Here is a 55,016-nt window from a genome sequence, read left to right as displayed (position 1 = left end):
CAACGCCGCCAGCTTGGCCTGGGTCGCCTTCTGCGCCACGGCGTTGACGTCGGTGTGGATCTCGGCGGTCAGGCCGCTGATGCGGTCCTCGATGTCCTCGATCTCGCGCTCCAGCTTGCGCCGGGCGACCGGGTCCAGCTCGGGCTTGATCTGCGCCTTGAGCTGCTCGACCTTCTCGGCGTACGCCTCGATCTGGCGCATCGTCTTGGCGGCGGTGGCCTGGTCGAGGGTCGGCGCGATCTTGACGCCGTCGAGCCGCGCCTGCACGCGCTGGCGGATCTCGTCCGCCTTGGCGTAGTTGGCAACCAGTTGCAGGCGGTGCTGAAACTGGAGCTTCTGCTCCAGTTCGGCCTTGGCCTTCTCCAGCGAGGCGCGGTCGGGTTTGACCTTGATCTCGACCTCGCGGAGCTTCTCCAGCTCGGCGTCGATCTTCGCTATGGCCGAGCTCAGGCTCGCACTGCTGGCCTTGTTGACCTTCAGGTCGATGGTCGCCGCGGCGTTGATCTGGTCCTGGAGCTCCTTGCGAGCCTTCTCTAGCGACGCCTTGTCCATCTTGACCTTGAGATCGACTTCGGCGAGCTTCTCCAGCTCGGCGTCGATCTTGGCCACGGCGCGCTGGAGGGACGCCGCGCTGCCGGGCCGGACCTTCAGGTCCAGGGTGGCGATCTGCGCGAGCTGCTTCTCCAGAGCGCCGAGCTTGGCGGTCAGGTCGGCCCGATTGAGGCCGACCTTGATCTCCTTCTCGTCGAGCTTGTCCAGCTCGGCGCGCAGGCGCGCGATGCCCCGCTGCACCGAGCCCTGGTCGTCCATCTTCACGCGCAGGGTGATGCCGTCGAGCTGCTTGGCCGCGGTCTCCCGCACCTTGCGCGCCTGGGCGGCGACGCCCGTCATGTCGAGGTTCGGCTTGACGACGACCTTGACGTCCCTTAGTGCCTTCTCGACGATCGTGAGCTTGCGCTCGGCGTCGGCCCGGAACTCCTCGGTGTCCGGCAGCACCTTGACCGCCACGCGGCCGATGATCTGTGTGCCAGACATTGGCTACCTCCTGGAGATGCGGGCGTGCAGATCCGCCACGGAGACCCGCTTCTTTGCGGGCGTGTCCTTGGGCTTGTCCGTGGGGCGCGGCCACTCCGGGAAGATCGGGGGCTTCTTGCCCCAGTTGCCGGTGGCGCGGGTGTTCTGGTTGAGGGCGTCGAACGTGTCGGCAGCCATGTGCCGGTCGATGCCCCAGCCGAAGTGGTGCATCCCGCCGTTGGCGAGTGCACGGGTCATGGAGGTGTCGGGCAGCCTCTGCACCAGAGCGATGACGAAGGACGGGGCCGGTCCGCGGCACTCGATGACGTCCACCAGGTCGATGCCGTAGTGGAAGCGCAGGTCCGCATACAGGCCCCGCCCGTAGTCGTCGATCAGGCGGCAGAGGACGAGGCTTCCCCCACGCTCTGGCCCTCCGTGTAGCGCTCGAAGACTTCGGCGAGCACGCCCAAGTCGTCGCCGATGGCCTTGATCAGCGCGTTGGCCTGCGTGGCGGTCTGGGCGATGGTGCGGATGGCGTTCTGGAAGACCACGACCTGGTCCACTTCTTCGCCCTCGACCTCCATCTCCTTCTGAATGCCGATGAGCTTGTCCCGCTGGGCCTTGGGCATCCGGAGCGGGTTGAGCAGGCGGACGACGGTGTCACCGACCTCGATGTCGGTGCTGCCGTACTTGCGGTCGGCGGCGGCGCGGATGTCGTCGAGGGAGAAGCTGGACACGGTTTGCGGACCTCCAGGGTTGTTGTGGCACAGGGGGAAGCGGACCGGGGAAGGACCACCGCGAGCGGTGGTCCGGCGCGCACGCGGGTCCGCAAGGCACGTGCGCGCCGGGCGTCAGGGGGAGACGCGGATCAGGCCGCCGCGCCGGACTCCCAGGAGTTGCCGTCCCAGTGGGCCTGGGTGGAGTCGCCGAGCACGACGTACTGGCCGGTGGCCCACGCCGTGGCCGGGGAGGCGGTGATCGAGGCCGCACGCAGCGCCGTGAGGCTGGCCGGGAGCGCCGCGCCGATCGGGGTGAAGGCGCCGGGGCTGCCCGCCGTCGCACCCGTGGCAACCACGGAGGCCGGGGTGCTGGTCAGCGGGGTCACCGCGTAGGTCCAGTTGTTGGTGCCGTGAACCAGCGGGGTGATGCCGATCGGCATACCCGCCAGGGACTCGGTGTCCGAAAGGGACAGGTCGTCCGCCCGGTAAATCTCGGCCTTCGGGGCGTAGAAGGCGAAGGTGTTGTCGCCGTCCACGAACACGATGAGGATCGCCGAGACGGTCGGCTTCGGGTCGGTCGGAACGCCCAGGGTTCCGTTGGCCAGCAGGGGCGCGTTCGCGCCGTAGAACAGCCGCAGGCCCTTGATGTCGAACTGCTGGAGCACGAACGTCATCCGCTCGGTCCGTGCGCTGTAGCGCGTGCGCAGCGTCTTGTTCTGGAGCGTTGCCAGCACCGTGGCCTCGCCGCCCTCGGAGGTGATGCTGAGCAGCTCCTCCAGCGAGGTGTGGCCGACGTTCTCCCACGGGGCCGCGGGCGAAGTCAGGTCGGACGGCATCTCCGTGCCGGTCGGGGCCAGCAGGTAGTTGCCGGTGTCGATGACGAGAGTGGCGCCGTCGTCGAGTGCCAAAGTCGTTCCCTCCCAAGGGAATCGGGGGTCAGCAAAGACCCCGCTCCTCGACGAGGGCGGGGTGAGGGGGAGAGGGTCAGCGCCTACGCGGCTTGCGGATCTCCAGGTCGTAGGTGCTCTCGTAACGCCACATGCCGGTGGGCAGGTCGGCGTACTGGACCGGGCCCGAACTGGTCGCCCAGTCGGGCTTGCGACTCGGCTCGGCGCGCATCCTGATCGAGATGACCGACCCCAGGCCGGGGTAGGAGGCGTGGGCCAGCCAGGCGTTGCGCATCACCACGCGCACGGCCTCGCTGACGAGGGCGCCCTTCTCGTCGCCGTCCGGGTCCTGGGTGAAGACGTTGATGCTGAACCGCGCGGCGTCGGTGAACCGCGGGTCACCGCGCCAGGCGCCCAACGCGGGCAGGCGGCGTACGAGGATGAACAGGCCGGGGGCGTCGTCGGCGATGAGCGACACCACGGGGACGTCCGGCAGGCCGTCGCGCAGGATGCGCAGGCAGATGTCCTCGATCGGCGTCAGCTCGACCAGGGCCAGCACGCTGGCGGGGAGGTCGATCACCGCCTGCCCCTGCGGGGCTTGCGCTGCATGCCCATCGCGTCGCGGAGAACCCCGAGGCCCTCCATGCCCGCGCGGCCGTCCGGGTTGTCCTCGGTCGGCGGGACGGGCGCGCGGCCGAACTCGATGGACAGGGCGGCCATGAGGCCGCGCTCGTCGTCGAGGACTACGTAGCGGTCGATGTCGCCGACGTCGATGCTGATCTGCGCGTCGCCGTCGTGACGGTGCTCGGCGAGCCTGGCCTCGGCGTTCTCCGCGCGGTCAAGGGCGATGCGGTCCAGGTCGTCCTGCACGGTTCGGTGCAGGGCGATGAGCTTCTCGATCTTGTGGCGCCCAACGCGCCGGTACACCTCAGCCACTACGGCCTCTCTCGGATGTCGAGTGACCAGTGCCGGGTGCGGCGCGTGCCGTGGTGGTACTGCGGCGGCGAGACGATGTCCCACTGCTTGCCGCGCCACTCCACGCGAGACCAGAGGTTCACGCCCTCCAAGTCCGCGGACACGATCATGCGGGTCACGTTGATCTGCTGCTGGCCGGGCACCTCGGCCTTCGAGCTGCGCTGCGGGATGAACGCCGCGCGCACCTCGTGCGGGCCGGAGGGCTCAGCGCGGGTCACGTGGTTGCCGCGCCGGTCGGTGGTCTGAACGGTCTTCCAGATGCGGGCGGGCTGCCCGCGCTTGCGCTGGTGGCTCACCAGGGGCTCTCCGGGTCGGAGAACATCGGGAGCCGCTTGCCGCCACCGGTCACGGGGACGTACGAGGCGTCCGGCTTGGGTCGCGCGGCCCAGCTCGTGGTCGGCACGGACAGCAGCGCGGTCTTGCCGGACATCGCGGTCAGCGCCCGCAGCTCGTCGCGGTTGAAGTGCGCCGAACCCGCCCTGTCACCGAGCTCGGCCCAGGTGAGCGTCTCGTCGCCCGCGCGAGAGGTGACGTACCCCTCGGGGTTGCGCATGTAGCGCACCGCCGCGCCCAGCACCAGTGTGCGGACGAGCTGCGGGGCCGCCAGCGGGTCGGGCCACGGGCGGCCGTAGTGGCGGGCCCAGCCCGACAGGTCGTCCAGGGCGGCAGCGCCGAGGCGCTCCTCGTCGTCGTCGAGCGTCCAGTCCAGACGGGCCTTGAGCTGGTCCAGCGTGGCGAAGGGCTCCATGTTCGTGTCTCCTTGCGCACGCGAGCAGGCGGCACGCCCGAAGTGGACGTGCCGCCGTGCTCAGGGGATCAGGCGTTGGCCGGGTCCGTCTCGACCTTGCGGCCGGTCGGGGTCCAGACGCTGGCGTCGCTGATGCCGGTGATCTGTGCCAGCTCCGAGGAAGCGGCCGGGTAGTTCGACGCGCCGTCGAGCTGGAGCTTGATGCCGCGGACGAAGTGCTCCGAGGCCGAGATGACCTCGGTCTTGTTCACCTCGTCCCAGCCGACCAGGACGTCCTTGACGTTCCGCGTGCCCGCGTAGCAGTTCACGACCGAGCGGTCCTGCATGTACTCGGAGTCGTAGTCCCTCACCCAGCGAAGGCCCAAGCCTTCGAAGGACGTGGTCGCGCCGTACGGGACGGACTGCGGCACAGACGGGGCTGCGGTCGCCAGGATGAACGCCGAGCTGGCGAAGGCGTAGGCGTCGCCGGGGGCGATCGTCTGGTCCACGACGAAGCTGAAGCCCATCTTCTGACCCAGCGAGGCCAAGCGCAGCGCGCTCTCCGCGGTGTCGTCGCCGACGTACTGCGCGAGGTTGAGCTTCTCGTCGTTGAGCAGGGCGGCCTCGAAGTCGGAACCGACCACGATGTAGCGGGCGCCGTCCGGCACGCGGAAGGCGTTGAGCACGCGCCGCGCCTCGACCAGCGCGCCGCGCAGGTTCCGCTCGGTGTTGCCGATCACGACGTTGTAGGCCGCGCCGGTCAGGGTCGTGACGCAGCGCCGAGCCAGGCCGCGGGCGACCGCCTTGACCTGGGGGCGAAGCAACTTCGCCCACTGGTCGATGTCGAAGTCGTTCTGCTCGTCGGTCAGCTTGACGGCGCTGTAGAAGTTGCCACCGAAGGTGACGGGGATCTTCCGCTCCGCGTACTCGTCGAACTGGATGCCCGTCGAGCGGTCGTTCCGCCAGGCGTACTCGTGGAACGGCAGCACACCTTCGACCTTGACGGTGATGGTGTCGTCCTTGGACCCCTTGAACTGGTCAACCCCCTCCTTCTGGAAGAGGTTCGGCAGGACGAGCTCCTGCTCCAGCATCCCGATCGCGGTCGCGACCAGCTTCTCCGGCTTGACTACCTGGTGCTGAGGGGTGGGCACTGTGTGGCTCCTCCGGGGCATGACAAAGCCCCCGGCCGGATCGGCTCGGGGGCTGGTGGGCGGGGGTGTGCTCGGCTAGCGGTCGGCTAGCGCCGGGTGCGACGGGCGAGCTTGCGGGGGTCCATCTCGCCGTCGTCGCCGTCGTCGGGGGTCAGACCCCCGCCCAGCACGACGGATTCCGTTGTGGGCGCGTACTTCTGGAGCGTCTTGGCGACCGCCTCCAGCTCGTCGGCCGTCTTGCCCGTGAGCAGCGTGGCCAGCTCGTCGGGCAGCTCGTACTTGCGGGCGACCTGCTCGCGCACGAGCTGGTGCTCCAGTTCCGCGACCTTCTCGGTCAGCGTCGCCGTGGCGGCCTGGAACTCCTCGGGCGTCTTGGCGTTCTCCAGCGCCGTCTGCGCGTCACGGAGCTGGGTGCGGTAGCTCGCGGCTTGCGCGTTGGCCTTCTCCAGCTTCTTGCGCGCCCAGGCCGGGAGCTCGTCCTCGCGGGCGTCGTCGCCCTCTACCTCGGGGGCCGTCGAACCGTCGCCGGATACCTCGCCGCCCTCGGGGGTCGTTGCGCTCCCCGTGGCCTGCTGGTCATCGGTCTTCGACTCCTCGGCGGACTTGTCGGGCTGGACGGACTCGGGCACGGGACGCCTCCTGGACGTTCTCGGGGTGGATCACGCCGCGTCACCTGGACGCGCACGGGCCAGGCGCGCGGCTTCGCGCTGTTCCCGGCGGATGCGGCGACGCCACTCCGTGAGCGCCGCCTTGCCCTTGAACCCCTTGTCGGCGATGTGGGTCTTCCACTCGGCCCTGTAGCGGCGGTTCAGGGAGGTCAGCGACGACTGGTCGAACTGCTCGCGGGTGTAGATCACCTCGCAGTAGCAGTGACAGCCGTCGTGGTACTTGTCGCCGTCCGCGTAGATCGCGGACTGCTCGGAGCGGTAGACCGCCCCACGCGAGATCAACATGGCGCACCAGCCGCACGGCGTCCCGGTGCGGGACAGACGGACGTACCCCAGGACGCGCCGGTCGCGCTCGGCCGTCGCCCACGTGGTGCTCCTGGCACCGTTCATGGCGACGCGCTCGGCGGCGGCGGCCTGGTGTGCTCCGGCCTTGCGATGGGCCTCGGCGCGCATCGCGTCCACTTCGGACGCGGGCAGCTCCTCGTCGATCTCGTTCAGCTTGCTGTCGAGGTTGTCCAGTCCCAGGACTTCAAGCACGAGGCGGGCCTCGGCCTCTGCCTCGCGCTCCAGGCGCTCCAGCTCGCGGTCGAGGCCGTCGATCGTCTCGACGGGGACTCGGTCTTCCTCGGGGGTGTCGGTGGGCCGGCTCTCGGGCTCGGGCCCGCTCTCTGCGGGCCTCTCCGGGATGGGCCGGCTCGTCGTACCGGCAGGCTCCTCGGCGTCCTCCTGGGGCGCTTCAGGGCTTGTCAGCGCGGTGAACTCGGCGCGCAGCATGGAGAGGGTGACGTAGGGCGGGGCGGGTCGCCGAGGGTCGGCGATCGTCGTGCCGGTGCGCAGCGCGCGGGCGAGGCGGTAGTAGGCCATCGCCAGGTCCCGCGACTGACGCCTGCGGATCATCACCAACCGGACGGCCCGCGCCAGCCAGGCCGCGCTGAGCGCGGTGGTCCTGGCTGGCGGGACGTTCGACCACAGATCCAAGGCGTCCTGGATTGTGGCGACGCCGATCTGGGTCAGCGCCAGGTGGAAGGCGACCGACGCGGCGTCCGACTCGGAGGCCGGGACGGGCGCCGTCACGCAGCCACCTGCGAGGCGTCGGAGAACTCGACCTTGGGTGCCGGGGTGGTGGCGCGGCGGATGGACTGCGCGAGCTGGAGCTCGGCGTCCTCCTGCTCGCGCAGGTCTTCCCAGTCGTCGATCTCGTTCTGCGTGACGCCCGGAACGCGCCGCCACAGGCCGCGCCTCGGCACGCCGAGCTGGTCAGCCAGCTTGCCCAGGGCGTCCGCGGACTGCGCCAGGGAGCGCTGCTCCATGTCGCGCCAGATGACCTCGCCATGCCAGTCGTCGGCCGACGCGGAGTCGCCCGCGAGCTCGGCGGCGAGACGGAAGACCCGCTCCCACGCCTCGGAGAAGACGCGGCGGAACTCCTCGATCTTGCGCGACAGCGCGGTCTCCGCGGCCAGCAGGGCTTCCGCTGACAGGTTGGCGATCTGACCCAGCAGGTGGTGCGGAGGAGTCTGAGACACGGCCGCCAGGTGGCGGATGCTCATGTCGATGGACTCGATGTAGCCGCCGAGCGGCGTCTCGTCCAAGGAGCCGAACTTCACGTCGGCGTCCTCGGCGAACAGGAACCGCTTGGCGTTGAGGTTGATGGGCAGGGGCACGGGGTTGCCCTGCTCGTCGAGCTCGGGCTCGCCGGTCTCCGGGTCGCGCTTAACCGGCGGTGCCATGCCCGAGGCGTAGCGGACCTTGAAGCTCCCGCCGGTCTGGGCAATGAGCAGGTCGAAGACTGTCTGGTTGATACGGTCCTGGAGCTCGATCATCGGCTCGATCACGCCGATCGTCCGGCCCTCCAAGTCCACCAGGGCGGCGAACCTCGTGACCGGACACTCGCTGGAGCCGTGACGACGGCCGTTCTGCACCTTCACGCTGTCCAGGTCGGACAACGACTTGAAGGTGACCTTGTACTCGTTGCGGGAGTCCCACATGCGGGCGATGCCGCGCTCGTCCCCGCGCGGATGCTGGACGATCGTCAGCGCGGCGAAGGGGACCTCGTCGTTGGCGGGGTCCTCGAACAGGGCTGCGGTCTTCATCGCGGACAGGCCCTTGGAGCGGACGCGCCCCTTGACCTTCTCGGTCAGGGTGAAGCTGTGGCCGTAGCCCAGCGCGCCGCGATAGATTGCGGACTGCCGGGCGCCCAGGCGTGAGCGCTCCCAGTGATCCCACTCGGGCAGGGTCGCGCCGTCGCCACCCTTGGGTAGCTCGCCGGGCCGACCGCGCCGGAACCCGTCCACACACAGCGCCTGGGCGGGGGTGCCGACGAGTAGCGGCATCCAGTTGGACACCGCCCGCCTCGCCAGCATCTTGTACTCCGCGTCGGCGGTCTCCGGCATGTACGGGTCGTCGTGCCGCCCGTGCAGGTAGTCGTCGATCCGCTCCAGCCGGGCCTTGTCCTTGTAGAGGATGCCCAGGAGCTGCTTCGCGAGGGACGCGGGACTTGTGTCTGCCAAGGGGTTTCACCGCCTTACATGAAGTAACCGCGCCCAGTGCGCTTCTTGGTCTTCTTGCCCCGCGTGCGCAGGTCGTAGAGCGCCTCGTGCGCGAGCATCAAGGCCGCGTAGAGGTCAACCTTCCGGGGGGAATCGGCCGACTCCTTGCCGAAGCTCAGGCCGTAGTTGTTGGTGCGGCGACGCGCGTTGAGCGCGTGCCGCTTCAGGGCCAGGTCGCCGTTGTGACCCAGCTTCGCGTCGAAGATCGACCGCATGAGCCGCTCGTGCGCCAGCGTCGAACGCTGGAGCGAACCACGCATGTCCCACGCGACGGCGTTGCTACCCGGTGCCTTGACCGAGAGCCCTTCGCCGTACGCCTCGGCCCAGTCGGCGATGTAGCTCTCCCACAGGGCGACGTCGGCGTAGAACGCCTTGACCTCGTATAGCCGGAACGTCTCGTGCACCGTGCTGTCCACGGCCGCGCGGTTGACTTCCCAGTTCTCGCCCTGTGGGCCGTCCGGGCGTTCCCAGACGTCGATGACGAACGCCGTGAAGTCGGAGATGCGGATCGCCACGAGGGCGGTCGCGTCGTCAGACTTGCCGCCGTCGAACCCGAGGACGATCTCGTCGCCGGGGCGCAGCACCGCGCCCTCGCACAGGCAGGCCGCCCACTCGGCGGGCCCGTACAGGGCATCCTCTTCGGCGACGATCTGGTTGAGCCACATCCGGCGGGACCGGCTGGCCGAGATCGTCGTGTCGAGGACGGACTCGATGATCGCCTCGACGCGCAGCCAGATCGCGTCACCCCGGATCTTGGGGATGACGATGCGCAGCGCCTCGGGCGTCAGTGGGGTCCTCGGGTGCGCCTCGATCGAGTCGTAGAGGAACGAGATCGCAGCCGCGCGGCCTTCGAGCATCTTCTCGAAGGCATCGCGCATCCGCTCGGCTACGGAGTCCTCGCCGGGCAGGTAGGCGTTGGTGATCGCGAGGTAGCGACTGTCCTTTTTGGTCGCGTTGCCGTCGATCGTTTCGTACATCTTGTGGCCGTTGTTGCCGCTCACCCAGTGATGGGTTTCGTTGAGCAGCACGAACGTCGTCCGCTTGCCTTCGATGGCGCGGTACGACGACGTGACGGCTTCGAGGCGGCACTTGCCGCCGTTGGCGCGGATGAGCTCCGCGCCGTCACGGATGCGGTAGGTCTTCTTGAACCGCTCGCTCATCAGCGAGGGGATCAGCGCCATCGTGTTGGTGGTCTGCGACTGGTTGACCGCGGTCACCTGCACCCACGCCTGCGGGTGCGGGATGCCGACCGGCTCCATCGTCTTGGTGTCCCAGTGCGAGAACCGCGACGGGCCGACCAGCTCGACGAGGCACATCACCGCGAGCAGGGGGTCCTTGCCCCAGCCCTTCATGCGCTGGAGGACGCCCTTGCGGTAAATAAAACGGCCGGTCTCATCGACCGCGTACCACCACAGGATGAAGCGGAGCTGCTCCGGCGTGAACTTCCACGGCCCGCCGTCCTCGGCGAGCAGGTACTCCGCGCACCACCCGGCGATCTGCCAGCCGAGGGTGTAGCGCGGCAGCTCCCAGGCGCCGAGCGGATTGCGCCGCCAGGTGGGGCCTAGGAACGACGGCTCAAGCCCGTCGATCTCCTCGGCGGTCAGCACGTTCGCCACTGGTCACACCTCCTCAGGCGGGGAACCGCGAGGCAGTGGGTCAGGCTCAGGCGAGGCCGAGATCCGCGCGGTAGCTGGCAATCGCCGTGACGGAGGCGGGAGTGCTCTCCTCCTCCGGCTCGTGCAGCTCGATGCGCACGCGGCGGCGGTCCCCCTCGGTGACGAGGAGCCGCTCGAACGCCGAGTAGATGGTCTGGAGCATCTGCCCCGACCGCTTCCCACCCGGCGCCCGCTTGTAGTACGAGAGGTCTTCGCACAGCGACCAGGCGAAGGCCCAGTCGCTGTCCTGGTAGAAGTCGGCCTGGCCCGAGCTCCTCAACGCCCTGTAGAGGCGGATCGCAATCGGGTGCCAGTCCTTGTCCGGATGCGGGACGGTGACCGAGCGCAGGACGCCGCGGGTAACCGGCGTGGCGTCGCCGCCCTTCCGCTCACGCGGCCGGGCGAGGTTGTCCTCGCGGTCAGGCACGGGACCTGGCATCTCGATCACCTCCTCGCGAAGTAGGGGACGCCCGCCCCGTGGAGAGGAGACGGGGCGGGCGTGGTCGCGTCGATCAGAGGCTGAACAGGTGCTGCCAGTCGTCGCTGTAGCACTTGCCCCAGATCGTCGTCTGGTTCGGGCGGTACTTCCGTTGGAAGGCCGCCATCGCGTCGGTCGTGGGCGGGTCCCAACGACCGTCAGCCCAGCCCGCGTGGCCTGGCGCGAGGCCGAGCTGCTGGAGCTTGACCTGAATCGCCCGGATGTGCGGGCGCTCCCAGTCGTACTGGGCGCCCGGAGCGCCACCGTGCTGGGCGTTCGGGCCGCGCCAGTCGCCGAACCAATGCCCAGCCGGGAGCGGCCAGCCGGGAACGGCGGGCTTGGGCGGCGCCGGGGCGGGCGCGGGCGCCGGAGCAGGTGCCGGAGCGCTGGTGCCCGTCAGCATCGGGATGTTCCACGGACGCGGGTCCAGCAGTCGCCGGTCGTTCATCACGCTGAAGTGCGCGTGCGACCAGTGGCCCGAGCTGGCCGTCCACTGGTACGGACGGAATTGGGGCCGGGTGTCCATGATCAGCGCCCGGTGGATCGCGTACTTCAGGCGGTTCTCGCCCTGGTCGCGGCACGCCACCCGGAGCTGGTCCGTGAACTTGTTGAGGTCGAGGCCGATTTCGGGGTGGTTCGTGATGTCCAGCGCGGTCACGTACGCCTGGCCGTCGATCACGACCCACGGGTTGTGATCGGACGCCGAACCCTGCGCGCGGTGAGCCGCGTCGCCGATCCAGCCGTCGCTGGCCTTGTTCCGGCCGGGGAACTTCTGGTCGAACTGGGACCGGAGGGTCACCAGTGCGGGCGCCAGGAGGTAGGACAAACGCTCATCTCCATTCGCAGGGCGCACAAAAACCCCCGCCAGCCGATTCGCTGACGGGGGTTATCGCGCGCAGGCGCGGCGGGACTCGAACCCGCGACACACGGTTTTGGAGACCGTTGCTCTTGCCGCTGAGCTACACGCCTTTGAAGCAAGACGAGGGGCCGGCGCCCTCGTCCGCAGGAATTCACAGAAGGCCGGGGTGATCCTCTGTGCGCCGGAATTTCGCGTTCTGCCGCCTCCAGTTGGCGGCTTTCGCCGCCGCCCCTTCTTTGGAGGACTTCTGTCGGTGATGCCACCCGCAGAGCGAGGTGAGGTTGGCGTCTCGGTGGTCGTCACCGGGCAGAACGTGGTCCACGTCGCTCGCCGGTTCCGCGCACCGCTCCCCGAGGTCGTCGAGGTGGGTGCAGCGGTAACCGTCGCGCCGCAGAATGCGGGCGCGGATGCGAACCCAGTCGGCCGGGAGGCGCGAACGCCGGTCAGAACCGGACCACTGGGGCATGGCGAATACCGCCTCACGACGTGGAAGAAGGAGCCTCGACGACGTTCGCGGGGAGAGGAGGACCCGCTGCCGACCCGAGGCGACTTGGAAGGCACAAGCGCAGAAGGCTTGTATTTGCCTAAGTGACTTCGTCTGTAGGCCCCGAAGGGGCCTAAGCCTTCAGCACTTCGTCTTGGCGTTTCAGGCTTTCACTTATATATACGGTTGTTGATCATGGTCTTAGAACCGGGCTTTGCTGTGACCTGGGCCACATGCCTTCAGGCTTGAGCGGCGGCGAAGGTCTGAGTGGAGGCTGGGGCCCTGGCGGGCCCGCGGCGGCGAAGGGCTGAGCCTCCTTGGGAAGGCTTGGCGATGGGGCCCCGGAGGGGCCCACGTGAGGAGGAGCCTCGAAGGCTTGGGCCCTGGCGGGCCCACCCAGCTTATCTCAGGTTGCACACCTTGGGTGCGGTCGCGGGCATGGGCAGCGAACGGGCGACCGGCACTGCCGCGGCGGCCGAAACCGCCCGTTTCCGCGAGCACCAGTTCGGCGCCGCACGAGCCTCCGCAGGCGTATCCGAGCAGGCAGAGGCCCGTGTGGAGGCTCCCTTCTGCCGCCGTGGGCCGCAGGCCCCCATCGAGCGAAACGGCGAGATTCTGCTCGCCGCCGCGCGAGGCGTAAGCCTCCGCTGATCCGCGCTGAGCTGCGGCGACACGGTGAGTGGCCTCCGCTCTCAAGCTTGCGAGCGACCCTGGAACTGTGGCGGGATCTCAGCCGCTAAGACATGGCGGTACCGCTCCTGGCTCGCAAGGGGTCATACCCCCAGGGGGTAGAAAGGCGCTCGGCATGGTGTACGGTCGCGCGCCCGTTCGCGCGGTTCCCTTTCATCGCGGAGCGAAGCCACCAGCGAGGCAGGCAGCGACCAGCGAGCACCGACCAGCGCGCGGAAGGCAGGGCAGGCACAGGCCACAGCGTGAGCCAGGTCACAGCAAGTGGGAGGGCAGCGCCGGGCGCGTGTGACAGGCCCTGCCTATGTGGATCTTGAACCCATAGAAACGCCGTTATACGGCTGCCTCTACCAGCGGAAACGTCTCAGAGGCCCTGTCGTGAATGGGGGTGGGTAGAGGTACCGGACCGTCGAAAAATCGCCTCTACGGCCACGCTAGGGCCCTCTGTGGCCGTGCCTGTTTGGGTAACTTGAGATGTCTCTCTATGGGGGTAAAACCGTGTCCGACCAGCGCAAATGGTCCGGATTTGACTCAGGTGTGCAACCTGAGTAATGTTTGCCGTGTCAGAACGAAGGCCCCCCACCAGGGGGAACGAAGTTCCGGCGCATGGTCCTTAAGAACTGAATTCTCAACTTGCACACCTGGCAGTCACTTGCTAAGGTTGCACCAACGCCGAAAGCGACCGCCACAACGGGAGCGAACGGGACGCGAGTTAGACCAGCGCAACGGGCAACCGTTGTGAAGTCGGTTGGATCACTCCGCAACGGGCGGGGGTTAGGTTGACCGGCTGACCTGGGAAGACATGCGGAACGGTCCGAACGGTGAGGCACCAGCACTGAGGCAACGAAAGCCAGACAAGCGCTACCAAGTGTGTAAGTTGAGAATTCGAGTCGGGCCTGCTAAGGTTTGACACAGCACGAAAGAGAGGGACCGGATACTGGTCGCCAGAAATGGCCGCTAAGTCCGGAGCGTCCCTCGGCTAGCCGCTAAAGGCTTGTTCTTTCTGAACTAAATAGCGAGTAACCGGACATGCGGCATCGCATACGGGCAGCCCGATAGCCACCCTTGCGGGTGGCACGTGGAAGGGCCAGCCGATACCCCTGGGAAGCGCGTGGAAGACCATCACGTGCGGAGCCCAGGCAGGAACGATGCTGCCGAATTCTTAGTCCCAGGTGTGTAACCTGAGATTAGCCTGTCGTTACCGTCGAAATCGGACGGCGTGCCTCGGAAGCGGCGGCGGGCGCAAGGTCGGAGACCCATCGGAGCGGTGGGTCTTTTTTCCGGACCGAGTGTGTAACCTGAGAGATGAGGTATCCATGAGCACCACCACCGCGACCCCTTCCGCCGCTGCGGAGGCGACGCACATCCGCTTGGCGGACCGACTGCGTGAGCTGCTCTACGAGTTCAACATGTCGGGCGGGGCACTGCCTGGGTTCTACGAGAACGACAACACCCATGTCGTGGAGTCCGAGGGCTTCTACGCGGCGAAGCCGTGGGCCCTGGTCCAGCAGGCGCTGCGCCTGTCCCTGACGGGACTGGTCGGCTCCTCGGAGCGCGCCGAGGAGCTCTACGACTCGCTGATCGACAACGGCGAGGATGTGGCCTTCAACCTCCGCGTCATGCGGGACAAGTGGGCCAACGATGCGCTGGAGCAGCACCTCCAGATGGCCGACTCCCTGATCGGCACCCTGCTCACGCTCGACAAGTCCGACGTCGAGCTGGTCGGGGACTACTACCTCACGGACGACCGGGGAGAGCTGTCTCCCCACGCCCACGTCCGGGCCGCGCTACTGAAGTCCGCCCTCGCTCTGACCGAAGGGCGACTGGACCGTGCGGAAGCGCTGATCGAAGACGCCATGACGCACGAGTGCGACATCTCCGAGCTGATCTACGACGCCCGCCTGAAGTGGGCCCGCGAGGACCGCGAGAACTGACCGGGCGAAACAGGGGGAGACCCCTGTCCGCGGGGCTGGCATCCCCGCGCTGACGATGCCCTGCCCTTCGCCCCAAGGGGAATCATGAGCGCTGAGATTCGGATTTACCACGCCTACTCCCCGGACCAGTACGCCCAGGTCGTGGAGCTGTGGGAGCGCCTGCTGAGCTGCCACCGGGTTGGCCTGTCCGAGGACAGATACGGCCGTGGGCTCGACAAGATCGAGCCGGAGTGGCTCTACCAGCTCGTCATGAGCGACGGCGCGGAGACGTACGACTACCCGGCCGTGACCGTGACCGTCGCCGAATACTCGGACTACAACGGCGACGAGTACGACGCCGCGAACGTGGCGGTCCTGGAGGACCAGTACGGCCTAAACACCAGAGGTGGGTCGCACGGGTGGCAGGCCGCCTGGGTCCAGCTCGGAGAGCTCCCGGTCATCACCGACGACACGATCGACGTCGGCATCGAGCGGCTGAAGACCCTGGTCGAGGTGGTCGAGGCACTGACCCAGGGCGACGTGGTGTGCCTTGACGACGACGTCCTGGAGGACCACCGCCAAGCGGTGATCGAGGACACCTGGGTCAACTACTACGCCCGTGAGCTGTCCTCCGCGCTGGAAGACCTCACCGACTACAACTCGGACGACCTCGGGTTCAGCGACGAGGAGATCAAGTCCCTCTACTTCGAGTTCGAGGGCAACGACTGGGAGTTCCAGGGCGCGACGGAGATCACGAACAACGGCCACGACGAGGCCGTGGAGCACGTGATCGAGACCATCCGCGACGCCTGGCGGGCTCCGTACGTGGACCCGGACCAGTTCGCGCTCCCGCTTGCCTCCTGATCATTCGGCGAAACCGTCCATTCGCGACGGTCCACGGGATTGGCATTCCCGTGCTGATGAAGCCTGCCATGACGAAGGGATCTTCATGAGCGAGAAGCCCAAGGGCCTCAGGCTGGACTTCTACCGGCTCGCACGGGGTGGGGACTACACCCTGGGCGGAATCTCCGCACGGCACGACGAGTGCGTGCTGATCGGCACCGTGAGCTACCTGAACATCTACGCCCCTGGCGTGAAGCCCACGGTGAGTCCACTGGACAAGGGGAGCCAGGTTTCCGCGCCGTCCGAGGACCGTCCGGCCGTCTACCTGGTGATCGGGCGACACGGCCCGAACGACCGCTACATCATCCCAGCCGACCAGGAGACCTGGCAGCCGGATGGGCGCTGGTGGATGCACGGGGGGAACTTCGCGGACTCGTCGGACTCTCGGTTCGACGCGCTGCTCCCCGGTGGGTTCGCGGTCCGCGTCCACGACCGGCACGAGGGGTGAGCGGCGTGGACGAGGGCACGGAGCTGGGGCGCTGTGACTGGGTCGAGCTGCCGGACGGGCGCATCGTCTCGATCCACGAGCGCGACACCAGCCACGACACGTACGTGGTGATCACGGCACTGGAAGACGGGTTGCCCCCGGACGTCTTCGAGTTCCCGGACATGGAGTCGGCGCAGAACTTCATGGTCAGAACCGAGCTGGAAGCCGCGTAACTGGCGAAACCCCTGCGGGGGTCCACGGACCTGGCGTGTCCGTGCTGATGATGCCTGCCATCTAGGAGTGATCTTGATGATGACCGAAACGCGGGTTGACGTGTTCGCAATCGCGAAGGACGTAGCCGTGGAGCTGGGCGACGGGTGGAGCGCGTCCGAGGGGCACTGGTCCCACGCGCAGGACGCCTACCTGGACGGCCCGGACGGCGTGCGCCTGCACATGGCGCAGAACCACTACACCAGCAAGACCCACATGTCGATCTCCGGCGCGCTGGGGGAGCTGCACCACTTCAAGCCCTACGACGCGAGCACGGGCGACATCAACGTCTCGATCAAGAAGACGCCCAAGCAGGTCGCGGGCGACATCACGCGCCGACTCCTGCCCGTCGCGGCTCCGGTGTTCGCGGAGGCGCAGAAGCGCAAGCGGGCGCACGAGGAGAACGAGGCCCGCATTGCGGCGCTGGCGGAGGAGATCCGCGCCGCGATGGGCCAGGACGCCAAGGTGAGCGAGCGGGACCACGAGGTGACCCTCGGTGGCTGGAACGGTCACACGCGGGTTTCGGTAGACCCCCGGTACGGCTCGGTCAAGTTCAAGATCGAGACCACGCCCGAGTTGGCGGTCCTCCTGGCAAAGGCGATCGGTCAGCTCTGACCGTCGAGTCGCCCCCACACAGCCGGTTGGCGAAACGGGAGGCGACTCCCGTCCACGGGATTGGCATTCCCGTGCTGATGAGCCTGCCAATTCGAGAAATGACGGGTGGCTTTCACATGCCCAAAATGATCGACACCCCAGCCATCGTCCAGCTCTTGGGCTACGACACGGTCAAGGTGCTGGACACCGCCTTCAACCAACTGGAGTGGGCGGAAGACGAGATCCGGCGCGCGATTCGTCGAAGTCCGTCCAAGGCGAACGAGCTCTACCACAGCTTCCCCTTGCTGAAGACGGACAACCCACGCATGGCTGTGGAGCTGGTCTACAGGGGACATTGCCGGGAGCTGCTCAAGCGCGTGGTCAGTGGTGCCGACACGCGGCCCGGCACGGCAGCAGAGGTGTGCTGCCTGTGCTCCTACATGAGCACGATCGCCCCCCTGCAAATGCCCGCGATGGGCCTCTACTTCCGCATGTGGGCCCAGGCATTCCCCGGTGTCCCGGTGGTGAGCGCGGAGAACCGCCAGCACTACGAGGCGCTGGGGAAGGGGGAAATCGACGACCTGGAGGCGATCTCCCGAAAGAAGCTGCTGGTTCCAGGCCGAACCCTGGGGGAGATCAAGTGCAAGGGACTGCACCACGGCGTGCGGGTCCGGTGCAAGTACGTCGCCAAGTAACCGCCACGGCGAAACGGGAGAGGTCTCCCGTCCACGGGATTGGCATTCCCGTGCTGATGAGCCCGCCATTCACCGAGGAGTTCCCGTGACAGTTCGGCGTGCCCTGTCGGTGTTCGTGATCGTCTGGATGATCTCCGTCGCTGCGGCGGTCGGAATGGTCTTCCTTGTCGCAGCCGTCTCGCCCGACACGGTCAGCGGCGTCATGTGCGCTGGCGAGTACCGGTCCGCCACGCCGGACGGCACCACGTACCGGGTGTGCGTCGAGAACCCCTGATGTCCGGCGAAACCGTCCGGTGTGGACGGTCCCGAGGGCTGGCATCCCTCGGCTGATGATGCCTGCCAAGAGCAAGGGACAGCCATGAGCGAAGTGAAGTTCGCCAACGTCAGCAACCCGGCCGCCTTCGGCGTGGAGTGGAGCGCGGGTGAGAACGGGTGTCGGTTCCAGCTCGTGAACGTGCGCGGCACGACGGGCCTGATGTTCGGCATGAAGGCACCGGGCCGTGACCGGTGGTCGTCGATGGCCGTCGTGGACCCGAGCCGCTTTCTGGAGGCCACGCCGAGAACCTACGGCGACTTCCTGAAGGTCGCGCACGCCTACGTGGCGTAGCTGGCGAAACCCCGAGAGGGGTCCGGTGGGCTGGCATCCCACCGCTGACGAGCCTGCCATGAGCAAGGGGGACCCATGACGAGCACCCTGGTTCCGACCTACCGGATGCGGATCGAACCGGACGAGGACGCCGAGAACCCGCGCAAGATGTTCGAGCAGACCGCGAACGTGATCACGGTCGATCTGCGCGAGTACATCCCGATCGACGACGACTTCGGCCCGCTGGCCGACCAGTGGCGAGAGCTGGACAACCGCCACGACACGAGCACGGCGATGCGGATCTTCGAGCGCTACGCACGGGTGATCCACGGCGCGGCCGTGCTGCTCGAATACCCGTCCCCGGACGGCTCCCGCGCCATCTGGTACGCGATGCCCGACGCCCTGAACCTGGCCTACGCGCCGGAAGGGCGCGAGGCATACGGGCTGAAGATGCTGGAGGCCGAGCGCGCCGAGTACCGCACGTGGGCGCGCGGCGAAGCAGTCGGCTACGTGATCGAGCGCCAGGCCGTGTGGCTCAGTGCGGACACCGATGACGTGCGCGACTCCTGGGAGGAAGTGGAGTCCTGCTGGGGCTTCTACGACGAGAAGTACGCCCAGGAGGAAGGGCAGCGGGCCCTTGACGCCCTGAAGGGCGAGGACGGCCAGGAGTCCGAGGAGTCCGAGGACGACGCCCCGAGCCCGCGCGTGGCGCAGGTTCCCGACGAGGTGTGGACGGCGGTCGTCGCCGGTCCCGCGCACCTGAAGAACGTCGTCGCGGCGACGCGCGCCAAGGACCCCGACTGGGACGTCTCCACGTTGGTCGGCGAGGTCGTCATGACCGTGGTCGAGGAGCTGCGCGCGGTCGATGCCGCGAGCCTGACCGCGACGTTGCGCAAGACGCTGCTGCGAGAGCCGACCTCCCTGTGGGGCCTGGGCTGGAACGCGGCACTGATCTCCCTGCTCCGGGCGCTCGACACCCACGAGCGGAAGCCCGAGCCCAGATAAGGCGAAACCCGGCTGGCACCGGGTCCGTAGGGCTGGCATCCCTGCGCTGATGAGCCTGCCAACGAGAGGGGAACGAACGATGACCACGACGGTCGAGCTGCCCACCTTCACCGTGATCGGCCTGTGGATCGACGACAAGCCGCTGGTCGCGGGAGTGGTCGAAGGCGAACACATGATGGCGGACTCCGAATGGGGGTCAGACGGATTCTCGCGCTGGGCTACCAGCGTGCAGGCCGAGGACGCGGAGTGTGCCGAGTCCTACGCGGTCGCCGAGATGCGCGGCCAGGAGGACGACGAAGACGAGTACGACCACAGCCGCACCAGGGAGGACGCCAGAAACGAGGCGTTCGACGGCGGCGAGCCCTCGCAGCACGAGGGCGTGCAGGCATGACCGCCCCGGCCGTGGAGACGGACGAGCTCGACGACCACGAGGACGAGGGCCCCGATTACACCGAGGGCTACGAGCCGTGCCGGGCCGACGACTGCGACGGGGACGCGAACGACGGTCAGGGCTGGGACGGCTACTGCGCCCTGCACTCGGACGCGGCCGACGACGGCGAGAACTACTGGTGCTGACCGGCGAAACCACCTGCGCGGTGGTTCTGGGGGCTGGCATCCCCCGGCTGACGAGCCTGCCGAACGAGGGGAGAACGAGATGCCGTACCGCGTGACGGACAAGAACGGCAAGCAGGTCAACGAGGGGGACGAGATCGTCAACTTCCGTGGCGAGGTAGCGACCTTCGTCAGCGTTACCAGGGGAACCGAGCACAACGGCTTCGCCAAGGTGTTCGTGCGGGGCGACGGTGGCTTCGCGCGGGAGTCCGGCGCCCAGGTCTACGACCTGAAGGTCCAGACGATCAGTGGGTGGGTCGCCGCCCAGGACCGGAGCGTCATCACCGACGAGAACGTGGACGAGCTCATGGAGCAAGCCGACACGGGGATCGGCTACTGGGCCACGCCGAACGGCGCGGAGCTGCTCGGGCCGGACGACCAAACCCCGGAGTGGGCCAGCTTCACGATCGTGGAGAGGGACACAGGAGTCGTGTTCCACCTGAGCCGCGACGACATCCGATTCGCCTTCCTGGCGCTGGCCGAGCACGGCCAGACGCTCACCTACCGGCGCACCGGGGAGCGCTTCCACTGGGCGTGGGAGACCAGAGGCGAGCACGGCATCGAGACGGCCGCTCTCGACCCCGTGTCGGGCGACGTGGTCACACAGATCGCGTGCTTCGGGGAGATCAGGCACTGATGCCCCCCATCCGCCAGGACCAGTGGTTCTTCAGATGAACCGGCGAAACCGTGCCCCGCTGTCCGCGGGGGCGGTCCCGAGGGCTGGCATCCCTCGGCTGATGAGCCTGCCGAGAGCAAGGGACAGACAGATGGAGATCGAGAAGCGGGGGAACCTCCCCGCGACCACGACGCCGACGCTCGCCATCGACCTCGGACACGTGGTTTGCGACGCGGTCGAGCTGCTGGAGCGAGAGGTGGCCGCTGGCAGGGCCGAGCCCTGGGCGAACTACTGCGGCGCGGAGGACGACCCGAAGTTGACCAGAGACGGGTACCTCGCCCTGCTCCGGGAGGCGCGGCGCCTGTTCACCGACTTCATGGACGAGCACTGACGGCGAAACCACCCCGTGCGGTGGTCCCGAGGGCTGGCATCCCTCGGCTGACGAGCCTGCCCAACGGAAGGAGAGCGGCCGTGCGCAAGTGGCTGCTGTGGAGAATCCCGGCGCTCGCCTTCGCGGCGAGCCTAGCTGTGGCGAGCCTGGTGGCGATCCCGGAGCGCACGCTCCAGGAGGACGACCCCGGCTGGAAGTGCCACCTGATGGGCAACCGGGACTGCGGCTTCGTGGACTCCGACAACCCCCACGTGGTGATCCTCGTGCACTTCGACGAGAACGGCGAGCCGACCGGCGTGCGTAAGCGCGTGCTGCCTGGCCGGGTGAGCCCGTGAGCGCCACGACCGAGGTTGCCAAGGCGGCGCCCGTACCCGAGCGGGTCGGGTCCTACCGAGTGGTCGCGCACTTCGACTTCCTGGGCGGCTCCGGCGAGCGCGTGCTCCTGCTGGCCAGGTCCGGGGATTTGGGGCTGGAGTACGCGACCGGCGTGGTGTCGGTGTTCGAACACGCCCCACGGGAGTGGTCCTGGGGCCGCTACTTCGACAGCGTCTCGACGCGAGACAACCTGCACCGCGCATGGGCGAGCTTCCAGGAGCGGGTGACCACGCGCATCAACGCCGCCGACTGAGGCGTACGACGAAACCCCCTCGCGGGGTCCGGCGGGCTGGCATCCCGCCGCCGATGAGTCTGCTGTGGACGGAAAGGAGGGCCGGCCCTGTGCTGCCTGTGCGCCAGTACCAGTGGCACCCGTTAAGACCGGCGAAACCGCCTCCCCGGAGGCGGTCCACGGGATTGGCATTCCCGTGCTGAGGATGCCTGCCGAGCGAGAGGTCACCCATGAGCATTTTGGTCAGGGAGTACGCCGTCACGCTGAGGCGTGGCAAGGAGTCCGCGACGGTCCACACGCTGGCGTTCAGCTCCACCGACGCCAAGGTGCTGGTCTGCCACGCGGAAGGGCAGTGGTCGGACGCCGCGTTCGTGGAGTCGGTAAAGGTCCGGCCGATCTGCGATTACTGCGACGCACGAGGGACGTGCCTGGAGGGCAGCTCGGACAACGTCGCGCTGTGCGACCGGCACGCCAGGGAGCACTACGGCACCGAGTGGCGCCGCGTCACGCGACCGCTCGGCATTCGCCACTTCCTCGACCTGAGCGAGGTGGAGCGGTAACCGGCGAAACCCCCTGGCGGGGTCCACGGACCTGGCATGTCCGTGCTGAGGAGCCTGCCAAGAGGGAGTGACCCATGAAGTTCTACGAGTTCCGGCAGACCAACACGGGCGGTCGGTTCGTGTTCGACCGGGCCCGCGGGATCACGAAGCACGTGGTGATCGAGGCAACCTCCGCCGAGGAGGCCAACCGCCGGGCCAGCGAGATCGGCTTGAACTTCGACGACGCGGACACCTGCTGCGGTGAGCGGTGGCAGTTGGCGGAGGACTTCGACGGCTGCGGCGGCTACGACGTGCCGACCGTCGAGGACGGGAGCACTCCGGCCGAGGAGCTCGTCCCGGAGGTGGGCTACCTGGAGTTGGAGGGGCCGCACGTCTACGTGCACCACGCGAACGGGGTTATTGCGGGCTACGCGGACCCCGGCCCCACCGCCTGACCAAGGCGAAACCCCCTCTCGGGGGTTCACGGACCTGGCGTGTCCGTGCTGATGATGCCTGCCAAGAGGAGGAGTGAGCGAGATGGACTTCTACACGGTGATCGGAGTGACCAGCGAGGACGGCGAAGACCTCACGGTCGCGGCCGTGACGCGCGGCCAGGTCAACATCGTTGACCAGCACGACAGGGGCTGGTTCTTCGGTGTCGAGGCCGACGACGCGGACGAGGCGCGAGTGCAGGCCCTGGCCGAGTTCAAGGGCCTCGACGGGTCCTGAGCAAGGCGAAACGCCGTGAGGCGTCCGCAGAGCTGGCATCCCTGCGCTGATGAGCCTGCCAAAACGAGGGGAGCAAGATGACCGCGACCGCTGGGGTAAGGGGCAACTTCGGCGGCCTGTGCTACACGCCGGGCTGCCCAGAGACCAACGCGATGGGGTCTTCGATCTACCACGCGGGCAACGACCGCAACCGGTGCAACGGGTGCATCGACGCGATCAGCGTCCTGATCCCGGCCATTCCGCAGGTGGTGTGGGACCTGCGCCTGGTGAACGACGGGGCGATGAGTGCCTATGTGCGCCATGTGGTTGCGCTGTCCCACGGGGAGCTGCACGAGCGAGCGGCGCCCTTGCTGGCACGCAAGGAACGTGCGTACCAGGACTTCGCACGCCTGGCACGCGAGGCGGGCGACGCGGCGCTGGTGCGCGGCCTCGTTGCGCGCATCGTCGAGGTGCCACACCTGGTGATCGACGCGACGATCACCAACTTCTGGGCCCGCTACTACAACGAGTCCAAGCCGCAGAGCTGAGGCGAAACCGTCCCGCGCGGACGGTCCGGTGGGCTGGCATCCCACCGCTGATGAGCCTGCCATGAGGAGGAGCGCCTAGTGCAGCAGACGATCCAGCAGAGGTTCGAGCAGTTCCACCTGGACAACCCAGAGGTGCTCGAAACCCTGGAACGGTTGGCCGTCGAGTGGTTCGAGGCAGGCAAGCGCAAGCTTGGAGTGAAGATGCTCTGGGAGCGTATGAGGTGGGAGCGGAGCAAGGCCGTTGCCCCTGGCACGTTCGCTCTGAACGACATCTACACCTCCCGTTACGCCCGCGAGCTGGTGTCGCGGCACCCCGAGTGGGCGCCGTACATCGAGCTGCGCGAGCTGCGGGCCGCCTGATGACCAAGAGCCCCTCCCTCCCCTTCGGGGCTGGTGACGACGTCGAGGTCTTCGCGGGCAACTTCGGTCACGTGCGTGGCACGGTCCCCGCCTCGGGTCCGGTGATGTGGCGCGACGACGACGACCGCTGGCGCGTGAACATCTTGCTGGAGAGCGGCCGAGAGGCGTCCCCGCGGATCGAGCGCGTGCGCCTGCGACTGCCGGAGGCCGCCGCGCCGCTCAAGCGCGGCGAGGAGGTCCGCGTCGTGTCGGAGACCGGCGGGGCGAAGGGCAAGAAGCTGGCCTCGCTGGGCAGCCTCGATCCCAAGGCCCTGCTCGTGCTGGCCGAGGCGTCCGGCTTCGGTGCCGCGAAGTACGACCAGCACAACTACTTGCGCGGCTACGCCTGGAGCCTGAGCTTTGACGCCTGCCAGCGGCACCTGTTGGCGTTCTGGGCGGGCGAGGAGCTCGACCCGGAAAGCGGCCTGCCGCACCTGGCGCACGCCGCCTGGCACTGCCTGGCGATGCTGTCGTTCCAGCTCCGGGACATCGGCACCGATGACCGGTTCGACTCGCCCAAGCGATCGGCCTGATTTTTCACGTATCCCAGCTTGCACACCCAGTACGCAGTGTGTAACCTGAGAGACAACGGAGCGAAGGAGTCCACAGTGTACGTTGAGAACAACCTGAGTGGTCAGACGGGGGGCGCGGTCGTGATGGTCGGGACCCTCGGCTCGGTGACGATCGACGGCGATCCGACCACCGGGCCCAGGCAGGACGTCCTCCCGGTCTTCGAGGCCGGGGACGAGGTCGTGCTGCGCGACCACCCACACGCCCAGGTCTTCACGATCATCGAGCTGGCGGACGACCCTGTGTCGGACGGGGGCAAGCACTACTTCGCCCGGACCGAGACCGGCGGCACGGTCTTCTTGGACCCGGTCAAGATCCAGGCCGCGCCCGCCGAGTACGCCCCCTCGATCGCCGTGGGCGACCGCGTCCGCGTGATGTCCGACGCGACCCCCGGCACTGCGCCGCGGGGCACCACGGGCACGGTGCGGGAGATCGAGTTCGGCTTCGTGTACGTGAAGCTCGACGGCTCGTCCATCGTCTTCCCCTTCCGGGCGAAGGAGTTGGTGGTGCTGACCGACGCGCCCACCTACCGGAAGGTGCTCGACTTTGCCGACCTGACGGCCCTGCGTCCCGGCGCGGTGATCGTGAACGAGGTCAGCGGGCAGGTCTTCGTTAAGGACGGGACGGGGCGCTGGTTGCAGCCCGGCTGGTCCGGCACCTACACCATCGAAGCGGCTGAAGAGATCGCCGAGGGGCTCCTTGTCGTCTACGTCCCGCCCGTTTCGCAGGGCTGAGTGTGTAACCTGAGAGGTTGCCGGTTCATCTCGTGAAGATCACCCCCCGCAAGAACGAGGTCGCGGCCGTCGTTCAGCTCCTGGAGAGCGACGGCTACGACTCGGCCGAGGCGCTCGCCAAGGACGTGATCAAGCGCGTCGCCGAGCTGTTCGCCGACCGCGAGTTCTACGCCTTCGTGCACCGCTTCGGCCCCGGCCAGCTCCAGATCGCCTGGGGCCCGTTCACCTCGGACGCCGAAGTCGTCAAGTTCGCCAACAAGGCGAAGCTCGGCGGCGAGGCCATGTCGCTGAAGTTGTGCAGCACGGGCGCGTTCCTGGCCCGGCTGGGCAAGAACCAGATCGCGCCGAGCGAACGCTGCGCGACCTGCAACCACCCCCACGGAGCGCACGAGCACCCCACCTTCGGCGGTCGATGTGCGGTCCGCGGCTGCGCCTGCAAGCAAGACGTGAAGTAGCCCCCTCCCGACGTAGTCCCCCGCTCAGGCCGTTCCCGAGACGGCCTGAGTGCACGACCCAATGGATGTGACCTTGTGAGCAACACCAAGACGGTTCCGTACGAGTGGTGCGACACCTGCCAGAAGCGCGGGTTCCTGGACGACCACGACGCCGAGAAGGCTCTCGGCCGCGCCCGCGCCCGTCGTGAACGCTGGGCCGACCAGAACACCCCCGGCTCGCGGCGCGGCATGAAGCGGGAGAACCGCGTCTACGAGTGCCCCGCGGGCCTGCTCCACCTGACCGAGCTGTCGCGCCGGGCGCACAACGCCCGCGCTGCGCGCTGGTCGGGGGTGGCCGCGTGAGCTGCATGACCTGTACGCGACACCGCGCCTCGCTCAGCATGGAGCGCGCCAACCTCGGCCGCGTCGCGCGCCGAGCCGCGCGCAACGAGACGGCCCGCAACCTCGGGTTCGTGGCCACCGCCAAGGACAAGGTCGAGAGCTCCAGGCGCGTGCTGGCCGACCACGAGGCCGAGTGCCGGGTGGCCGCGTGAGCGCCGAGCTCCAGCGGGCGCTGCGCGCGGTCGAGCACGCCGTCTACGAGGAGAACGCCCGCGGTGGTGAAGCCCGCGCCCTGGTGATGGAGATCGGCCGTCTGGTCGGCGTGGACCTCGCCAAGGACATGATCGACCACACTTGGTCCCCGCTGAACATGCGCCGGGTCGTCAACGCGGTGGACGCGATGCGGCGCCAGAACGCCATGCTCCGCGGCCTCCCGCCGGACGGCTTCGCGCCCAGCCCACTCGGTGAGCGCATCGACTTCCGCGAGCGCGGCTGGTGAGCATTCCGCCCCACCGCCGCGTGCCCTTCTTCATCAAGGTCGGCGACCTGCCCGGCCAGACGGTCGGCTACTTCGACCGCCGCAACCTGGCGGCCGACTCTGACGCCGCGCTCGTCTCCATGCTCCGCGACGTTGCCGACGAGATCGAGCTCCAGGCCGCCGAGGAGCGCGCCCGGTGACCGAGTCCCTGCACTTCCGCCCAGGCCAGACCGTCTGGCCTTCCACCACCACCGAAGGACGGCCCCTCTCCGTGACCAACGCCAGTGCCCCTGTCACCCGCAAGGCACCCGAGCTCGCCCACGAGGCCGACATCCTGATCGTCGGCTTCCGCGAGGAGCGTCTCGACTTCCAGCAGTTCCGGCACCAGCAGGTCTACGCCGCCGCATCACCGCTGACGCGGCAGTTGATCGGGCGCCGCTTCCGCCGGGCGTACTACACGGACGGTGCGATGCGCATCCAGGGCTTCGACCGGCTCCTGGAGGTGCTGCACGACGGGATCGCCAAGGGCGCAGGCGAGATGGTCGTGCACGTGACCGCCTACGAGCGCCTGGCCGAGCACGACGGCGACGCCGAGCTGCTGCGCAGCCTGCGCCAGGCGCGGGCATTCGAGGCGTGATCGACGCCAGGCTCGCAGAGCTGATCGAGGCCGACTCGCGAGAGGAGAAGCTCCCGCGCTGGGCTCGCGATCGGATGGAGCGCCTCCGGCGCGCGGTCCGCAACGCCGCGTTCGACGTCCTTGCGGCCGACCAGCGCGCGGACGAGGCCCGACTCACCACCCGGCCCGAGGAGTCGGACGCGGTGCTGAACCCCTACGCCGACGTGCCGATCGGCCTCGGTAAGGGGCAACGGGTCAGGTTCCGGCCGAACGCGCCGGACGGCGGCCACATCGACGTCTGGGTGGAGTTCGACGAGGTGCGAGTGATGGCGCCCTGGCACCTCGCGATCCTCCCGCAGTCGTCGAACGTGGCGAAGATCGTCTCCAGTCTGTGAGGCGCTGAACGAAGGCGGGGCGCTCCAGTTTTGGGCGCCCCGCACCCCTTCTCGAATTCGAATCGGAGAACCACCCCTTGACCCCTAGCCGCCTCACTGTCGCTGACGTGTGTGCCGACCTCGGAATCAGCCGGTCCACCTTCTACGACTGGCGCGCGAAGGGGCGCGGCCCGAAGTGCATCCGCCTACCTAACGGCGAGCTGCGAATCCGGGTCGCCGATTACGAGCGGTGGCTGGAAGAACTGGAGGAATCAGCATGACGGACGAGACGAGCTACGACGTCCAGATTTTTGTGCTCGATGCGTACCCGCACAAGGGCAAGAAGAACACCTTCACCTACTGGGTGCAGTGGAGGGTCATCAGGAAGCGCTTCAAGCAGAAGTACGCAACCAAGGCGCTCGCCGAGGGATTCCGGTCCGACCTGATCGCTGCCGCCCGCAAGGGCGAGGCGTTCCGGGTCTTCGACGGGCTGCCCGTGTCGATGGCCCGGCAGTCCGACGAGATGTCCTGGTACGAGTTCGCCTGCGCGTTCGTGGACATGAAGTGGCCGCACGTCGCGGCCACGACGCGGCGGACGCACGCCGAGGCGCTGACCAGGGCTACCCCGGCGATGTTCTCCTCCACCAAGGGCAAGCCGGACGACGCGCTGATCCGCAGTGCGCTGACCCGCTGGGGATTCAACACCTCCCGCCGGGCCGGGGCCGACGTGCCCGAGGACGTGCGCCGGGCGCTGAAGTGGGTGCAGGCGAACACCTTGCCCGTGACCGCGCTGCGCGACGCGCAGGTGCTGCGGCCCCTGCTCGACAGGCTCGCGGTCAAGCTCGACGGCAAGCCCGCGGCGCCGAGCGTCGTCTCGCGCCAGCGCAAGATCCTCGGCACGGCGATGGAGTACGCCGTGGAGCGCAAGCTCCTCGACACCAACCCCATCCCGGCCCTGAAGTGGATCGCGCCGCGGAAGACGGTCCAGGCCATCGACCAGCGCCGCGTTGCCAACCCGGCGCAGGTGCGCGACCTCTTGGACGCCGTGCGGGTGCAGAAGCGCAGCGGCCCGCGCCTGGTGGCGTTCTTCGGCTGCCTCTACTACGCCGGGATGCGCCCGGAGGAGGCGGCGGCGCTGTCCAAGCACCAGCTCTCGCTGCCCGAGGAGGGCTGGGGGGAGATCCACTTGGAGACCGCCCGCCCGCACGCGGGCAAGGAGTGGACCGACAGCGGGAAGAACCGAGACGAGCGCCAGCTCAAGCAGCGCGACGCCGGGACGATCCGCCCGGTCCCCAGTCCGCCTGAGCTGACCGCCTTGCTGCACCGCCACATGCGCGTGTACGGCACGGCCGAGGACGGCCGCCTGTTCCGCGGCGAGCGCAACAACGACGAGCTGCCCAAGCTGACGATCCTGCGGGCGTGGCGCAAGGCAAGGGAGAAGGCGTTGCCGCCCGAGCTGGCGGCGACCGACCTGGCCGCCTCGCCCTACGACCTGCGCCACGCTGGCGTCTCGCTGTGGCTCAGCTCCGGCGTGCCGCCGAAGCAGGTCGCCGAGTGGGCGGGGCACTCACTGGAGGTGCTGTTCCGGATCTACGCCCACGTGCTCAGCGGCTCCAACGACGCCATCCGCGCGCTGGTCGAGGCCGGGCTCAAGGGGGCTTCGGACGACTCTGAGTGACGTGACCGAGGTCACCCTCCACGGGGCCTGATCCGCGCCCTTGATCAGGATCGGCGGGATCTCGTCGGTACACCATCGGTACAGACACCCGCAAACGGCCGTTTCTGGCCGGACACAGCCGGACAAGCAAAAAGCCCGCCGGGCAGCATTTGTGCTGCTTAGCGGGCTTTTTGTGGTGGTGCCCCCGGCAGGATTCGAACCTGCGCTCCCGCCTCCGGAGGGCGGTGCTCTATCCCCTGAGCTACGGGGGCCGCAGCTACGGGGAGAAGCTTAGCGTACGGGGGCCAGGGGGTTTCACCCCCTACCCTTCTGGGTGTGGAGCCGGGGCGTGGGCGGTTTGTTCAGGGTGGTGACCTGCGGGTTTGGGTTTGGGAGGAGGGGGTGGTGGGGGCGGTGCCGGTGGTGTTGGTGCATGGGTTTCCGGACACCTCTGCGGTGTGGGGGGAGGTGGCTGGGCGGTTGGGTGGGCGGTTCCATGTGATCCGGTACGACGTGCGGGGGTTTGGGGGGTCTGGGGCTCCTGGTGGGGGGAAGGAGGGGTATTTGGTTGAGCGGTTGGTTGAGGACCTTGTTGCTGTGGTGAGGGAGGTTGTCGGCGGGCCGGTTCACCTGGTGGGGCATGACTGGGGGTCTACGCAGGGGTGGGCGGCGGTTGCGGCTCGGCCTGACCTGTTCCTGTCGTTCACGAGCATCTCGGGGCCTGATTTGGGGCATGTGGCGGACTGGGTTCGGCGCAACCGGTCGCGGCCGGTGAAGGTGTTCGGGGTGGTGCGGCGGTCTTGGTATATCGCTGGGTTCAAGGTTCCAGTGGTGCCTGAGCTGGTGTGGAGGGTTCCGGTGGTGCGGCGGTGGCTGCACGCGGGGCGGCGGGAGTTGGTCAACGGGTTGGGGTTGTACCGGGCCAACGTGGGGCGGCGGCGGGCGCGGCCGGTGTCGGTGCGGGTGCCGGTGCACCAGGTTGAGTTGACCGACGACCCGTACGTCGTTCGGGAGCACCTGGAGGCTGCTGAGCCGTGGGTGGGGGAACTCAGTCGTAGCGTGCTGCACGCCGGTCACTGGGCGCCTCGGACGCATCCGGAGGAGGTCGCCCGGCACATCGAGGATGTGATTGACCGTGTGGGTGGGGGTAAATGAGGACGAGTGCGTCCGGGTAGTGGGACGGGTGTGGTGCGACTGACAGGCGAGTTGCACTCATGCGCATGTGACTATATGTTCCGAGGATGGGTCACGGACATGGCCACGGTGTGTCGTCGGGGAGCGCCAAGCACCTCGGCCGGCTGTGGATCGCCTTCGGCATCGGTGCGGCTTTCATGGCCGTCGAGTTCGTCGTCGGCATCGCCACCGGGTCGCTGGCGCTGATCTCGGACGCCGCCCACATGCTCACCGACGTCCTGGGCGTCGGCATGGCCCTCGCCGCCATCATGCTGGCCCGCCGCGTCCGCACGGGCGGCAGTCGCACGTTCGGGCTCTACCGGGCCGAGGTGCTGGCCGCGCTGGCCAACGCCGTGCTGCTGTTCGGCGTTGCGGGCTATGTCGTGTACGAGGCCGTTGGACGGTTCGGCAACCCGCCGGAGGTGCCTGGGTTGCCGGTCATCCTCGCCGCCACCGCGGGCCTGGTGGCCAACGTTGTCTCGTTCCTCATGCTGAGGGAGGGCGCCAAGGACAGCATCAACGTCCGGGGCGCGTACCTGGAGGTCCTGGCCGACCTCATCGGCTCGGTCGGTGTGCTCATCAGCGGCGCGGTGACGTTGATCTTCGGGTGGCGTTACGCCGACCCCATCATGGGTGTCGCGATCGGCCTGTGGGTCCTCCCGCGCACCTACAAACTGGCCGCGAGCGCGCTGCGCATCCTCTTCCAGCACGCCCCGGAACGCGTGGACGTCGCCGAGATGCAGGCCGACCTGAGCCGCCTCCCGGGCGTCGCCGAGGCGCACGACCTGCACGTCTGGACGCTCACCTCGGGCATGGAGGTCGCCTCCGCCCACCTCACCACCCGCGACTACGTCGACCCGGCCGAAGTCCTGCACGCCGCCCAGACGTTGCTGGCCCAGCGCTACCACATCGAGCACGCCACGCTTCAGGTCGAACCAGGAGATTCCGCGGAGAGGTGTCGCGAAATCTCCTGGTGACCCGAACCAGGAACTACAGCGAAGAGCACTGTCCGGATTTGGGGCCGCGCACCTCGTTCGCCCACCCGTTGTCCACCGGCGCCGGGTCGCTGCCGGTGCAAGACAGCGGTCCGCCGATGGTGTTGCCGGCTAATACGGACCCGCCCTTGTTGCCCGCCAGGCTCACCGGACCGCCGACGTTCACCCGCTCCAGTGACACCTGACCGGACGTCCCGGTGATGTGCACCGGCCCGCCGACCGACGTGTCCACCAGCACGACCGCCGCCGCACCGGCCGCCGACACCGGACCGCGCACCGACCCGCCGAACACGTACAGCGACGCGCCCGCCGACACGGTCACCGGACCGGCGACGGAAGCTCCATCCAGGCAGGTGATGCCCGAGACCTGCAACGGCCCGGCGTGCTCACCGGTGACCACGGACGAGCAAGTCACGAACGGCTTCGCCAGCAGCTCGAACTCGGCCAACGTCGACGCACCGGGGAACTCCAGCCGGTAGTGCTGGTAGTGACCCGGTCGGGCGATCTTGAACGCCCGCGTCTGCTGCCGCCACGCGAACTCCTCCCCGGACCGCTCATCCACAGTGGTCCAGGCGACACCGTCGTACGAGCCCTTCAGCACCCACGAAGCCGGATCACCCGCGTCTTTACCGGACGTGAGCGTGTAGAACGTGGCGCTCTCCTTCTTGTCCGGGAGGCTCACCTGCAACCACGACAACGCCCCCGACGTCTGCGAGGTGTTGTCCAGCAACGACGACGGCGCCCCGGTCACCGTCCCCAAAGAGGTCACGTCCCGCAGCGGCGTCGGAACGGCGGAACCCGTGGTCAACGACGGCGGCGCGGCGTCCGGCCCGGTGGCCCACCGCGACGGCGACGATCCCATCTCGAAGTCCAGCACGCCCCCGGACGCGATCTCCGAGTGCGGCAGGTACGACTTGTCCCACTTCTTCCCGTTCACCTTCAACGACTGCACGTAGATGTTCCCCGCACTGTTACGAGGCGCGTTGATCACCAACGAACGCCCGTTCTCCAGGTGCACGGTCATCTTCTTGAACAGCGGCGACCCGATCGCGTACGAAGCGTTGCCCATCTGCAACGGGTAGAACCCCATCGCGCTGAACAGCCACCACGCCGACTGCTCGCCGTTGTCCTCATCCCCGGGGTAGCCCTGCCCGATCTCGCTGCCCAGGTACAACCGGGACAGGATCTCGCGCACCTTCTCCTGCGTCTTCCACGGCTGACCGGCGTAGTCGTACATGTACGCGATGTGGTGCGACACCTGGTTCGAGTGCCCCAGCTGCCCCATCCGCACGTCCCGCGCCTCGGTCATCTCGTGGATGACGCCGCCGTACGAGCCGGGGAACTTCGCCGTCTCCGGGGTGGCGAAGAACTCGTCCAGCTTCGCGCCCAGCCCGTCCCGGCCGCCGTACAGGTTGGCCAGGCCCTGGCCGTCGTGCGGCACCGAGAACGCCATGTTCCAGCCGTTGGTCTCGGTGTAGTCGTGACCCCACTCGCGCGGGTCGTACTCCTCGGGGGACGCCCGCCGCGTGCCGTCCGGGTTGCGGCCCTGGAAGAACCCGGTCGCGGGATCGAACATGTGCACGTAGTTCTGAGCCCGGTTCGAGAAGTACTCGTAAGACGCCTGGTACTGCGCGTCGCCGGTCTGCTCGTACAGCGTTCGGGCCATGTTCGCGATGCCGTAGTCGTTGACATAACCCTCGATCGCCCACGACATGCCCTCGCCGGTGGCGGTGGACGTGTAGCCGGTGAAGATCGACGTGTCCAGGCCCTTGCGCCCGACGCCCGCGTTCGGCGGCGCCACGGTCGCGTTCTTCACCGCCGCGTCGTAGGCGGCCTTCACGTCGAACTCGCGCACGCCCTTGACGTACGCGTCGGCGAACGCCACGTCGGAGCTGGTGCCGGTCATCAGGTTCGCGTAACCGGGGGAGGACCAGCGCGAGACCCACCCGCCGTCGCGGTACTGCTGCACGAACCCGTCCGCCAGCTCACCGGCCTTCTTGGGCGTCAGCAAGCTGTACGCGGGCCAGGTGGTCCGGTAGGTGTCCCAGAACCCGTTGTTGACGTAGATCTTGCCGTCCACGACCTTCGCGCCGGTCTGCGTCGGGGTGGACGGCCCGGCGGCCTGCACCGGCGACGCGTACTGGTACTTGGGCGCGGCGGCGGTGCCGGTGTTCTCGAAGCCCGAGTTCGGGTAGAGGTAGAGCCGGTAGAGGTTCGAGTACAGCGTGGTCAGCTGGTCCTCCGAGGCCCCTTCGACCTCGACCATGCCCAGGACGCGGTCCCACGCCTGCTGCGCCCGGTCGCGCACCGAGTCGAACGTGTCCGAAGTGGACACCTCCTGCTCCAGGTTGCGACGGGCCTGGTCGACGCTGAGCAGTGAGGTGGCGATCTTCATCGTCACGGTCTTGTCGCCCGACGTGTCGAACTGGAAGAAGCCCGCCACGTTGTCCCGACCCACTCCGGTCAGCCGCCCGCTCGACGTAACCGGCTTGTCCACCACGCCGTACACGAACAGCCTGGTCGCGCCGGTGGACAGCCCGCTCTTGACGTCGGAAAAACCGGTCACGACACCCGAAGCCGGGTCCAACGTCAGCCCGCCGCTGTTGTTGACGTTGTCGAACACCAGGTTCGACGAATCACCCGTGAAGGTGAACCGGAACAGCGCGGCGTGGTCGGTCGGCGCGATCTCGGTGCGCATCCCGTTCTCGAACGTCACGCCGTAGTAGTGCGCCCGCGCGGTCTCGTTCTCGTGCCGGAACGGCAGCGCGCGCACCGCGCGGTCGGCCGTCGGCGTGCCCGTCGACGGCATCACCTGGAACGTCTGCCGGTCACCCATCCACGGGCTCGGCTCGTGACTCGCGGTGAACGCCTGCAACGTGGGCAGGTTGTCCCGGTTGTTGGTCTTCGCGTACTCGTACAGCCAGCTGATCGAGCCCGCGTTCGTCATGGGCGACCAGAAGTTGAAGCCGTGCGGCACCGCGGTGGCCGGGAAGTTGTTGCCCCGCGAGAACGAGCCGCTGGAGTTCGTGCCGCGGGTCGTCAGCACCCAGTCCGACGGACGCGGTCGTTCCACGACGACGGGCGCCGACTTCACCGCGATGTCGTCGATCCAGCCGTTGAACCCGGCCGGGCCCTTGGGGTTGTCGTAGGCGACCAGGATGCGCTTGATCGTCTTGCCGGCCGCCACCGCGCCGATCACCGACGCGATCCGGTTCCACTGGTTGGTGTAGAGCGATTTCGCCGCGCCCTGGCCGCGCGGTGACAGCTCGAACCCGTGCTGGTCGCGTGCGCCGAGGTCGCTGAGGTAGGTGCCGTCGGCGAACGCGAGGTCCAGCGACACGAACGTGGCCGGGTAGTTCAGGTCGTCCGTGGTGAACGACGGGAAGATCAGGTACGACAGCTCGGTGCTCGGCGTGACCGGGATGTCGACGTCGAAGACCTTGTTGTACGAGTAGCCCCTGTCAGCCACCACGTGCGTCCCCTGGTACCGCAACGCCTTCAGCCCGGTGAACCCCGCCCACGCCTTGGCGTTGTAGCCGCCGTTGGCGCCCTTGCCCACGGTGGTCCGCATGTTCTGCGCCGGCGGGGTGGTGGAGCCGTCGGAGAACTGCACCTCGGCGAGCTGGATCAGGTTCACGCCGCCCGCGTTCGCGGAGATGTCCAGCTGGTAGAACCGGAACGCCTCGGTGTTGGCGATGTCGTAGGCCTTGGTCTCCAACCGCTTCGCGAACACTTCACCTGATCGGGTGTCGATCGTCGTCCACGTCGTGCCGTCGTTGGAGGCGCGCAGCGTCCAGTCCTTCGGGTCGCGCTCGGGCGCGTCGTTGGCCGACGACATCGCGTAGCGCTTGACCGCGACCGGCTCGGCGAAGGTGAACCGGACCCAGCCGGTCGAGGTGAAGGTGAGCCACTTCGACAACACGCTGCCGTCGACCAGGTTCTCTTTGACTTCACTCGATCCGGTGTTCTCGGAGTTGGCGGCCACGTCGATCACCCGATCGGTGACGTTGCCGGGGATGCTGGTGGAGTCCGAGCCGTTGACGCCCGAAGTCTTCGGCTTGCCGTCCGGGCCGGTTTCCACCGTGCTGGACCACTTCGGCTGCGGTTGCCCGTCCTCGAACGACGTGGCGAAGAGCGTCTCTCTCACGGTTGGCTCCCCCGGTGCGGCGGTCGCGGAGAACCAGCCTCCCACGCCTCCCAACACCAGTGCGATCGTCGCCACGACCGCCAGCGATCTCCGATTTCGCATGTGCCCCATTGCGCACGCCCTCCGCCGGTGAACAGCCGATCCTCAGCGAGCAAAGGGGGAATCTGACATCGTTGTCAAGGGTGGTTCGCCAACTTGTCCGCAAGCCTGTCCGGAGGTTGCTCCAACCGATCTAGACTCACTCGCTGTGACGGTCCGGAAGTCGCCCCCGGTGGGCACCCCCGCGGGGATGCGCGTGCTCAACCAGCGCGCGGTGCTCGACCGCCTGCGTGCCGACGGTCCGGCGACGAGGCCGCAGATCGCCAAGGACACCGGGCTGTCGAAACCGACGGTGGGCCAGGCGTTGTTGGACCTGGAGCAGCACGGTCTGGTGCGCCCCATCGGCCGCACCACGGCCGGTCCGGGCCGGTCGGCGATGCTCTACGAGCCGAACCCGGCGGCGGGGCACGTGCTGGGCGTGGACATCGGCCGGCAGCGGATCCGGGTGGCGGTGGCGGACCTGGCGGGTTCGGTGATCGCGCGGGTGGACGAGCGCAACCGGTGCCGTTCGGCGTCGGCGCTGGTCCGCACGGTGCGCGAGCTGGCGGAGCGGACGGTGTCCGATGCCGGCCTGTCGTTGGCCGACCTGGTGGTGAAGGTGGTCGGCACGCCCGGCGTGCCCGATCCGCACGACCGGACGCTGCACCACGCGCCGAACCTGCCAGGGTGGGAGCGACCCGGCCTGCTGGACGACCTGGAGGCCGAGCTGGGTCCCGGTCTGGTGGTGGAGAACGACGCGAACCTGGCCGCGGTCGGCGAGCAGGCGTACGGGGTGGCACGGGACGTGGACGTGTTCGTGTGCGTCACCGTCGGCACTGGGATCGGCATGGGGATCGTGGTGGACGGCCGGTTGTTCCGCGGCGCGCACGGCGCGGCGGGCGAAGTCGGCTACCTGCCCTACACCGGTCAGTCCGAAGAGGACGGACGGCAGCGCGGTCAGGTCGAGGCGGCCGTGGCGGCGGAATCCGTGGTGGCGTTGGCGAAGCAGCGCGGTCTGGTGGTGAAGTCGGCGCGCGAGGTGTTCACGGCGGCGAAGTCCGGTGACGAACGGGCGCTGTTGGCGGTGCGCGACGAGGCGGAGCGGTTGGCGTTCGTGGTGGCGTCGGTGGTGGCGGTGATCGACCCCGAGCTGGTGGTGCTCGGCGGCGGCATCGGCAGCAACACCGACCTGCTCCAGGAGCCGATGGAGGCCGCGTTGCGCCGGATGACGCCGTTGGTGCCGCGGATCGTGGCGGGCGAGCTCGGTGACGGCGCGGTGCTCAGCGGCGCGGTCGCGATCGGGCTGCGCTCGGCCCGCGAACTGGTGTTCGATCGACGGAGAGTAGTCATTCTCTGAGAGTAGTCGAGTGCCCCTCACCTGGTGATTCACTCGATTGTCGTAAGTCTTAACTGGTGAGTAATGACCTAGCGTTACCGGCACCTCCTCCTGGAGGGTGTGTGTGTCCTTCCGATAGTTGCTAGGGGAGTCGAAAGGGGAGTACGGGGGACGTAGTCCCCTTTCGACCGGACACGGGGCAGGTGCCGCGCCCGCAAACACCTGCCCCGTGCAACTACTCCCGGACTACTTCCGACTACGGAGTCTTGCGGTGCGCGTTGCGCGCCGTGGAGGCCCGGTGCGTCGAGTCCGCGATCCACGGCCCTGGGCTGGACGGATCCAGAACGCCTTCTTCGAGCCACGTGAACCGGCCCTCCAGCACGTGCCGCGCCAGCCTCAGATCCGAGTCGTCGGAGTTCCGCCACAACCGGTCGAACAGCTCGTCCACCCGGACCCGTGCCTGCGCGGCGAACGCGTCCGCCAGCTCCACCGCCCGGTCGCCGTCCGCCGCCGCCTTCACGCACGACGCGCTGATCGCGAACAGCTCCGCGCCGATGTCCACCACCCGGGCCAGGAACCGCTGCTTGCGCTCCATCCGGCCCTGCCAGCGCGACATCGCGTAGAACGTCTGCCTGGCCAGCTTGCGGCTGGCCCGCTCGACGAACCGCAGGTGCCCGGCCAACGGCCCGAACTCCGCGTACGCCCGCGGCACCTGGCCCTTGCCGACCACGAGCGTCGGCAACCACTTCGCGTAGAACCCACCGGCCTTCGCGACCGCCTGGGCCTTGCGCTTGGTGTCCGCTTCCGGGTCGATGATGTCCCCGGCCACGGCGAGGTGCGCGTCCACCGCCTCCCGCGCGATCAGCAGGTGCATGATCTCGGTCGAGCCCTCGAAGATCCGGTTGATCCGCAGGTCGCGCAACATCTGCTCGGCTGGCACGCCGCGCTCGCCGCGGGCGGCCATGGACGCCGCCGTCTCGTAGCCGCGACCGCCGCGCAGCTGGACCAGCTCGTCCGCGACCAGCCAGGCCATCTCCGAGCCGTAGAGCTTGGCCAGGGCCGCCTCGATGCGGATGTCGTGCCCGCCCGCGTCGGCCAGTTCGCTGGACAGGTCGAGCACGGCCTCCAGCGCGTACGCGGTGGCCGCGATGAACGCCACCTTGCCCGCGATGGCCTCGTGCTTGCCGATCGGCAGACCCCACTGGACCCGTTCCGCGGACCACTCGCGAGCGATCTTCAGGCACCACTTCGCCGCGCCCGCGCACAGGGCCGGCAGCGACAGCCGGCCGGTGTTCAAGGTGGTGAGCGCGATCTTGAGGCCCGCGCCCTCATTGCCGATCAGGTTGGCCTTGGGCACGTGGACCTGGTGGAACCGGGTGACGCCGTTCTCCAGGCCGCGCAGGCCCATGAACTCGTTCCGGTTCTCCACCGTGATGCCCGGCGAGTCGCCCTCCACCACGAACGCGCTGATGCCCTTGCCGGGTACCTGGGCCATCACCACGAGCAGGTCGGCGACCACGCCGTTCGTCGTCCACAGCTTGACGCCGTCGAGCACGTACCCGTCGTCGGTGGGCGTGGCCGTGGTGCCGAGGCGGGCCGGGTCGCTGCCCACGTCCGGCTCGGTGAGCAGGAACGCGCTGATCGCGCCGGTCGCGCAGCGGGGCAGGTAGGCGCGCTTCTGCTCGTCCGTGCCGAACAGGGCGAGCGGCTGCGGGACACCGATGGACTGGTGCGCGGACAGCAGTGCGCCCAGGGCCGGGCTGACCGAGCCGACCATCATCAACGCCCGGTTGTAGTACACCTGGGACAACCCGAGCCCGCCGTACTCGGGCTTGATCTTCATGCCGAACGCCCCGAGCTGCTTGAGGCCGGTCAGCACGTGGTCGGGGATGCGGGCCTGGCGCTCGATCAGCGCACCGTCCACGGAGTTCTCGCAGAACTCGCGCAGGGCGGTCAGGAACGTCTCGCCACGTTCCCGGTCCTCCGCGGAGCCACTGGGGTGCGGGTGGATCAGGTCGAGGCGGAAGTGGCCGAGGAAGAGCTCCTTGCCGAAGCTGGGCTGGCGCCAGCGCTTCTCGCGGGCCTGTTCGGCGACCTTGCGGGCGGTGCGCTCGTCAACGTGCTTGTCGGGATCCACTGCGGTCATCGCTGACCTCCACGAAGGGGCCTCCCACGTTACTACTCGCGGGTAGCCCCATCCGGGTGACGCGAAACGCCGGGTGGCCTTCAGCTCGGCAGGGGAGCGGCGCCGCGGTCGGCGATGAGTTTCGTCATGTAGACGCTCTCGCTCGTCTGCGACTTCAGCATGTTGTCGGCGAGCGTGCGCACGACGGACTGACCGGCGCGCGTGGCGGCGTACTCGGCCATCGGGGCGCCGCCCTGGTGGTGCCGGAGCATCAGCTGGAGGAAGTACACGTCGAACTCGGTACCGCTCAACGAGCGCAGCCGGGCGATTTCCTGGGCCGTCGCCATGCCGGGCATCCGGCCGGTGTCATCGGACGTGCCGGAGCCGGAGCCGCTGTCCGAGTGGCCGTGCGTGGCGGAGGTCATCCACCACATGTGCTTGCCGTCGACCGACTGCTCGGGGTAGCCCCAGAGGAACAGCCAGCCCTTCATCCGGCCCACCTGCTCCAGCTGCGTCGACTCGATGTCGAAGGCGAGCTGGCGGATGGCGGGGTCGGTGGACTTGTCCCGTGCGATGTTGGCCATCTGCACACCCTGGAGGTGGTGTGCCGCCATGTCCTGCGAGAACCCGACGTCAACGGAGTCCGACGCGGGCGTGGAGCTGGTGTCCGAACCGGGGAGCTTGATCAGCAGCCCGACGGCGGCACCGAGCAGGAGGACGGCCAGGACCGCGATCGTCACGACGACAGTCCTGGTCACGGTCACCCCGCGGGGGGTGACCTCCTCCGGCTCGGTGCCCGTCATGGTCAGCTGCTCGGCACCGTGGTGGGGACCTGGGCGTCGGTACCGGTCGCGGGCGGGGTGGGGGCGCCGGTCTCCGCCGGGTCCGCGGTGCCACCGTCCATCGGGACGGCGTCCGGACCCGGAGCCTCCGCCACGAACGGCGGCGGGTTGGTCAGGTCGAACGTCGGCGACTCGCACGACGCGCCGACCTCGGGGTAGGTGTTCGGGTTGCGGCGCAGCGACTGGATGAACTGGTCGATGCGCTCGTCGTCGGCGCTCTCCAGCTTCAGCTGGTGGCCCCACGACTGCAGCGAGATCGGCTTGTCCAGGCCCGGGTACGGCGACAGCATCGTGTACGGCTGGCCGTCGGCGCGCGCCTTGAGCTTGTCCAGCGCCTCACCGGTGATCTGGTCCGGGTTGTAGGCGATCCACACGGCGCCGTGCTCCAGCGGGTGGACCATGTTCTCGGTGCGGACCGCGGTCGCGTAGACCGTGCCGGTGCAGTCGGCCCACACGTTGTCGTGCGGACCGCCGAAGGGCGGTGACTGGTCGTAGGCGACCCGCTGGGTGGCGTTGACGTGCTTGCTCGCCTCGTACTCCTTCTTCACCACGCCCTGGATCTGGTCCGACGGGTCCTTGTTCTCGTCGGACGGGACCCACTTGGCCAGCGCCGCTTCCTTGGCGTTCTGGTCGGCGATCTTGGTGTACGCGTAACCGAACACGCCGCCCGCCAGGGCCAGCACGGCAATCACCGCGATGATCGTTCCCCATGGCTTCGGCTTCTTCGCCACCACCGAGGAGCGCGCCGCCGCCACGCTGGAGCGCGCGGCCTTTGTCTTCTTGCCGCTGGTCATGTCCGCCTCAGTCCTCGTCATACGCCCATGCCGCGGGCCAGTGTAGGGACTACGTGTCTGATCACCGTCAACTGCCCGTCACAGCGGGTGTTCGTCAACAGTTGCCGGTCTCACGTCGCGGGACGCCCATCCCGGTCGAGACCAGCGGGAACGCTTCCCTAGACTTGCCGGGTGACTCCCGCTGCGCTCGCTGAACTGGTCCGTGCGACGGCCGTGGACGTGCTGTCCACCCGCGGCCTCGACCCCACCGCTCTGCCGACAGCGGTCACGATCGAGCGCCCCCGCAACCCCGAGCACGGCGACTACGCCACCAACGTGGCCCTCCAGACCGCCAAGAAGGTCGGCGTGACGTCCCGCGACCTGGCCGGTTGGCTGGCCGACGCGCTGACCGGCACCGACGCCATCGCCTCGGTCGAGGTCGCGGGCCCCGGCTTCCTGAACCTGCGGCTCGCCGCGGACGCCCAGGGCGAGATCGTGCGCGACGTGCTGAAGGCCGGCGAGGCGTACGGCCGCGGTGACGCGCTCACCGGCACCCGGATCAACCTGGAGTTCGTCTCGGCGAACCCGACCGGCCCGATCCACCTCGGCGGCACCCGCTGGGCGGCGGTCGGCGACGCGCTGGGCCGCATCCTGGAGGCCAACGGCGGCCAGGTGACCCGCGAGTACTACTTCAACGACGCGGGCGCGCAGATCGACCGGTTCGTCCGGTCCCTGATCGCCGCCGCGAAGGGCGAGCCCGCCCCGGAGGACGGCTACGCGGGCGGCTACATCAGCGACATCGCCGCCGAGGTGCTGCGGCAGGAGCCCAGCGCGTTGACCGCCGAGGACTCGCACGAGGTGTTCCGCCGGATCGGCGTCGGCCTCATGTTCGAGGAGATCAAGAAGGACCTGCACGAGTTCGGCACGGACTTCGACGTCTACTTCCACGAGGACGCGCTGCACAAGTCCGGCGCCGTCACCAAGGCCGTCGAGCAGCTCAAGGAGTCCGGCGCGCTGTACTTCGACAACGGCGCGTGGTGGCTTCGGTCGTCCGAATTCGGTGACGACAAGGACCGCGTGGTCATCAAGAGCGACGGTGACCCGGCGTACATCGCCGGTGACATCGCCTACCTGGTGGACAAGCGGTCGCGGGGCTTCGACCTGTGCATCTACATGCTCGGCGCGGACCACCACGGCTACATCGGCCGGCTCAAGGCCGCCGCCGCCGCGCTCGGCGACGACCCCGACTCGGTCGAGGTGCTGATCGGCCAGATGGTGAACCTGGTCAGCGAGGGCAAGCCGGTGCGGATGAGCAAGCGCGCGGGCAACGTCATCACCATGCAGGACCTGGTGGAGGCGGTCGGCGTGGACGCCGCCCGGTACGCGATGTCCCGCTCCTCGGTGGACTCGTCCCTGGACCTGGACCTCGACCTGCTGCGCAAGCACAGCAACGACAACCCGGTGTTCTACGTCCAGTACGCGCACTCGCGGCTGGCCTCGCTGCTGCGCAACGCCGCCGACCTGGGCGTCACACCGGGCGACGCGCTCGACCTGCTCACCCACGACCGCGAGGGCGACCTCATCCGCACCATCGGCGAGTTCCCGCGTGTCGTCGCCGCCGCCGGTGAGCTGCGCGAACCGCACCGGGTCGCGCGCTACCTGGAGGAGCTGGCGGGCACCTACCACCGGTTCTACGAGGCCTGCCGGGTGCTGCCGCGCGGCGACGAGGAGACCACCGAGCTGCACCGCGCCCGGCTCCAGCTGTGCGCGGCGACCCGCCAGGTGTTCGCCAACGGCCTCGTCCTGCTCGGCGTGACGGCTCCGGAGCGCATGTGATGCGCGCCCACCCCGCCGGTCCCCGGCACGCCGACGTCATGATCCCCTCGAACACGGCCGGTAACCGCCCGGCGACAGCTCAGGAACTCGACGCGCTGCACCCGCAGGTGTGGCCGCGCAACGCCGAACGCGGCGACGACGGCGCGGTGCGCTTCGCCGGCGTCGACGTGCGGCAGCTCGCCCAGGACCACGGCACGCCGCTGTTCGTGATGGACGAGGCCGATTTCCGCGCCCGCTGCCAGGAGCACGCCCGCGCGTTCGGCGACCCCACGCGGGTGCACTACGCGTCCAAGGCGTTCCTGTCCGTCGCGGTGGCCCGGTGGGTCGCCGAGGAGGGCCTGAGCATCGACGTGGCCAGCGGCGGCGAGCTGGCCGTCGCGCTGCGCGCGGAGTTCCCGCCGGAGCGGATCGCGTTGCACGGCAACAACAAGTCCGTGGCCGAGCTGACCACCGCGGTCGAGGCCGGTGTCGGCGCGGTCGTGCTGGACTCGTTCTACGAGATCGCCCGGCTGGACCAGATCGCGCGTGAACGCGGCCGGGTGCAGCCGGTGATGATCCGGGTGACGGTGGGCGTCGAGGCGCACACCCACGAGTTCATCGCCACCGCGCACGAGGACCAGAAGTTCGGCTTCTCGCTGTCCTCCGGTGACGCGGCCGAGGCGGCGCGCCGGGTGCTGAAGTCCGACGGGCTGCGGCTGACCGGCTTGCACAGCCACATCGGCTCGCAGATCTTCGACGCCAGCGGGTTCGAAGTCGCCGCGCGCCGGGTCATCGGGCTGCTCGCGGAACTGCGCGACGAGCACGGCGAGGCGATCCTCGACCACGTCACCACGGTGGACCTCGGCGGCGGCCTCGGCATCGCCTACACCCCCGACGACGACCCGCCGCCGCCCGCCGAACTGGCCCGGCAGCTGCGCAACATCGTCGGCAAGGAGTGCGAGCACGCCGGCCTGCCCACGCCCACGATCGCGGTCGAGCCCGGCCGGGCCATCGTCGGCCCCGGCACGGTGACGCTGTACGAGGTGGGCACCATCAAGGACGTGCAGCTCGACGCGGGCGTGGTCCGCCGGTACGTGAGCGTGGACGGCGGCATGAGCGACAACATCCGCACCGCGCTCTACGACGCGGTGTACGACTGCAAGCTGGTGTCGCGCGCCGCCGAGGAGGGCACGAAGTCCGTGCTGTGCCGGGTCGTCGGCAAGCACTGCGAGTCCGGTGACGTGGTCGTGCGCGACTGCTGGCTGCCCGACGACCTCGCTCCCGGCGACCTGATCGCGGTGGCCGCGACCGGGGCGTACTGCTACTCGATGGCCAGCGGCTACAACCGACTTCCCCGGCCGGCGCTGGCCGCGGTCGTGGACGGCGAGGCCCGGTTGCTGCTGCGCCGGGAGACCGAGGAAGACCTGTTCCGCCTGGAGGTATGAGTGGCTAGCCAGAACAATGGCGAGCACGGCAAACCGATCAAGGTCGCGTTGCTGGGCTGCGGCACGGTCGGCACCGAGGTGGTCCGGCTGCTCACCGACCAGGCCGCCGACCTGACCGCGCGCGTCGGCGCGCCGGTCGAGATCGCCGGCATCGCCGTCCGCCGGCCGCACAAGCACCGGGACGTGCCCGCCGAGCTGCTGACGACCGACGCCGAGGCGCTGGTCGAGTCGGACGTCGACGTGGTCGTGGAGGTCATCGGCGGCATCGAGCCCGCGCGCACGCTGCTGCTGGCCGCGTTGCGCTCGGGCAAGGCCGTGGTGACCGCGAACAAGGCGCTGCTGGCCGAGCACTCGGCGGAGCTGTTCGAGGCCTCCGACGCCTCCGGCGCGGACCTGTACTTCGAGGCGGCGGTGGCGGGCGCGATCCCGTTGCTGCGCCCGTTGCGCGAGTCGCTGGCCGGTGACCGCATCACCCGGGTGATGGGCATCGTCAACGGCACCACGAACTTCATCCTCTCCGGGATGGACTCGACCGGGGCGAGCTACGCCGAGACGTTGGAGGAGGCGACCCAGCTCGGGTACGCCGAGGCGGACCCGACGGCCGACGTGGACGGGTTCGACGCCGCGTCCAAGGCCGCGATCCTGGCCTCACTGGCGTTCCACAGCCGGGTGACGGCGGCCGACGTGCACCGCGAGGGCATCTCGTCGGTCAGCGCCGCCGACATCGCCGCCGCCAAGGCCTTGGGCCGCACGGTCAAGCTGCTCGCGATCTGCGAGCGCGTGATCACGGATGGTGTCGAAGGCATCTCGGTGCGGGTGCACCCGGCGATGATCCCCACGTCCCACCCGCTGGCGAGCGTGCACGGCGCGTTCAACGCGGTGTTCGTGGAGGCCGACGCGGCCGGCGAGATGATGTTCTACGGCCAGGGCGCGGGTGGGGCCCCGACCGCCAGCGCGGTGCTCGGCGACCTCGTCGCGGTGGCCCGCAACCGGGTGCACCGCGGCCGCGGCCCGCGTGAGTCGGCGTACGCGGGCCTGCCCGTGCGGCCGATGGGCCAGACCCCCACGCGGTATCACATCAGCCTTGACGTCGCCGACCGGGCGGGCGTGTTGTCGCAGGTGGCGGCGGTGTTCGCGGAGCACGACGTGAGCATCGCGGCGGTGCGGCAGGAAGGCCGGGTCGACGACGCCAGCCTGGTGATCGTCACCCACGCCGCGACCGATGCGGCACTGCGGTCGACCGTGGACAAAATCGGCGGGCTGCCCGTGGTTCGGGAAGTGGTCAGCGTGATGCGGGTGGAAGGCGAAGAACTATGACGACCCAAGCAACCGGCGTGCGGCCGGGGTGGCCCGGCATCATCAACGCCTACGCGGACCGGATCCCGCTGCCCGAGGGCGCCGAGGTCGTCACCCTCCACGAAGGCGGCACGCCGTTGGTGGCCGCCCGGCACCTGTCGGAGCTGACCGGCTGCCAGGTCTACATCAAGGTCGAGGGCGCCAACCCGACCGGCTCGTTCAAGGACCGCGGTATGACCGTGGCCATGACGTACGCGCTGGCCAGCGGCGTCCAGGCGGTGATCTGCGCCTCGACCGGCAACACGTCGGCCAGCGCGGCGGCGTACGCGGCCAAGGCCGGTCTCACCGCCGCGGTGCTGGTGCCGCGCGGCAAGATCGCGCTGGGCAAGCTGGCCCAGGCGGTCGCGCACGGCGCGAAGATCCTGCAGATCGACGGCAACTTCGACGACTGCCTGGAGCTGGCCTCCAAGACGTCGATCGAGTACCCGATCACGCTGGTCAACTCGGTCAACCCGGTGCGGCTGATCGGCCAGAAGACCGCCGCGTGGGAGATCTGCGACGTGCTCGGCCGCGCGCCGGACGTGCACTGCCTGCCGGTGGGCAATGCGGGCAACATCACCGCGTACTGGCGCGGTTACTCCGACTACTACCACGACGGCGTGATCCCGGCCACGCCGAAGATGTTCGGTTTCCAGGCCGCCGGCTCCGCGCCGCTGGTGCTGGGCCGGCCGGTGACGAACCCCGAGACCATCGCGACCGCCATCCGGGTGGGCAGCCCGGCGTCGTGGACCGGCGCGGTGGCCGCCAAGGAGGAGTCCGGCGGGCTGTTCGAGGCCGTGACGGACGAGAAGATCCTGGAGGCCTACCGGCTGCTGGCCGCGACCGAGGGCATCTTCGTCGAGCCCGCGTCCGCGACCAGCGTGGCGGGCCTGCTGGCCACGGTCGCCGACGGTCGGCTGCCCAAGGGCTCCACGGTCGTGTGCACGGTCACCGGCCACGGCCTCAAGGACCCGGACACCGCGCTGCTCGGCATGCCGGAGGTGAAGCCGGTGCCGGTCGACCCGGGCGCCGTGGCCACCGCGCTGGAACTGGCGTGACGGGCGAACGGGTGACCGGCGTCCGGGTCACCGTGCCGGCTTCCACGGCGAACCTCGGCTCCGGGTTCGACGCCCTCGGCATGGCGTTGGGCGTGTACGACGAGCTGGATTTCGTCGTGGCCGAGGAGGGCCTGGTCGTCGAGGTCTCCGGCGAGGGCGCCGCGAACGTGCCCACCGACGAGAGTCACCTGGTCGTGCGGGCCTTCCGGGAGGCGTGCGAGCTGGTCGCGTCGGACGTGCCGGGGCTGCGGCTGCGGTGCCGCAACACGATTCCGCATTCTCGCGGTCTCGGGTCCTCGGCGGCGGCGATCGTGGCCGGTGTGGCGGCCGCGTTCGCCCTGGCCGATCGCGAGTTGGACACAAGCGCGTTGCAACTCGCCGCGGCGTTCGAGGGGCACGCCGACAACGCCGCGGCCAGCATGTTCGGCGGTGTCGCGATCGCTTGGACGGAGAGTGACCGCTACCGGGCAGTACGTGTGGACCCGCATCCGGGTGTGATGCCGGTCGTACTGGTGCCGGCGGTGGAATCTTCCACGAGGACGACCCGCGGCCTGCTGCCGTCGAAGGTGCCGCACGAGGACGCGGCGTTCGCTGTGAGCCGGGCCGCGCTGGCCGTGCACGGGCTCACCGCGGACCCCTCGCTGCTGCTCGCCGCGTTGGACGACCGGCTGCACGAGCCGTACCGGGAACCCGCCTGGCCTGCGACGACGCGGCTGGTGGGTGCGTTGCGGGAGGCCGGGGTGGCGGCCGCGGTGTCGGGTGCGGGACCGACGGTCCTGGCCCTCCCGGTGGACGGCGAACTGCCGTCCGGGGTGGACCTGACCGGGTTCGAGGCGCGTCGGGTACCGGTCGACCTGGGCGGGGTGCGGGTTGCGCCACTCGGTTGAGTGATGCGACGCGCCATGCCCCGGTTGTTGCACCCAGCGCTACCGGCGTCTACCCTCGGGGCCATCAGTCACCGCGCGCACGGGCGCCGGTGTGGTGCCCGGACGTTCGTTCCGGATCGCATTCCTCCAGTCAGCTGACTCTGTGCCGTATGGACGGGGTCGACGCTGGAAGGCACCCGCTCGCCGTGTGACCGAAGTCCCGTACCGGAGGACTCCGCTTTCGTGCGCGTTCCGCGCCGTCCGAGTCCACCCGAACCGGGACGAAACTGCCGCACCGCATTCCGTCGGACGGCAGGTCCGCTGGATCGCGTAGGAGGCGCGCTCCGGTCAGGAAGGACATGTGTGACCAACACCGATGTACTGAGCAGCCAAGCTCCTGCTGCTCCCAATCCCGCTGCCGGCAGTTCCGGAGCCGAGGAGAACGCTCTGACCACCACTTCGAACGGCAGCGCCACGCCCCGCAAGCGCGCGGGCCTCTCTGGAATGGTGCTGGCCGAACTCCGTGAACTCGCAGGTCAGCTGGGCATCACCGGCACGGCCGGCCTCCGCAAGGGCGACCTGATCGCGGCCATCAAGGAGCGGCAGGGCGGCACCTCCGGTCGGGGCAGTGCCGCGACGCCGTCCAAGACCGAGAAGAAGGCCGAAGCCCCCAAGGCGGTCGTCGAGAAGACGCCCGTGGCGGTGAAGGCCGCCGAGGCTCCCGCGCCGGCCGAGAAGGCGGTCCAGCAGCAGCTCGACGTGGCCGACCGGCCCGCTGTGGAGGAGGACGGCAACCGCCGCGGCAACCGCCGCCGCCGTTCCGCCAACCGCCCCGCGGGCAGCCCCGAGGCGCCGGCCGCGGACGGGCAGCAGGCCCAGCCGCAGGCCGAACGGCCCGCCCAGGCGGACCGTCAGGCCGAGCGGCCCCAGGCCGAGCGCGTCCAGACCGAGCGCGTCCAGGGCGACCGGGGCCAGAGTGACCGCGGTGACCGCCAGCAGGCCGACCGCCAGCAGGCCGACCGCCAGCAGGGCGAGCGGGCCGAGCGGCCCGACCGCGGTGACCGTCAGGACCGCTCCGAGCAGCGCGAACAGCGCCAGGACCGGGGCGACCGCGGCAACCGGCAGGACCGCGGCGACCGGCAGGACCGCAGTGAGCGGCAGGACCGCGGCGGCCGTGACGACCGAGGTGGTCGTGACGACCGGGGCGGCCGTGACGACCGCGGTGACCGCAGTGGCCGTGGCCAGGACCGCAACCGCCAGCAGAGCGGCCCGAACGACGACGACGAGGACGGCGGCCGTCGCGGCCGTCGCTTCCGCGACCGTCGCCGCCGTGGCGGACGCACCGACGACGGCGGTCCCACCACCGACACGGAGGTGCGCGACGACGACGTCCTGCTGCCCGTGGCGGGCATCCTCGACGTGCTGGAGAACTACGCGTTCGTCCGCACCTCGGGCTACCTGGCCGGGCCGAACGACGTCTACGTGTCGTTGTCGCTGGTCCGCAAGTACGGGCTGCGCCGCGGCGACGCCCTGATCGGCGCCGTGCGGCAGCCGCGCGACGGCGAGCAGCAGCGCCAGAAGTTCAACCCCCTGGTGCGGGTGGACAAGATCAACGGCCTCGACCCGGAGGAGTCCCGCAACCGGCCGGACTTCACCAAGCTGACGCCGCTGTACCCGAACGAGCGCCTGCGCCTCGAAACGGAACCGCACATCCTCACCACGCGCGTCATCGACCTGGTGATGCCGATCGGCAAGGGCCAGCGCGCCCTGGTCGTGTCGCCGCCGAAGGCGGGCAAGACCTCGGTGCTCCAGTCGATCGCGAACGCGATCACGAAGAACAACCCCGAGTGCCACCTGATGGTGGTGCTGGTGGACGAGCGCCCCGAAGAGGTCACCGACATGCAGCGGTCGGTGAAGGGCGAGGTCATCGCCTCCACCTTCGACCGCCCGCCGTCGGACCACACCACGATCTCGGAGTTGGCCATCGAACGGGCGAAGCGCCTGGTCGAGATGGGTCACGACGTGGTCGTGCTGCTGGACTCGATCACCCGACTGGGCCGTGCCTACAACCTCGCGGCCCCCGCGAGCGGCCGGATCCTGTCCGGTGGTGTCGACTCCACCGCGCTGTACCCGCCGAAGAGGTTCCTGGGTGCGGCCCGGAACATCGAGGCCGGCGGCAGCCTCACCGTCATCGCCACGGCCCTGGTCGAGACCGGGTCCGCGGGTGACAGCGTGATCTTCGAGGAGTTCAAGGGCACGGGTAACGCCGAGCTCAAGCTGGACCGGAAGATCGCGGACAAGCGGACCTTCCCGGCGGTGGACGTGGACTCGTCCGGTACCCGCAAGGAAGAGCTGCTGCTGTCCCCGGACGAGCTGGCGGTCATGCACAAGCTGCGCCGGGTGCTGCACGCACTCGACAGCCAGCAGGCCATCGACCTGCTGCTGGACCGCCTGCGCAAGAGCCGCACGAACATCGAGTTCCTGATGCAGGTGGCGAAGACCACGCCGGGCGCGGACAACGACTGACCGCGTCCGACCACCGAGGGCCCGTCCGGCAGCACGCCGGGCGGGCCCTCGGGCGTCAGCGGTCCGAAGAGCCGACCCCGGCAGGTCAGCAGCGGGACGTGGGCTGCAGACCGGCCTCGACGAGTTCGGCCGTGCGGCGGCGTTCCAGGAAGTACTGGGCGATCAACACGAAGATGACCGGCATGCCGAGGCACACGACGGCCACCACGGGCACGGGCACGCCGTCCAGGAGCAGCCCGGCCACCAGCAGGGCCGCCAGGTAGGGCCAGCGGAGCCAGACCCGCTGCCACGCGGCGGTCCACCCGACCGAGTCCGACGACACGACGCCCACGGCGACACCGGCGCCGAACACGGGGCCCGACAGGGGCAGGTACCCGGTAGCACCGACCAGCAGCCAGCCCAGCCCGGTGAGGCCGAGGGCGGCGGCGCTGAACAAGAACGGCACAGCCAGCCACTTGGCCAGCGGCATCGGGCGTCGATCAGGGCAGAACACGCGCCAAGTGTGGCGTCCACGCAACGGTCGGTGATGCTCTCAGTAGCCCAACGGTTACCTCGTGCGCCAAATGGTCGACCGCCATCGGCGAGCGGTGTGATACCGGCCATGGGAACAACCGCACCTGACCTGGCGTTGCAGTCGTAGACAGCCGATCTGGCACACTGTCGGGTCGAGTCCGGCTCCGGTTCACCTCGAAGAACTTCTCGACGAGGACCCGGCGGCCAACGAGGAAAGGGACGAGACGTTGAAGACCGGCATTCACCCCGAGTACGTGACGACCGAGGTCACCTGCGGTTGTGGCAACACCTTCGCCACCCGCAGCACCAAGACGTCCGGCACCATCCACGTCGAGATCTGCTCCAACTGCCACCCGTTCTACACGGGCAAGCAGAAGATCATGGACACCGGTGGTCGGGTCGCGCGCTTCGAGGCCCGCTACGGCAAGCGCGCCAAGTAGCTGCCAGAACGGCGTCCACCCCGACTCGCGGGTGGGCGCCGTTGTCGTTTCCGCACCACTGTCGTAAACCCAAGACCGGAGCGAGATCGTGACGCTGGACGCCCTGCTGGCCGAGCACGCCGAGCTGGAGATCAAGCTCGCCGACCCCTCGGTGCACGCCGACCAGGCGGGCGCGCGCAAACTCGGCAAGCGCTACGCCGAGCTGACCCCGATCGTGAAGACCGCCCGGGAGCTGGAGCAGGCGAAGTCGGACCTGGAGACGGCCCGTGAGCTGGCCGCCGAGGACTCGACGTTCGCCGAGGAGGCCGAACAGCTGGCCCAGGCCGTCCCGGCGCTGGAGTCCAAGCTCACCGAACTGCTCCTGCCGCGCGACCCGCACGACGGCGCGGACGTCGTGCTGGAGATCAAGTCCGGTGAGGGCGGCGAGGAGTCGGCCCTGTTCGCGGGCGACCTGCTGCGCATGTACCTGCGGTACGCCGAACGCCACGGCTGGAAGGCCGAAGTGCTCGACGGCACGGATTCCGACCTGGGCGGCTTCAAAGACGTCACGGTGGCCATCAAGAGCCGTTCGGTCACCCCGGACGGCGTGTGGTCGCGGTTGAAGTACGAGGGCGGCGTGCACCGCGTGCAGCGGGTGCCGGTGACCGAGTCTCAGGGCCGCATCCACACCTCCGCCGCCGGTGTCCTGGTGTTCCCGGAGGTCGACGAGGTCGAGGTCGAGATCGACGAGAACGACCTGCGAGTGGACGTGTTCCGCTCGTCGGGCAAGGGCGGCCAGAGCGTCAACACGACCGACTCGGCCGTGCGCATCACGCACCTGCCCACCGGCATCGTGGTGTCCTGCCAGAACGAGCGCAGCCAGCTGCAGAACAAGGCGCGCGCCATGCAGGTGCTCCAGGCGCGGCTGACGGCGTTGGCCGAGGAGAAGCAGCAGCAGGAGGCGTCGGACGCCCGGCGCGTCCAGATCCGCACGGTGGACCGATCCGAACGGGTGCGCACCTACAACTTCCCGGAATCACGCATCTCCGACCACCGCGTCGGGTACAAAGCGCATAACCTGGATCAAGTGCTCGACGGCGATCTGGACGCGGTGCTGGACGCGTTGGCGGCGGCCGACCGTGCGGAGCGACTCGCCGGCGGGTGACGCGACGAGAGGGGCGCGGCCGTGGCGAAACTCCTGGTGAACCCGCAGAACGCCCCGGTCGACACGACGCTGGACATCGTCGTGTCCGGCCTGCCGCCGGACCAGCACGTGACGCTGCGCGCGACCACCGGTGACCGTGCCGCGGCGGCGGTGTTCCAGGCGGACGACCGGGGCACGGTGGACGTGACGCGACACGCCCCGCTCCGGGGCTCCTACGCGGGCGTCGATCCGATGGGCCTGTTCTGGTCGATGATGCCGACCCCCGACAAGCCGCTCCCGTGCACGATCGTCGAGGCCGTCGGCGTCGGCCGGGTCGAACTGGACCGCCGCACCGTGCCCGTGGGCGTGCGGCGGACCGAGGTCGCCGAGAACGGCCTGGTCGGCGTGCTGTTCGAGCCGGACGACGACGAAACCCACCCCGGCGTGGTGGTGCTGAGCGGGTCCGAGGGCGGCCTGCACGAGCTGGACGCCGCGCTGCTCGCGGGCCACGGGTTCGCCGCGTTCGCCCTCGCCTACTTCGGGGTGCCCGGCACCCCGGACCACCTGGTCGAGATCCCGTTGGAGTCCGTCGGCCGGGGCATCGACTTCCTGAAGGCGCGGGCGGGTGAAGTCGGCGTCATCGGCGGTTCGCGCGGCGGGGAGCTGGCGCTGTTGGTCGGTGCGACGTTCCCACAGGTCAGGGCCGTGGTGAGCGTGGTCGGCAGTGGCGTGGTGACGCAGTGCATCGGGCCCGGCTCCCGGTTGCTGACGAAGCTGGACCACGAGGCCGCGTCGTGGACGTTCAAGGGCAGGCCGCTGCCGTACCTGCCGTACTCGATCCCGGACGAGCTGCGTCGCCGGGTCGTGGACGGCGAGCCGGTGCCGCTGCGGCTGGCGTTCGACCTCACCGACGGCATCCCGGAGGACACCGAGATCCCGGTGGAGCGGATCGCCGGGGGTGTGTTGCTCCTCTCATCCGGGCAGGACGAGTCGTGGCCGTGCCTGGAGCTGAGCGAGGTCGCCGCGCGCCGGTTGGCCGAGCACGGGCACCCGCACCGGCACGAGCACGTGGTGTACCCCGAGGCAGGACACCTGATCGCGGGCCCGCCGCACCGGCCGACCACGGATGCCGTCATTCCGGGTCCCGGCGTGCGGTTCTCCGTGGGCGGCACGCCCGCCGCCACGGCCGCCGCCCGAGCCGACGCCTGGCGTCGCACGGTTGAGTTCTTGTCCGACCAACTGGGCACCTAATGTGTCGCCCATGAGCGCACACTTTGACGTCGTGGTCCTCGGTGCGGGGCCAGGCGGGTACGTCGCCGCGATCCGCTCGGCCCAGTTGGGCCTGAAGACGGCGATCATCGAGGAGCGTTACTGGGGCGGGGTCTGCCTGAACGTGGGCTGCATCCCGTCGAAGGCGCTCCTGCGCAACGCGGAGCTCGCCCACCTGTTCACCCACGAGCAGAAGACCTACGGCATCCAGGTCGAGGGCACGGTGAAGTTCGACTACGGCGTCGCGTACGAGCGCAGCCGCAAGGTCGCGGACGGGCGCGTCAAGGGCGTGCACTTCCTGATGAAGAAGAACGGCATCACCGAGTACCACGGTCGGGGGGCGTTCGTCGACGCCAACACCATCCAGGTGGGCGACGAGACGGTCACGTTCGGTTCCGCGATCATCGCGGCCGGCGCGACGACCCGCCTCCTGCCGGGGACGAAGCTGTCCGAGCGGGTGGTGACGTACGAAGAGCAGATCATGTCGCAGGACCTGCCCGACAGCATCATCATCGCGGGTGCGGGCGCCATCGGCGTCGAGTTCGCGTACGTGCTGCACAACTACGGCGTGAACGTCACCATCGTCGAGTTCCTGGACCGCGTGGTGCCGCTGGAGGACGTCGAGGTCTCGACCGAGCTGGCCAAGCGGTACAAGCGGCTGGGCATCGACGTCCGGACGTCCACCCGGGTCGAGTCGATCGACGACTCCGGCTCGCGCGTGCGGGTGACCGTGTCGAAGGACGGCAAGCAGGAGGTCCTGGAGGCCGACAAGGTCATGCAGGCCATCGGCTTCCAGCCGCGGGTCGAGGGCTACGGCCTGGAGAACACCGGCGTCCAGCTCACCGAGCGCGGTGCGATCGCCGTCGACGGCCTGTGCCGCACGAACGTGGACAACATCTTCGCCATCGGTGACGTGACGGCGAAGCTGATGCTCGCGCACGCCGCCGAGTCCATGGGCATCATCGCCGCGGAGACCATCGCGGGCGCGGAGACCATGGAGCTGGACTACGTGATGATCCCGCGCGCCACCTTCTGCCAGCCGCAGATCGCGTCGTTCGGGTGGACCGAGGCGCAGGCCCGGGAGAAGGGCTACGACGTCCAGGTGGCGAAGTTCCCGTTCACCGCGAACGGCAAGGCGCACGGCATCGCCGACTCGGCCGGGTTCGTGAAGCTGATCAGCGACGCCAAGTACGGCGAGCTGCTCGGCGGTCACCTGATCGGACCGGACGTGACCGAGCTGCTGCCGGAGCTGACGTTGGCGCAGCAGTGGGACCTGACCGTGCACGAGGTGGCGCGCAACGTGCACGCGCACCCGACGTTGGGCGAGGCGGTCAAGGAAGCGGTCCACGGCCTGGCCGGCCACATGATCAACTTCTGATCTGCCCTACCCTGGGTCGCATGACCCGACACCCGCTGCGGCTGGCCATTCTCGAAGCGGAACGCATGCTGGCCGCGGCGGGTGTGGACAGTCCGCGGGTGGACGCCGAGCTCCTGGCCGCCCACGTGCTCGGCGTCGAACGGTCGCGCCTGCCGCTGATCCCGTTGGTCGACCCGCCGGTGGTGGACGCGCTGCACAAGGTCGTGCGGCAGCGCACGAAGCGCATCCCGTTGCAGCACATCACCGGCCGGTCGCACCTGGGCGGCGTGGACCTGGAGGTGGGTCCGGGCGTGTTCGTCCCACGCCCGGAAACCGAGCTGATGCTCGAATGGGGACTATCCACACTGGACCCTTCAGCGGCCGCACCGGTCGTCGTGGACCTCTGCACGGGCTCCGGCGCGCTCGCTTTGGCGGTGGCGCACCGGCTGCCCCGCGCGTCCGTGCACGCGATCGAGCGCGACCACTCCGCACTGGCCTGGGCCCGCCGCAACGCCGAGATCCGCACCGCCGCCGGCGACACCCCGATCACCCTGCACGCGGGCGACGTCACCGCACCGGACGTCCTGTCCGATCTGGACGGTCAGGTGGACCTGGTGCTGTGCAACCCGCCGTACGTCCCGGACGCGACCGAGGTCCAGCCCGAAGTAGCCGACCACGACCCCCGCCAGGCCGTGTTCGGCGGCCCGGACGGCCTGGACGTGATCCGCCACGTAGTCGGCCTGGCCGCCCGCCTCCTCAAGCCCGGCGGCCACGTGGCGATCGAGCACGACGACACCCAGGGCGAGTCGGTCCCCGCCCTCCTGGCCGCCCGCCGCCTGTTCACCGACGCCACCGACCACCCCGACCTCGCCGGCCGCCCCCGCTTCGCCACCGCCCGCCGAGTCTGGTGACCGGCCGCTGGAGGTCAGGGG

Annotated in this window: 66 protein-coding genes, 2 tRNA genes and 7 other RNA genes (2 of these 75 cut by a window edge); 52 read left to right on the top strand and 23 right to left on the bottom strand. The window is 69.1% G+C overall.

What is annotated here, in order from left to right:
* The 16 genes from ALI22I_RS34010 to ALI22I_RS33935 form a co-directional block, all read right to left on the bottom strand.
* Positions 1–1,035, bottom strand: the 5' portion of a protein-coding gene (locus ALI22I_RS34010; protein WP_077009647.1) for a hypothetical protein. Its footprint begins 2,856 nt before the window's first position; 1,035 of the gene's 3,891 nt are visible here — the first part of the coding sequence; its start codon is at positions 1,033–1,035; the stop codon falls past the left edge of the window.
* 3 nt (positions 1,036–1,038) lie between these two features.
* Positions 1,039–1,347, bottom strand: a complete 309-nt coding sequence (locus tag ALI22I_RS34005; protein WP_077009646.1) for a hypothetical protein — start codon at positions 1,345–1,347, stop codon at positions 1,039–1,041.
* 59 nt (positions 1,348–1,406) lie between these two features.
* Entirely contained in the window at positions 1,407–1,751 is a 345-nt protein-coding gene (locus tag ALI22I_RS34000) for a phage tail assembly protein (protein ID WP_077009645.1), read from the bottom strand.
* 131 nt (positions 1,752–1,882) lie between these two features.
* The gene (locus ALI22I_RS33995) at positions 1,883–2,641 is read right to left on the bottom strand and encodes a phage tail tube protein (protein WP_077009644.1); all 759 of its coding nucleotides are present in this window, start codon (positions 2,639–2,641) and stop codon (positions 1,883–1,885) included.
* Positions 2,642–2,717: 76 nt separating this feature from the next.
* Positions 2,718–3,200 carry a hypothetical protein gene (locus tag ALI22I_RS33990; RefSeq protein ID WP_077009643.1) on the bottom strand — a complete coding sequence of 161 codons (483 nt, stop codon included), beginning with the start codon at positions 3,198–3,200 and terminating at the stop codon, positions 2,718–2,720.
* Entirely contained in the window at positions 3,197–3,556 is a 360-nt protein-coding gene (locus ALI22I_RS33985) for a DUF5403 family protein (RefSeq protein WP_077009642.1), read from the bottom strand. Before ALI22I_RS33985 ends, ALI22I_RS33990 begins: the two co-directional genes overlap by 4 nt.
* Positions 3,556–3,891: a phage head completion protein gene (locus tag ALI22I_RS33980; protein WP_202971134.1), complete on the bottom strand. Its 336-nt coding sequence runs from the start codon at positions 3,889–3,891 to the stop codon at positions 3,556–3,558. The genes ALI22I_RS33985 and ALI22I_RS33980 overlap by 1 nt, the downstream gene beginning before the upstream one ends.
* On the bottom strand, positions 3,888–4,343 hold the full coding sequence (locus tag ALI22I_RS33975) for a hypothetical protein (RefSeq protein ID WP_077009640.1): 456 nt from the start codon (positions 4,341–4,343) through the stop codon (positions 3,888–3,890). Before ALI22I_RS33975 ends, ALI22I_RS33980 begins: the two co-directional genes overlap by 4 nt.
* A 68-nt stretch (positions 4,344–4,411) precedes the next feature.
* On the bottom strand, positions 4,412–5,473 hold the full coding sequence (locus tag ALI22I_RS33970) for a phage major capsid protein (protein WP_077009639.1): 1,062 nt from the start codon (positions 5,471–5,473) through the stop codon (positions 4,412–4,414).
* Positions 5,474–5,559: 86 nt separating this feature from the next.
* Positions 5,560–6,102: a DUF7239 family protein gene (locus ALI22I_RS33965; RefSeq protein ID WP_077009638.1), complete on the bottom strand. Its 543-nt coding sequence runs from the start codon at positions 6,100–6,102 to the stop codon at positions 5,560–5,562.
* Positions 6,103–6,132: 30 nt separating this feature from the next.
* Complete coding sequence (locus ALI22I_RS33960) at positions 6,133–7,215, bottom strand: VG15 protein (RefSeq protein ID WP_077009637.1); 1,083 nt, start codon at positions 7,213–7,215, stop codon at positions 6,133–6,135.
* Positions 7,212–8,648 carry a phage portal protein gene (locus tag ALI22I_RS33955; protein WP_077009636.1) on the bottom strand — a complete coding sequence of 479 codons (1,437 nt, stop codon included), beginning with the start codon at positions 8,646–8,648 and terminating at the stop codon, positions 7,212–7,214. The genes ALI22I_RS33960 and ALI22I_RS33955 overlap by 4 nt, the downstream gene beginning before the upstream one ends.
* A gap of 14 nt (positions 8,649–8,662) precedes the next feature.
* Positions 8,663–10,303, bottom strand: a complete 1,641-nt coding sequence (locus tag ALI22I_RS33950; protein ID WP_077009635.1) for a terminase — start codon at positions 10,301–10,303, stop codon at positions 8,663–8,665.
* Between the two features lie 46 nt (positions 10,304–10,349).
* Entirely contained in the window at positions 10,350–10,781 is a 432-nt protein-coding gene (locus tag ALI22I_RS33945) for a phage terminase small subunit (protein WP_077010129.1), read from the bottom strand.
* Between the two features lie 73 nt (positions 10,782–10,854).
* The gene (locus ALI22I_RS33940) at positions 10,855–11,646 is read right to left on the bottom strand and encodes a peptidoglycan-binding domain-containing protein (protein WP_077009634.1); all 792 of its coding nucleotides are present in this window, start codon (positions 11,644–11,646) and stop codon (positions 10,855–10,857) included.
* A gap of 70 nt (positions 11,647–11,716) precedes the next feature.
* Positions 11,717–11,789, bottom strand: a tRNA-Trp gene (locus tag ALI22I_RS33935).
* Between the two features lie 2,377 nt (positions 11,790–14,166).
* Between ALI22I_RS33935 and ALI22I_RS33925 the strand changes: the two genes are divergently transcribed.
* The 38 genes from ALI22I_RS33925 to ALI22I_RS33750 all read left to right on the top strand — a co-directional run bounded on the left by ALI22I_RS33925 (position 14,167) and on the right by ALI22I_RS33750 (position 28,889).
* On the top strand, positions 14,167–14,784 hold the full coding sequence (locus tag ALI22I_RS33925) for a hypothetical protein (protein WP_077009632.1): 618 nt from the start codon (positions 14,167–14,169) through the stop codon (positions 14,782–14,784).
* 84 nt (positions 14,785–14,868) lie between these two features.
* The gene (locus tag ALI22I_RS33920) at positions 14,869–15,627 is read left to right on the top strand and encodes a hypothetical protein (RefSeq protein ID WP_077009631.1); all 759 of its coding nucleotides are present in this window, start codon (positions 14,869–14,871) and stop codon (positions 15,625–15,627) included.
* A gap of 5 nt (positions 15,628–15,632) precedes the next feature.
* Positions 15,633–15,699, top strand: an RNA gene (locus tag ALI22I_RS33915) — hammerhead ribozyme type II.
* A gap of 13 nt (positions 15,700–15,712) precedes the next feature.
* The gene (locus tag ALI22I_RS33910; RefSeq protein WP_077009630.1) at positions 15,713–16,114 is read left to right on the top strand and encodes a hypothetical protein; all 402 of its coding nucleotides are present in this window, start codon (positions 15,713–15,715) and stop codon (positions 16,112–16,114) included.
* Positions 16,115–16,119: 5 nt separating this feature from the next.
* Positions 16,120–16,326, top strand: coding sequence for a hypothetical protein (locus ALI22I_RS33905; protein WP_143532585.1), 207 nt, complete (start codon positions 16,120–16,122; stop codon positions 16,324–16,326).
* A 76-nt stretch (positions 16,327–16,402) separates the two neighbouring features.
* Positions 16,403–16,978 (top strand): hypothetical protein, encoded by a 576-nt coding sequence (locus ALI22I_RS33900; protein WP_143532584.1) that lies wholly within the window; start codon positions 16,403–16,405, stop codon positions 16,976–16,978.
* A 71-nt stretch (positions 16,979–17,049) separates the two neighbouring features.
* Complete coding sequence (locus ALI22I_RS33895) at positions 17,050–17,652, top strand: hypothetical protein (RefSeq protein WP_143532583.1); 603 nt, start codon at positions 17,050–17,052, stop codon at positions 17,650–17,652.
* 85 nt (positions 17,653–17,737) lie between these two features.
* Complete coding sequence (locus tag ALI22I_RS49850) at positions 17,738–17,926, top strand: hypothetical protein (protein WP_143532582.1); 189 nt, start codon at positions 17,738–17,740, stop codon at positions 17,924–17,926.
* A 4-nt stretch (positions 17,927–17,930) separates the two neighbouring features.
* Positions 17,931–17,997, top strand: an RNA gene (locus tag ALI22I_RS33890) — hammerhead ribozyme type II.
* A 13-nt stretch (positions 17,998–18,010) separates the two neighbouring features.
* Positions 18,011–18,259, top strand: a complete 249-nt coding sequence (locus ALI22I_RS33885) for a hypothetical protein (protein ID WP_143532581.1) — start codon at positions 18,011–18,013, stop codon at positions 18,257–18,259.
* A gap of 75 nt (positions 18,260–18,334) precedes the next feature.
* Positions 18,335–19,243 carry a hypothetical protein gene (locus ALI22I_RS33880; RefSeq protein WP_077009625.1) on the top strand — a complete coding sequence of 303 codons (909 nt, stop codon included), beginning with the start codon at positions 18,335–18,337 and terminating at the stop codon, positions 19,241–19,243.
* Positions 19,243–19,307, top strand: an RNA gene (locus ALI22I_RS33875) — hammerhead ribozyme type II. The genes ALI22I_RS33880 and ALI22I_RS33875 overlap by 1 nt, the downstream gene beginning before the upstream one ends.
* A gap of 15 nt (positions 19,308–19,322) precedes the next feature.
* Entirely contained in the window at positions 19,323–19,634 is a 312-nt protein-coding gene (locus ALI22I_RS33870; protein WP_077009624.1) for a hypothetical protein, read from the top strand.
* Entirely contained in the window at positions 19,631–19,819 is a 189-nt protein-coding gene (locus ALI22I_RS33865; protein ID WP_077009623.1) for a hypothetical protein, read from the top strand. The genes ALI22I_RS33870 and ALI22I_RS33865 overlap by 4 nt, the downstream gene beginning before the upstream one ends.
* Before the next feature lie 79 nt (positions 19,820–19,898).
* On the top strand, positions 19,899–20,492 hold the full coding sequence (locus tag ALI22I_RS33860; protein WP_077009622.1) for a hypothetical protein: 594 nt from the start codon (positions 19,899–19,901) through the stop codon (positions 20,490–20,492).
* A gap of 130 nt (positions 20,493–20,622) precedes the next feature.
* Positions 20,623–20,862, top strand: a complete 240-nt coding sequence (locus ALI22I_RS33855) for a hypothetical protein (protein WP_077009621.1) — start codon at positions 20,623–20,625, stop codon at positions 20,860–20,862.
* Positions 20,863–20,927, top strand: an RNA gene (locus ALI22I_RS33850) — hammerhead ribozyme type II.
* 15 nt (positions 20,928–20,942) lie between these two features.
* Positions 20,943–21,197, top strand: coding sequence for a hypothetical protein (locus tag ALI22I_RS33845; RefSeq protein WP_077009620.1), 255 nt, complete (start codon positions 20,943–20,945; stop codon positions 21,195–21,197).
* On the top strand, positions 21,194–21,490 hold the full coding sequence (locus tag ALI22I_RS33840; RefSeq protein WP_077009619.1) for a hypothetical protein: 297 nt from the start codon (positions 21,194–21,196) through the stop codon (positions 21,488–21,490). The genes ALI22I_RS33845 and ALI22I_RS33840 overlap by 4 nt, the downstream gene beginning before the upstream one ends.
* A gap of 129 nt (positions 21,491–21,619) precedes the next feature.
* Positions 21,620–21,687: hammerhead ribozyme type II (locus ALI22I_RS33835), an RNA gene on the top strand.
* A gap of 12 nt (positions 21,688–21,699) precedes the next feature.
* A complete protein-coding gene (locus ALI22I_RS33830; protein ID WP_077009618.1) occupies positions 21,700–22,029 on the top strand; it encodes a hypothetical protein in 330 nt (109 codons plus the stop codon).
* 74 nt (positions 22,030–22,103) lie between these two features.
* Positions 22,104–22,463, top strand: coding sequence for a DUF7296 family protein (locus ALI22I_RS33825; RefSeq protein WP_077009617.1), 360 nt, complete (start codon positions 22,104–22,106; stop codon positions 22,461–22,463).
* Between the two features lie 3 nt (positions 22,464–22,466).
* Positions 22,467–22,530, top strand: an RNA gene (locus tag ALI22I_RS33820) — hammerhead ribozyme type II.
* A gap of 6 nt (positions 22,531–22,536) precedes the next feature.
* Positions 22,537–22,737 carry a hypothetical protein gene (locus ALI22I_RS33815; RefSeq protein WP_077009616.1) on the top strand — a complete coding sequence of 67 codons (201 nt, stop codon included), beginning with the start codon at positions 22,537–22,539 and terminating at the stop codon, positions 22,735–22,737.
* 77 nt (positions 22,738–22,814) lie between these two features.
* Positions 22,815–23,264 carry a hypothetical protein gene (locus tag ALI22I_RS33810; protein ID WP_077009615.1) on the top strand — a complete coding sequence of 150 codons (450 nt, stop codon included), beginning with the start codon at positions 22,815–22,817 and terminating at the stop codon, positions 23,262–23,264.
* Positions 23,264–23,329, top strand: an RNA gene (locus ALI22I_RS33805) — hammerhead ribozyme type II. The genes ALI22I_RS33810 and ALI22I_RS33805 overlap by 1 nt, the downstream gene beginning before the upstream one ends.
* A gap of 13 nt (positions 23,330–23,342) precedes the next feature.
* Positions 23,343–23,624: a hypothetical protein gene (locus ALI22I_RS33800; RefSeq protein ID WP_077009614.1), complete on the top strand. Its 282-nt coding sequence runs from the start codon at positions 23,343–23,345 to the stop codon at positions 23,622–23,624.
* A complete protein-coding gene (locus tag ALI22I_RS33795) occupies positions 23,624–24,196 on the top strand; it encodes a dATP/dGTP diphosphohydrolase domain-containing protein (protein WP_143532580.1) in 573 nt (190 codons plus the stop codon). The genes ALI22I_RS33800 and ALI22I_RS33795 overlap by 1 nt, the downstream gene beginning before the upstream one ends.
* Before the next feature lie 75 nt (positions 24,197–24,271).
* Positions 24,272–24,967: a hypothetical protein gene (locus ALI22I_RS33790; protein ID WP_077009613.1), complete on the top strand. Its 696-nt coding sequence runs from the start codon at positions 24,272–24,274 to the stop codon at positions 24,965–24,967.
* A gap of 32 nt (positions 24,968–24,999) precedes the next feature.
* A complete protein-coding gene (locus ALI22I_RS33785) occupies positions 25,000–25,422 on the top strand; it encodes a hypothetical protein (protein ID WP_077009612.1) in 423 nt (140 codons plus the stop codon).
* A 75-nt stretch (positions 25,423–25,497) separates the two neighbouring features.
* Positions 25,498–25,764 carry a hypothetical protein gene (locus tag ALI22I_RS33780; RefSeq protein WP_077009611.1) on the top strand — a complete coding sequence of 89 codons (267 nt, stop codon included), beginning with the start codon at positions 25,498–25,500 and terminating at the stop codon, positions 25,762–25,764.
* 5 nt (positions 25,765–25,769) lie between these two features.
* The gene (locus ALI22I_RS49845; RefSeq protein WP_143532579.1) at positions 25,770–25,955 is read left to right on the top strand and encodes a hypothetical protein; all 186 of its coding nucleotides are present in this window, start codon (positions 25,770–25,772) and stop codon (positions 25,953–25,955) included.
* A complete protein-coding gene (locus ALI22I_RS33775; RefSeq protein ID WP_143532578.1) occupies positions 25,952–26,242 on the top strand; it encodes a hypothetical protein in 291 nt (96 codons plus the stop codon). The genes ALI22I_RS49845 and ALI22I_RS33775 overlap by 4 nt, the downstream gene beginning before the upstream one ends.
* Complete coding sequence (locus tag ALI22I_RS33770) at positions 26,239–26,421, top strand: hypothetical protein (protein WP_077009609.1); 183 nt, start codon at positions 26,239–26,241, stop codon at positions 26,419–26,421. Before ALI22I_RS33775 ends, ALI22I_RS33770 begins: the two co-directional genes overlap by 4 nt.
* Positions 26,418–26,858: a hypothetical protein gene (locus ALI22I_RS33765; protein WP_077009608.1), complete on the top strand. Its 441-nt coding sequence runs from the start codon at positions 26,418–26,420 to the stop codon at positions 26,856–26,858. Before ALI22I_RS33770 ends, ALI22I_RS33765 begins: the two co-directional genes overlap by 4 nt.
* Complete coding sequence (locus ALI22I_RS33760) at positions 26,855–27,232, top strand: DUF7239 family protein (RefSeq protein WP_077009607.1); 378 nt, start codon at positions 26,855–26,857, stop codon at positions 27,230–27,232. The genes ALI22I_RS33765 and ALI22I_RS33760 overlap by 4 nt, the downstream gene beginning before the upstream one ends.
* A gap of 77 nt (positions 27,233–27,309) precedes the next feature.
* Positions 27,310–27,492, top strand: a complete 183-nt coding sequence (locus tag ALI22I_RS33755) for a helix-turn-helix transcriptional regulator (protein ID WP_077009606.1) — start codon at positions 27,310–27,312, stop codon at positions 27,490–27,492.
* Positions 27,489–28,889: a tyrosine-type recombinase/integrase gene (locus ALI22I_RS33750; protein ID WP_077009605.1), complete on the top strand. Its 1,401-nt coding sequence runs from the start codon at positions 27,489–27,491 to the stop codon at positions 28,887–28,889. Before ALI22I_RS33755 ends, ALI22I_RS33750 begins: the two co-directional genes overlap by 4 nt.
* A 176-nt stretch (positions 28,890–29,065) precedes the next feature.
* Here ALI22I_RS33750 and ALI22I_RS33745 read toward each other — a convergent pair.
* Positions 29,066–29,140, bottom strand: a tRNA-Arg gene (locus ALI22I_RS33745).
* Between the two features lie 64 nt (positions 29,141–29,204).
* On the opposite strand from ALI22I_RS33745, the gene ALI22I_RS33740 reads away from it, so the two are divergent.
* Positions 29,205–30,023: an alpha/beta fold hydrolase gene (locus ALI22I_RS33740; protein ID WP_338013528.1), complete on the top strand. Its 819-nt coding sequence runs from the start codon at positions 29,205–29,207 to the stop codon at positions 30,021–30,023.
* An 86-nt stretch (positions 30,024–30,109) separates the two neighbouring features.
* Entirely contained in the window at positions 30,110–31,018 is a 909-nt protein-coding gene (locus tag ALI22I_RS33735; RefSeq protein ID WP_077009603.1) for a cation diffusion facilitator family transporter, read from the top strand.
* A 13-nt stretch (positions 31,019–31,031) separates the two neighbouring features.
* Here ALI22I_RS33735 and ALI22I_RS33730 read toward each other — a convergent pair whose 3' ends face one another.
* Entirely contained in the window at positions 31,032–35,294 is a 4,263-nt protein-coding gene (locus tag ALI22I_RS33730; RefSeq protein ID WP_077009602.1) for a GH92 family glycosyl hydrolase, read from the bottom strand.
* A gap of 136 nt (positions 35,295–35,430) precedes the next feature.
* On the opposite strand from ALI22I_RS33730, the gene ALI22I_RS33725 reads away from it, so the two are divergent.
* On the top strand, positions 35,431–36,618 hold the full coding sequence (locus tag ALI22I_RS33725) for an ROK family transcriptional regulator (RefSeq protein WP_179118450.1): 1,188 nt from the start codon (positions 35,431–35,433) through the stop codon (positions 36,616–36,618).
* Positions 36,619–36,853: 235 nt separating this feature from the next.
* Here ALI22I_RS33725 and ALI22I_RS33720 read toward each other — a convergent pair whose 3' ends face one another.
* The 3 genes from ALI22I_RS33720 to ALI22I_RS33710 all read right to left on the bottom strand — a co-directional run bounded on the left by ALI22I_RS33720 (position 36,854) and on the right by ALI22I_RS33710 (position 40,358).
* On the bottom strand, positions 36,854–38,743 hold the full coding sequence (locus tag ALI22I_RS33720) for an acyl-CoA dehydrogenase family protein (RefSeq protein WP_077009601.1): 1,890 nt from the start codon (positions 38,741–38,743) through the stop codon (positions 36,854–36,856).
* An 80-nt stretch (positions 38,744–38,823) separates the two neighbouring features.
* Positions 38,824–39,525 carry a DUF305 domain-containing protein gene (locus tag ALI22I_RS33715; protein WP_077009600.1) on the bottom strand — a complete coding sequence of 234 codons (702 nt, stop codon included), beginning with the start codon at positions 39,523–39,525 and terminating at the stop codon, positions 38,824–38,826.
* Positions 39,526–39,527: 2 nt separating this feature from the next.
* Positions 39,528–40,358, bottom strand: a complete 831-nt coding sequence (locus ALI22I_RS33710) for a DUF3105 domain-containing protein (RefSeq protein WP_077009599.1) — start codon at positions 40,356–40,358, stop codon at positions 39,528–39,530.
* 171 nt (positions 40,359–40,529) lie between these two features.
* On the opposite strand from ALI22I_RS33710, the gene argS reads away from it, so the two are divergent.
* From argS to rho, 6 genes are all read left to right on the top strand, one after another.
* On the top strand, positions 40,530–42,173 hold the full coding sequence (gene argS / locus ALI22I_RS33705; RefSeq protein WP_077009598.1) for an arginine--tRNA ligase: 1,644 nt from the start codon (positions 40,530–40,532) through the stop codon (positions 42,171–42,173).
* Positions 42,173–43,597 (top strand): diaminopimelate decarboxylase, encoded by a 1,425-nt coding sequence (gene lysA, locus ALI22I_RS33700; RefSeq protein WP_077010126.1) that lies wholly within the window; start codon positions 42,173–42,175, stop codon positions 43,595–43,597. The genes argS and lysA overlap by 1 nt, the downstream gene beginning before the upstream one ends.
* Positions 43,598–44,914, top strand: a complete 1,317-nt coding sequence (locus tag ALI22I_RS33695; protein ID WP_077009597.1) for a homoserine dehydrogenase — start codon at positions 43,598–43,600, stop codon at positions 44,912–44,914.
* On the top strand, positions 44,911–45,990 hold the full coding sequence (gene thrC / locus ALI22I_RS33690) for a threonine synthase (protein WP_077009596.1): 1,080 nt from the start codon (positions 44,911–44,913) through the stop codon (positions 45,988–45,990). Before ALI22I_RS33695 ends, thrC begins: the two co-directional genes overlap by 4 nt.
* 11 nt (positions 45,991–46,001) lie before the next feature.
* Positions 46,002–46,877, top strand: coding sequence for a homoserine kinase (thrB, locus tag ALI22I_RS33685; RefSeq protein ID WP_077010125.1), 876 nt, complete (start codon positions 46,002–46,004; stop codon positions 46,875–46,877).
* A 342-nt stretch (positions 46,878–47,219) separates the two neighbouring features.
* Positions 47,220–49,382 carry a transcription termination factor Rho gene (gene rho / locus ALI22I_RS33680; RefSeq protein WP_077009595.1) on the top strand — a complete coding sequence of 721 codons (2,163 nt, stop codon included), beginning with the start codon at positions 47,220–47,222 and terminating at the stop codon, positions 49,380–49,382.
* An 85-nt stretch (positions 49,383–49,467) separates the two neighbouring features.
* On the opposite strand, the gene ALI22I_RS33675 is transcribed toward rho, so the two are convergent.
* Complete coding sequence (locus ALI22I_RS33675; RefSeq protein WP_238598716.1) at positions 49,468–49,875, bottom strand: hypothetical protein; 408 nt, start codon at positions 49,873–49,875, stop codon at positions 49,468–49,470.
* Between the two features lie 247 nt (positions 49,876–50,122).
* Between ALI22I_RS33675 and rpmE the strand changes: the two genes are divergently transcribed.
* The 5 genes from rpmE to prmC all read left to right on the top strand — a co-directional run bounded on the left by rpmE (position 50,123) and on the right by prmC (position 54,995).
* Entirely contained in the window at positions 50,123–50,335 is a 213-nt protein-coding gene (gene rpmE, locus ALI22I_RS33670; protein WP_077009593.1) for a 50S ribosomal protein L31, read from the top strand.
* 88 nt (positions 50,336–50,423) lie between these two features.
* On the top strand, positions 50,424–51,479 hold the full coding sequence (gene prfA / locus ALI22I_RS33665; protein WP_238598715.1) for a peptide chain release factor 1: 1,056 nt from the start codon (positions 50,424–50,426) through the stop codon (positions 51,477–51,479).
* 21 nt (positions 51,480–51,500) lie between these two features.
* Positions 51,501–52,709, top strand: coding sequence for an acyl-CoA thioester hydrolase/BAAT C-terminal domain-containing protein (locus ALI22I_RS33660; RefSeq protein ID WP_077009591.1), 1,209 nt, complete (start codon positions 51,501–51,503; stop codon positions 52,707–52,709).
* Between the two features lie 10 nt (positions 52,710–52,719).
* The gene (gene lpdA / locus ALI22I_RS33655) at positions 52,720–54,105 is read left to right on the top strand and encodes a dihydrolipoyl dehydrogenase (RefSeq protein WP_077010124.1); all 1,386 of its coding nucleotides are present in this window, start codon (positions 52,720–52,722) and stop codon (positions 54,103–54,105) included.
* 20 nt (positions 54,106–54,125) lie between these two features.
* A complete protein-coding gene (prmC, locus tag ALI22I_RS33650; RefSeq protein ID WP_077009590.1) occupies positions 54,126–54,995 on the top strand; it encodes a peptide chain release factor N(5)-glutamine methyltransferase in 870 nt (289 codons plus the stop codon).
* A gap of 14 nt (positions 54,996–55,009) precedes the next feature.
* Here the strand turns inward: prmC and ALI22I_RS33645 are convergent, their stop codons facing one another.
* Positions 55,010–55,016 carry the 3' end of a hypothetical protein gene (locus ALI22I_RS33645; protein WP_143532577.1) on the bottom strand. It continues 665 nt past the right edge of the window, so 7 of the gene's 672 nt are visible here — the last part of the coding sequence; its start codon lies beyond the right edge, outside the window; its stop codon occupies positions 55,010–55,012.

The organism is Saccharothrix sp. ALI-22-I, from assembly GCF_001984175.1.
In the GTDB taxonomy this organism is placed as follows: domain Bacteria; phylum Actinomycetota; class Actinomycetes; order Mycobacteriales; family Pseudonocardiaceae; genus Actinosynnema.
Note: the sequence above shows the minus strand (reverse complement) of the source record. Positions and strands in the feature narration are given on the sequence as shown.

Bases quoted from the DNA above. Each gene is read 5' to 3' on its own strand.
- thrC (WP_077009596.1), top strand. From the start codon at position 44,911: ATGACGACCCAAGCAACCGGCGTGCGGCCGGGGTGGCCCGGCATCATC.
- ALI22I_RS33880 (WP_077009625.1), top strand. From the start codon at position 18,335: ATGACGAGCACCCTGGTTCCGACCTACCGGATGCGGATCGAACCGGAC.
- ALI22I_RS33885 (WP_143532581.1), top strand. From the start codon at position 18,011: ATGAGCGAAGTGAAGTTCGCCAACGTCAGCAACCCGGCCGCCTTCGGC.
- ALI22I_RS49845 (WP_143532579.1), top strand. From the start codon at position 25,770: ATGACCTGTACGCGACACCGCGCCTCGCTCAGCATGGAGCGCGCCAAC.
- lpdA (WP_077010124.1), top strand. From the start codon at position 52,720: ATGAGCGCACACTTTGACGTCGTGGTCCTCGGTGCGGGGCCAGGCGGG.
- ALI22I_RS33860 (WP_077009622.1), top strand. From the start codon at position 19,899: ATGCCGTACCGCGTGACGGACAAGAACGGCAAGCAGGTCAACGAGGGG.
- ALI22I_RS33945 (WP_077010129.1), bottom strand. From the start codon at position 10,781: ATGCCAGGTCCCGTGCCTGACCGCGAGGACAACCTCGCCCGGCCGCGT.
- ALI22I_RS33925 (WP_077009632.1), top strand. From the start codon at position 14,167: ATGAGCACCACCACCGCGACCCCTTCCGCCGCTGCGGAGGCGACGCAC.
- ALI22I_RS33910 (WP_077009630.1), top strand. From the start codon at position 15,713: ATGAGCGAGAAGCCCAAGGGCCTCAGGCTGGACTTCTACCGGCTCGCA.
- ALI22I_RS33795 (WP_143532580.1), top strand. From the start codon at position 23,624: ATGACCAAGAGCCCCTCCCTCCCCTTCGGGGCTGGTGACGACGTCGAG.
- ALI22I_RS33810 (WP_077009615.1), top strand. From the start codon at position 22,815: ATGACCGCGACCGCTGGGGTAAGGGGCAACTTCGGCGGCCTGTGCTAC.
- ALI22I_RS33730 (WP_077009602.1), bottom strand. From the start codon at position 35,294: ATGGGGCACATGCGAAATCGGAGATCGCTGGCGGTCGTGGCGACGATC.
- ALI22I_RS33870 (WP_077009624.1), top strand. From the start codon at position 19,323: ATGACCACGACGGTCGAGCTGCCCACCTTCACCGTGATCGGCCTGTGG.
- ALI22I_RS33855 (WP_077009621.1), top strand. From the start codon at position 20,623: ATGGAGATCGAGAAGCGGGGGAACCTCCCCGCGACCACGACGCCGACG.
- ALI22I_RS33975 (WP_077009640.1), bottom strand. From the start codon at position 4,343: ATGGAGCCCTTCGCCACGCTGGACCAGCTCAAGGCCCGTCTGGACTGG.
- ALI22I_RS33920 (WP_077009631.1), top strand. From the start codon at position 14,869: ATGAGCGCTGAGATTCGGATTTACCACGCCTACTCCCCGGACCAGTAC.
- ALI22I_RS33825 (WP_077009617.1), top strand. From the start codon at position 22,104: ATGAAGTTCTACGAGTTCCGGCAGACCAACACGGGCGGTCGGTTCGTG.
- ALI22I_RS33865 (WP_077009623.1), top strand. From the start codon at position 19,631: ATGACCGCCCCGGCCGTGGAGACGGACGAGCTCGACGACCACGAGGAC.
- ALI22I_RS33735 (WP_077009603.1), top strand. From the start codon at position 30,110: ATGGGTCACGGACATGGCCACGGTGTGTCGTCGGGGAGCGCCAAGCAC.
- ALI22I_RS33750 (WP_077009605.1), top strand. From the start codon at position 27,489: ATGACGGACGAGACGAGCTACGACGTCCAGATTTTTGTGCTCGATGCG.
- ALI22I_RS33720 (WP_077009601.1), bottom strand. From the start codon at position 38,743: ATGACCGCAGTGGATCCCGACAAGCACGTTGACGAGCGCACCGCCCGC.
- lysA (WP_077010126.1), top strand. From the start codon at position 42,173: ATGCGCGCCCACCCCGCCGGTCCCCGGCACGCCGACGTCATGATCCCC.
- ALI22I_RS33715 (WP_077009600.1), bottom strand. From the start codon at position 39,525: ATGACGGGCACCGAGCCGGAGGAGGTCACCCCCCGCGGGGTGACCGTG.
- ALI22I_RS33830 (WP_077009618.1), top strand. From the start codon at position 21,700: ATGAGCATTTTGGTCAGGGAGTACGCCGTCACGCTGAGGCGTGGCAAG.
- ALI22I_RS33900 (WP_143532584.1), top strand. From the start codon at position 16,403: ATGATGACCGAAACGCGGGTTGACGTGTTCGCAATCGCGAAGGACGTA.
- ALI22I_RS33710 (WP_077009599.1), bottom strand. From the start codon at position 40,358: ATGACCAGCGGCAAGAAGACAAAGGCCGCGCGCTCCAGCGTGGCGGCG.
- prmC (WP_077009590.1), top strand. From the start codon at position 54,126: ATGACCCGACACCCGCTGCGGCTGGCCATTCTCGAAGCGGAACGCATG.